Below are 56,289 nucleotides of genomic sequence, written 5' to 3' on the forward strand. Positions count from 1 at the left end.
ATGCTCTCCCCACAGTCCGCGCAGGCGGACTTCGCGCCGTTGTTGCCGCGACTTCAGTCGCCCCAGCCAACACAGCCCGCCCCGACCAACTCGCACGCCCCACGCCACCCCGCCAACCACGGCGTCCGCGCACACGAAAAGGCCCGCCCGCCGGTACGGCGAGCGGGCCCCATCATCCATCGAAACCGCGCGGATCAGAGGTGCCAGATGCGCGTCGCGTACTCCTTGACCGAGCGGTCGCTGCTGAAGAACCCGCTGCGCGCCACGTTCAGAATCGCCTTGCGCGTCCAGTCCTGCTGGTCGCCCCACGCAAAGTCCACCTGCTCCTGCGCCTCCACGTACGCATCAAAATCCGCCAGCACCATGTACGGATCGGAGAACAGCAGCCCCTCCACCAGCGGCCGGTACAGCCCGGGGTTCTCCGGCGAAAGCACGCCGCTGAGGATGAAGTCCAGCACCCTGCGGAGCCGCGGGCTGGCCTCGTACTCGGCGCGCGGGTTGTAGCCCGCCGCCTTGCGCGCCTCCACCTCGTCCGCCTTGAGGCCGAAGATGAAGATGTTCTCATCGCCCACGTTCTCGGCGATCTCCACGTTGGCGCCGTCCAGCGTACCGATGGTGAGCGCGCCGTTCAGGGCGAACTTCATGTTCCCCGTGCCCGACGCCTCGTAGCCGGCGGTGGAAATCTGCTCGGAAAGGTCGCTTCCGGGAAAGATCTTTTCCGCCAGCGACACGCGGTAGTCCGGCAGGAACGCCACGCGCAGCAGCCGCGACGCCTTGGGCTCCGCGTTCACCAGCCGCCCCACCGCGTTGGTGAGCTGAATGATGAGCTTGGCCGTCCAGTACGTGGGCGCCGCCTTGCCCCCGAACAGCACGGCGCGCGCGGGCACGTCCAGGTCCGGCGTGTCGCGCAGCATCAGGAAGCTGTCCACGCAGCGCAGGACGTTCATCAGCTGGCGCTTGTACTCGTGCATGCGCTTGATCTGCACGTCCATCATGGACGCGGGATCCACCGGCGTCCCCGTGAGGTCGGTGACGATGCCGGCCAGCCGCGCGCGGTTGCCGGCCTTGATCTGCATCCACCGCTCGCGGAACGCGGCGTCGTCGGCCAGCGGCTCCAGCTCGCGCAGCCGCTCCAGCTGCGTCACCCACTCGTCGCCGATCGCCTCGGTGATGAGTGAGGACAGGCGCGGATTGGCCTTGAGCATCCAGCGGCGCTGCGTGATGCCGTTGGTGACGGAGGTGAAGCGGTCCGGCCACAGCTCGTGGAAATCCTTGAAGATGCTGTCCTTGAGGATTTCCGTGTGCAGCGCCGCCACGCCGTTGGTCGTGTGGCTGCCCACGATGGCCAGGTTGGCCATCCGCAGCCGGTTGCCGGACACGATGGCCATGCGCTCCTCGCGCGCGGCGTCACCCGGAAACTTCTCCAGCACGCGGGCGCGGAAGCGCTTGTCGATCTCGCGGACGATCTCCATCTGCCGCGGCAGCAGCCGGCCGAAGAGATCCGTCCCCCACTGCTCCAGCGCCTCGGGGAGCACCGTGTGGTTGGTGTACGCAAAGGTGCGGCGCGCCAGATCGAACGATTCATCCCACTCCAGCCCGTGGTCGTCCATCAGCAGCCGCATCAGCTCGGGGATGGCGACGGCGGGATGGGTGTCGTTCAGCTGGATCTGCACCTTGTCGGGGAAGTCGTCAAACGTCTTCCGCTCCGTCAGGTACCGGGCGATGATGTCCTGCAGCGTGGCGCTGACGAAGAAGTACTGCTGCTTGAGCCGCAGCTCCTTGCCCGCGCCGGTGTCGTCGGGCGGATACAGGACCTTGGAGATGGTTTCGGTCTGCGTCTTGGCCTCCACCGCGGCGATGTAGTTGCCGCGGATGAAGCCTTCCAGGTCGAACTCCTCCGTCGCCTTGGCCGCCCACAGGCGCAGCGTGTTGACGGTGTTGTTGCAGTAGCCGGGGACGGGGGTGTCGTACGCCATCGCCAGCACGTCGCTGGTGTCCACCCAGTCGAAGTGAACGCGGCCCTCCTCGTCGTGGTGCGCCTGCACGCGGCCCCAGAACTTGACCTTGTACGTGCGGTCCGGGCGGGCGATCTCCCACGGGTTGCCGTCCATCAGCCAGTTGTCCGGCTTTTCCACCTGGCGGCCCTGGTCGTCCAGCGCCTGGCGAAAGATGCCGTGCTCGTAGCGGATGCCGTAGCCCATCCCCGGAAGCTCCAGCGTGGCCATGCTGTCCAGGTAGCAGGCCGCCAGCCGCCCCAGACCGCCGTTGCCCAGCCCGGCGTCGGGCTCGCGGTCCATCAGCTCTTCCAGATTGTAGCCCAGCTCCTCCAGCGCCTCGGCCGTGGCCCCGTCCAGCCCCAGATTGATGAGCGCGTTGCCCAGCGCCCGCCCGATCAGGAATTCGAGCGAGAGATAGTAGACGCGCTTGACGTCGCGGTGCTCGTAGCGCGCGTTGGTGGCGGCCCAGCGGTCGGCCAGGCGGTCGCGCAGCGTCCACGCGGTGGCCATGTACACGTCGCGCTCGGTGGCCGACGCGTTGTCGCGGGCCAGCGTGTAGCGCACGTGCGACTCGATGTCGCGCTTGAGCGCTTCCACGCGGGTGCTGCGGCGGCCGCTTTCCAGAGTCTGCATAGGAGGTCCAGCCGATCGTGTGCGATGTTGGGGCGGGGGCGACGGCGCGGTGCGCGGCGTGCCCCGCTGGGCGGAGGCGTAAAGGTCGGGCCTGCGGAGCGGACACCACATTCGGAACAAATTCTTCCGAATGCAAGGTGTCCGCGGATTCATCCGCGATCTTCCTTGCTCCGGCGGCCCGCGCGGGGACCGCCGCCCCGCCAGATGTTTACTCTTTCGGACGCAGCCCTGTTCCCTGGTACGGCTTGCCGCCGTGGTGAATGGGGCCCAGCACGCGCTTGCCGTAGCCGTTTTCCGGGTCCCGGCCCCGGCGCAGCGCGCGGTCCACCGAGTTTTCGCCGCGGTTGTAGGCGATGACGCCCAGGCGCACGGCGTCGTCGCCCTGCTTCTGGTAGCGCAGAATGTTCTCGCGCAGAAGGCGGAAGCCCAGGCGCAGGTTGGTGTGCGGGTCCATCAGCTCGCGCGTGGTGTCGATTTCCGGGTCCAGCGCGCGGGCGGTGCCGGGCATCATCTGCACCAGGCCGGCGGCGCCGCCCTGCCCCACGGCGCGCGGGTCGAAGACGCTTTCCACGCGGATCAGGCGGAAGCCGAGCTCCGGGTCCAGCCCCGCCTCGGCCGCGGCGTCGTACACCATGTGCGCCATGGTGCGGGTCAGGTGGTAGCGCTCGCTCATGGCCAGCACGGTCAGGTCGCGGTGCGAGCGCGGGCGCTCCACCAGCCGCTCCAGGTTGGGCGTGGACACGAGCGAAGGCGTGCGCGGCACGGGCACGCGCAGTTCGCGCAGCGAGTCCGGCACGCCGCGGCGCGGGGCAAAGCGCTCCGGCACGCTGCCGGAGGTAAGCCCCAGCGCCACGCCTCCGAGCAGAATGAGCGGCAGCGCCAGCAGCACCCATCGGGGGATGCCGGCGAGGCCGTACTGCGTGCGCGCGGGTTGCTGGGCGGGGCCGGTCACGGTCCGTTCCTCCGTTGTCCGATCCGTTCCAATTCAGGGGCGAACTGCGGAGTCCGGCGCAAATCCGGGACCGGAGGGGTGGGGAGGGGACGTAAGTGACGGGGAAATCAGTGCGTTAGTGCGGGGTGCGTTAGTGCGTTAGTGCGTTAGTGCGGGCGGGGGCAGGGATCGGTGTGGGCGCCGGTGGCTCGCGAGGGGCACAGGGGCGACTGAAGTCGCGGCAACAACGGCGCGAAGTCCGCCTGCGCGGACTGTGGGGCAAGTGTGGATCGAGGAGCCGGCGTCAGCGCGGCCGCCTGCCCAGGAGCGAATGAATTCGCCGCTGGATCAGCACGAAGTCCGCCTTCGCGGACTGCGGGGGCGGACTTCGACGGGGGACCGGCGAGGCCTTCTGGTCGACCGGCATTCTCGGCGTGAGTACACCAAGGCGTCGTCGTGAGGACGAACCGCCCCGGCTGTCCGCGTCGCCGATGCGCCGCTCCGCGGACGAGCCTCGCGCGGGGAGGCGCGAGGCGCGTCCGCGGAACTCAGATGACGTACTTGAGGCCGCTGCCGGTGTTGAAGAGGACCACGCTGTCATCCGGGCCAATGGCGCCCGACTCGCGCAGGCGGGCAGCGGCGACGGCCGTGGCCGCACCCTCGGGCGCGCAGAAGATGCCGGTGTCGCGCCCCACGATGGGCGTCCACTCGCGCATCTCCTCGTCCGAAACGGCCAGCGCGGAACCGCCGGAACGACGCACCGCATCCAGAATCAGAAAGTCACCCACGGCGCGCGGCACCCGCAGCCCCGACGCGTACGTGTGCGCATCCCGCCACGGCTCGGCGTACTCCGTCCCCTCCTCGAACGCACGGACGATGGGGGCGCACCCTGCGGCCTGCACCGAAATCATCCGCGGCCGCGCGGACCCGATCCATCCCATCGCCTCCATCTCGTCGAACGCCTTCCACATCCCAACCAGCCCCGTTCCGCCACCAGTGGGATAGATGATGACGTCCGGGAGCGTCCATCCCAGCTGTTCGGCGACCTCGTACCCCATCGTCTTCTTGCCTTCGACGCGGTACGGCTCCTTGAGCGTCGATAGATCGAACCAGCCGTGCTCGCGCACTCCTTCGCCGACACGGGCCGCGCAGTCGGTGATGAGCCCGTCGAACAGTTCCACGTCCGCCCCCAGCGCCAGCATTTCCTGGATGATGGGATGCGGCGTGTCGCGCGGAACCACGACGTGCGCGGCCATCCCGGCGGCGGCGGCGTAGGCGGCGGTGGCGCTCCCCGCGTTGCCGGCCGAGGGGATTGCGACCTCACGGATGCCCAGTTCCGCCGCGCGGCTGATGGCCATGCACAGCCCGCGCGCCTTGAACGAGGCGGTGGGATTCTGCCCCTCGTCTTTGACCCAGCAGCGTCCGATTCCCAGGCGGGTGGCCAGGCGCGGCGTTTCGATCATGGGCGTCCAGCCCTCGCCCAGGCGGACGGCGTGCGCGGGGTTGCGCACGGGGAGGAGTTCGGCGTAGCGCCACAGATCCGCCGAGCGCCCGGCCAGGTCCTCGCGCCGCAGCCGCGCGCCGATGGCGGCCAGGTCGTAGCGCGGGTAGAGCGGCTTTTCGCAGCAGGGAGACAGGCGCTGCAGCGTCTCGCTCTCGTAGCGCGTGCCGCAGCGGGTGCACTCCAGGTGCGTCGCCCCGCCGAACGCGGCGGGCGCGGAGGCCGGGGAAGAGATGTCGGTCATCGAATCAGATTTCGGGAGAAAGCAGCGATTCAGGTTCGGCGGACACGGGCGACTGAAGTCGCGGCAACAACTGCGCGAAGTCCACCTTCGTGGACTGTGGCGGCAGCCCCCGCGCGTGATGCGGAGGCCGGCGTGCGGCGATCACAGTTCCACGGCGCGGTGAACGGTGCCGTCGCGGTGGTGCTGTTCCTGGTTCAGGACGTACTCACGCACGAGTGGCACGTTGCGCTTGGAAACGGAGAACGCGCCGTATCCGCCCTGCCACTTGAAGCGGTCCCCGGGCCGGATCTCGTGGTTGATGAGGTGCGACGACGCGCCTTTCACGCGTCTCGCCAGTTCCGCGGGTGCGATGGTGGACGGCACCCGCACAAGCAGATGCACGTGATCATCCACACCACCGATGGCGATGACATCGCATCCCAGCGCGGCGCATTCCCGCTGAAGACACCCGAACACGCGCTGCCGGATGTCAGCGGTCAGGAACGGATGACGATCCCACGTTGCCCATACCAGGTGAAGAAACAGCTGCGTCCAGGGAGTCCGCATCGTCTCGACAGGGTTGAGGAGGAACGGCATCCGGCGCCCCGCGCGCCGGCCGGCCCCGCAGTCCGCGAAGGCGGACTTTGCGCCGTTGTTGCCGCGACTTCAGTCGCCCCAGCTCTCGCCCGGGCTGAACCCGCGGGCTCAAGACGATCCTCTACCGCCGCGCGGGCCTCGCCGCGATCACGGTTTCCGCCGGGCCGCCGCACGCGGTGCACACCGCCACCGATCCCTCCTCCCAGTGATGGCACGCCTGGCACAGGCTCACCATCCGCCCCTCCTCCTCGGAGCCGGCGGGAAGCAGAAACGCCTCGCCATCCTCACCCACCACGCGCAGCGACGGGCCGGTGTAGAAGTGCGCCAGCAGGTCGCGCAGATCCACGTCGCCGGCCTTGGGGATCACGTCCTCGCGCGTGACGGCCGTCCGGTCGCGAAAGCGCGCGCGCTCCGCCGTCCACGTGCGCTCCACGCCCGACTCCGGCGTGAGCGTCAGCGTAAGCCCGCGCGTCTCCAGCGCATAGCGCACATCCAGCCGCGAGCGCAGCCGTTCCGCGGCGCGGGCCAGGTCCAGCCCGGGCGCGATCTGGCGGCGGTTGGCGGAGTGGATGGATGGATCGCAGAAAATCTGCGCGCGCGCGTGCGACCACAGCGGCGTCTTCAGATCGCCGACGTCCGTCTCGACCACGGCGGTGTAGTCGTACGGCTTGTCGACGGGACCCACCTCGATGCGCGTCTCGCGCACGCCCGCCGCGCCGTCCAGCGCGGCCAGCAGCGCCGAGGAGAGCGCATCACGCTTGGCGCGGTCCGTGAGCGGGCACCAGAGATCCGGATCAAACAGCTCGGGAGCGTCCATGATTCGCACAGCCTTGGGGTCGGGTCGGATTCGGCCCACAAGGTAGCCCGCCACGCGGATGGACGAAACCGCGCGGCGCCGGTCAGCGCTGGATGTCGGTGATCACGAGGGGGGGGTGATGATGAGGAAGGTGATGACGGAATGATGCAGGTAGGGCAGATCATGACGGGGCGGCAGGCTGGGAAGCCCCTCCCCCGCCCCTCCCCGTGCAAACTGCCGCACGGAGAGGGGAGAACTGCATCAAGCGGACGGTTGATGACGAGCGCCGATCTGGGGTGTGCTCCCTCTCCCACATCCGTTCGTGGGAGAGGGTCGTCGCGCGCAGCGCGCGGGGTGAGGGCTCACCGCGGCGGGGGTGCCGCGGCCGGGGGGATCGGAACCGGGCTGAAGTAGCGGCATCCATCCGCCGAATCCCGCGCAACCGAATGCGCGCCCAGCGCTCCCTCCGCCGGGCAGTACGACTCCACGGCGTCATACGTGTAGAGAATCGTCTTCGCGGGATCAGCCGCACCCGTCCGCAGGCCCGCCACCACGTGCGGATCCTCACCCTCGAACGAGCGAGCGGGGATGAGGGTCGCGATCTCGCCATCGTCGGATGCATAGAAGCGCACCGCTCGCCGTCCGCCTCCCAGGGCATCACGCACCCGCGCCGCCTGGTCTCGCGCGGCGCGGGGGACGGACGACGAATCGACGCCCGCAAACGCCGTCGCGCGGAGCCCGAGCGTGGCCGCGGCGTCCGCCCGCAGCACCAGGCGTCCAGTTGGTTCGCCGCGGCACGCCCCGAGCAGCAGCACCGCGGCAAGACCCGCGGCGCGGAATCGAAAGGCGGTATTCATCGACGGGTGTGGTGGACTGAGGTGGGCAAAGCACGATGCAGCGGGGACGATGGATGGATCATATCCATCTGATCGTGATCAGGAAGAGCGTCAGGCGGGCCTCATCTCCGGAAAGCGCGCGACGATGCGGTCCGCGGCGTCCAGCCCGGCCGTCACCGCGCCCTCTGATCCCATCCACCCGATCGCGATCAGGAAAAGCGTCAGGCGCCCCTGATCTCGGGAAAGCGCGAGACGATGCGGTCCGCGGCGTCCAGCCCGGCCGTCACCGCACCCTCGTATCCCATCCACCTGATCGCGATCGGGAAAAGCGTCAGGCGCCCCTGATCTCCGGGAAGCGCGCGACGATGCGGTCCGCTGCGTCCAGCCCGGCCGTCACCGCGCCCTCCACCGTGGGCGCGTACAGGTAGTCGCCCGCGAGCACCGCGCGCGCCGCCGAACCCCACGCCGCGGCGCGCAGCGCGGGAAGCCGGCCGAGCGATCCCGGGCCGAAGACCGTCCATCCATCCCGCCACGTGTACAGCTCCGCCCGCTGCACCCGCCGCTCGATCCCGGGCAGCGCGCGCGCCACGTCCGGAAGCAGCATGCGCGCGGCCGTCCCGGCGTCCGCGCCGTCCAGCCGCTCCGCCGCATGGGGCAGCGCGAACACCGTCAGCAGACCCTTGCCGGGTGGAACCAGTCCGGCCACCTTGTTCTCCTGCACGCAGGCCGCCGCCGCCTCGCGCGACTCCCCGCCCGCGTACGACAGCCCGAACCACCGCACCCCCGCCGGACGGTCCAGCAGCAGCGCCAGCGTGGCCGCGGGCCTCACCCGCACCATGCCCAACGCTTGCACGGCGGTGGGTGTCAAGAATTTAGCAATTTCCAGAGCCGCGGGCGCGGGCACCGCGACCACCACCGCGCCGAACACCTCTTCGCCCGCCGCCGTCCGGACGATCGCGCGCGTTTCGTCCGCCTGCACGTCCAGCACCGGCTCGCCAAAACGCAGCACCGCGCCCAGGGAAGCCAGCCGCTCCGCCGCCGCCCGGCCCAGCCCGCCGATGCCGCCGCGCAGCGCCTGCACCTCCAGGCTCATCCCTTCGCGGGCCAGCGCGTGGTAGAAGCCGGCGCTGGCCTCGTCCGGCGCGCATCCGTACAGCGTGGCCAGCAGCGGCGCGGCGAGCAGGTCCACGAAGTCGCGGCCCAGCTCGCGCGCGCCCCACGCCGCCACCGATTCGCCGTCCAGTCCGGTGGCCGCGGCGCGCTCCAGGGCGCACAGGTCCAGCGAACCCGCGTGGCGCTGCAGAAACGGAAGGTACTGCGCGCCCATCCGCAGCTTGAGGGCGAGCGGAAGCGCGCCGGACGCCAGCATGCTGGACGTGGAGCCGTACACCACCTCGTGCGCACGCCCCTTTCGCCAGAGCGCGTCGCGCCCGGGCGAGCGCTGCAGCAGCCCGTCGGCCCCGCAGGCGCGCAGGACGCGGGCGAAGTTGGTGTAGGAAGCGCTCACCAGCTGGACGGCCGGATCCACCCGGAACCCGTCCACCTCGTGCGTGCAGGCGCGCCCGCCCGCGCCCGGGGCGGCGTCGTAGACCGTGACCGAGGCGCCGGCGGCGCGCAGGCGCAGGGCGGCGGCCAGCCCCGCGGGACCGGCGCCGACCACCGCGGCGGAGAAAGAAGAGCCGTTCATGGCTCGGCAGGAACCGCAACCCGCGCGCCGGAGCGCCGTTGCGGCGTACGAACGCCCGTTCTACCTTGCTCCTCCCCCAACCACACCTCCATGACGGAGAACCCATGAAGCGCAGAGAGTTCCTCCTGCACAGCGCGGCCGCCGGTGCCGCGCTGAGCGCGGGATCGGCAATCCTGCCCAGGCTCGCGGCGGCGGCGGCCCCCCGCGCGCCGATGGACCCGGCGGTGAGCCGGGAGCTGGCCATGCGCGCCCTGGACGCCGCCCGCAGCGCCGGAGCCAGCTACGCCGACTTCCGCATGTCCGGCGAGCGCTCGCAGGCGCTGGGTACGCGCGAGCGGCAGATCACCTTCTTCAACGACGCCGACAGCTTCGGCTTTGGCGTGCGCGTGCTTGCCAACGGCGCGTGGGGCTTCGCCGCCAGCCGCGAGACGACCCCCGACGAGGTGGTGCGCGTGGCCCGCCAGGCCGTGGCGCAGGCGCAGGCCAACGCCGCCGCCCGCCAGCGCCCGGTGGAGCTCGCCCCCACGGAGGCGTTCCCCGACGCCAAGTGGACGTCGCCCATCCAGACCGACCCCTTCAGCGTCCCCATCGAAGAAAAGGTCGACCTGCTGCTGCGGGCCAACGCCGAGGCCCTCAAGGTCAACGGCGCCCGCTTCGTCAACTCGGTGATGTTCTTCCTGAAGCTGGACAAGACCTTTGCGTCCACCGAGGGTTCGTACATCGAGCAGACGCTGTACCGGTCGTTTCCGCAGATGAGCATTACCGCGGTCAAGGAAGACTTCAGCGACTTCCAGACCCGCGACAGCAGCGACGTGGCGCCCCGCGGCCTGGGGTACGAGCACGTGCGCGACGCCAATCTGCCGGGCAACGCCGGGCGCTGGGCCGAGGAGGCCGTGCGCAAGCTGTCCGCCAAGGCCGTGGAGCCGGGCCGGTACGATCTGGTGCTGCTGCCGACGCACCTGTGGCTCACCATCCACGAGAGCATCGCGCACCCCACCGAGCTGGACCGCATCATGGGGTTCGAGGCCAACTACGCCGGCACTTCGTTCATCTACCCCATCACGGACTTCCTGGGCAAGTTCCGCTACGGGCAGAACTTCATGAACATCCAGGGCGAGCGCACCTCCCCGGGCGGCCTGTCCAGCATCGGCTGGGACGACGAGGGGGTAAAGCCCGACGAGTTCCTGATCATCAAGAACGGGGTGATCAACGACCTGCAGACCACCCGCGAGCAGGCCCCCTGGCTCAAGGACTGGTACGCGCAGAGCGGCAAGCCGGTGCGCAGCCACGGCAACAGCTACGCGCAGAGCTGGGACGCGGTGCAGTTCCAGCGCATGCCCAACGTGAACCTGATGCCGCACCCGGACCGCGACGTTTCGCTGGAAGAGCTGATTTCCGGGGTGGAGAACGGCATCATGATCGACGGCGACGGCTCGTTCAGCATCGACCAGCAGCGCTACAACGCCCAGTTCGGCGGCCAGGTGTACAAGGAAATCCGCAACGGGCGCATCGTGGGCGACCTCAAGGACGTCGCCTACCAGATGCGCACGCCGGAGTTCTGGAACAGCATGGACCTCATCGGCGGAGAGAGCACGTACTTCGTGGGCGGTTCCTTCTTTGACGGCAAGGGACAGCCGTCCCAGGTCAACGCGGTTTCGCACGGCTCGCCCGCGGCGCGATTCCGCGGAGTCAACGTCATCAACACCGGTCGGAGGGCATGAGCATGGCCGAACCCCGTTACCTGTCGCGCGCCGATTCCGAGGCGCTCGCGCAGAAGATTCTTTCGTACAGCACCGCCGACGAGGCGCGCGTCAACCTGAACAGCCAGACCACCGGCAACACGCGCTTCGCCATGAACCAGGTGAGCACGTCGGGCGATGCGTACGACTCGTCCATCACCGTGAGTAGCGCGTTCGGCAAGAAGGTGGCGTCGGCCACCACCAACCGCCTGGACGACGAAGGGCTGCGCGCGGTGGTGCAGACCTCCGAGCGGCTGGCCCGCCTGGTGCCGGAAGACCCGGAGTACCTGGGCGAGCTGGGCGCGCAGACGTACGTGCCGGTGGAGCCGTACTTTGACAGCACGGCCAACATGACGCCGGCGCAGCGCGCGCAGGCGGTGCGGCAGGTGGCCGAGCCGGCCGCGCGCCAGGGCATGCTGTCCACGGGCTTCCTGACGCACTACACGGGCTCGCAGGCGGTGGCCACCAAGCGCGGCCTGTTCGCCTACGCCCGCGGCACGGGCAGCAGCTTCACCACCACCGTGCGCACGCCGGACGGAACCGGCAGCGGCTGGGCCGGGGGCGGTGAGAACGACTGGTCCAAGATGAACATCGCCGAGCTGGGCGAGCGCGCCATCCGCAAGGCGGAGCTGTCGCGCAATCCCAAGGCGGTGGAGCCGGGCGAGTGGACGGTGATCCTGGAGCCGACGGCCGTGGCCAACCTGGTGAACCTGATGGTGTTCGGCATGCAGGCGCGCGGCGCCGACGAGGGCCGTTCGTTCTTCAGCAAGCAGGGCGGCGGCAACAAGATCGGTGAAAAGTTCCTGGATGAGCGGGTGAGCATCATCAGCGACCCGGCCGATCCGCGCACCGCCACCACGCCGTTCACGGGCGAGGGGCTGCCCAACAACCGCACCACGTGGGTGCAGAACGGCGTGCTCAAGAACCTGGTGTACGGCCGGTTCTGGGCGCAGAAGAACAACGTGCAGCCCACGGGCTTCCCGGGCGCGTACGCCATGTCCGGCGGCAACTCCAGCATCGAGGAGATGATCCGCAGCACGGAGCGCGGGCTGCTGGTGACGCGCCTGTGGTACATCCGCCCGGTGGACCCGCGCACGATCCTGTACACGGGCCTTACGCGCGACGGAACGTTCCTGATCGAGAACGGCCGCATCACCAGCTCGGTCAAGAACCTGCGCTGGAACGAGTCGCCCATTTTCCTGCTCAACAACATCGACATGATGAGCGAGCCGGTGCGGGTGACGTCGTCGGAGGACGGCGACGGCGGTTCGGTGCTGGTGCCCGCCATCAAGGCGCGCGACTTCACCTTTACCTCGCTCTCCGACGCGGTCTGATTTCGCACGGTGGGTCGCAGGTGAGGGTGGATGGATGACGGAAAGCGGGCGGGTCGCCGGGAGGCGGCCCGCCCGTTTTTTTCGGGCGATGACATTCGGCGCGGAGGGCGTAGTCCGGGGCGGCCCCCACCCGGGCTCGTACTACTCGCCCACCCTCCCCCAAAAAGACTGGGGGAGGGTTGTTGGCGGGCGGAGGGTTCGGCGCGGGGAGCGCAGACCGGCGCGTGAGCGGGTTGTGTTGAGCGAATGAATCCGCCGCTCCAACAGCGCAAAGCCCCGACACCGGCCGCTGGCGCGTCCGGTTCGGGGCTTCAACTGCGTTTAGGGCTGACGACAGGGCCGCCAATGCAGTCCGCGGAGGCGGACTTCGTGTTGTTCGAGGCGCGGTTTCAACCGCCGGGCGAGAGCAGCCGACGCGCACCGAACCATCCCTCCGCGCCGATCGGCTCCCCCTCTCCCGCGGAGCGGGTGGAGGGGGATGGGGGGAGGGGGCCCTCTCCGCACGCTCGGCACGCTCGGCACTAGGCGCAGCGCACGGCACTGGTGTGTGCTCCCTCTCCCACATCCGTTCGTGGGAGAGGGTCGTCGTGCGCAGCACGCGGGGTGAGGGCCCCAGCCCGCGGCCGCTCCCATGCCTGGTCTCCGCACCAGGATCCCCCCTCGACAATCCATCCTTCCGAAACGAAAGGAGGGCGAATGAGCGCCACTCAGCTCATTCGCCCTCCTCGCCTCAGGGGTGCCCCGCGGCCGGTTTTCAGGCCGCGCGCACGCCCGGCTTCCAGCGTCCGTACGGCAGCGACGGCGACGGGTTCACCTCGCCGCCCCACACGAATGCCACGCTGCGCGGAATGCGAAGAACCGGCAGCTCCGCCGCGGCGGCGCCGGGTATGTTTTCGGCCGGCGCGGAGCCGGACCGGGACTCGTTCTGTGCCATGGTACGTACCTCGGGATGGGTCACGCGCACAACCGTGCGCCGCGGGACCCGGGGGTGCAGGCGGCATGCCTGTGAAATGAGGAACCTAAGCTAGCGGATTGCAGTCACTTACGGAAGCGGGCGCCCCGTGGGGCGCCCGCTTGTGTGTCGTTGTGACTCCGGCCGTGCGTGTTCAACCGACACAGGCCAGGGCACCCGGACCTTCGCCGTACTCCGCCGCCGTGGCGGCCATGGGCGCCGTGCTCAGGGCAAAGCGCTCGGGGAGCGGAAAGGTGATCACCGACGGCGCGGGCTCCTCCGCCTGGTGGTGCGCGCACCACGCCCGGTACCCCGGCAGCTTCAGCATGCGGAAGATGCGGCGGTCCATGGCGTTGCAGAGCAGGATCTCCGTGAGCTGGTACTGCCCGTCCTTGTCCACGCGCAGCCCGGTCACCACCTCGTCGGCCAGCTGCAGCAGCTGCGAACGGGGAATGGTGTCCTTGAATTCTTCAATCTGCTCCTCCACCCAGTCCACATAGGCGCGGCGCAGCGAACGAGACGATGTGGATTTCATCGGATTTCTCTGACGCGCAAGAGCGGGATCAACTTGCTGGGCAATGCGTTTGAGCAGACGTGACGCGTAATGACATGCATCGAATGTTCGGCAAGTTAGGAAGCGGTGCGGGCCGGGTCAAGACTCACGTAAGCCGCGCCATTTCAGCACAGCGCGGCAGTCATCGCAGAAACCGGCCTCCTTGCGGTCTGTATCAGCAATGTCGAAGGAAGCGTACATGACGCACGACGGCCGTCCGCAGTGGTCCGCGCCGGCCACGTGGGCAAGCTCGTGCAGCGCTTCCGTCAGCAGGCGCCCGCGCAGAACGTCAGGATCTGCTCCCGATCCCTGGCGCAGCGGCTCCAGCCCGATGGCGGCGCAGCAGCCGCCCACCTCCGCCTCGCCAAAGACGAGACCCACCTCCGGCGCGCAAAGGGCGGCATCGGCTATTGCCAGCCGCCACTGCCGCCTGCGGCTCCTTCCCCTGGCGCCGCCGCTGGCGATGAGCGCATCCAGCAGGGCGGAGGACGCGTACATTCCGCCATCCTGTTGCCAATCCAGCAGCAGTGGCAGCGGGTCGCCGATGCACCATTGCAGGCCGGCGCGCGCCTCCAGATCCGCCCCAAGTGTGTGCAGCAGTTCCACATCCACCGCGCCCGCGGGGATCAGGTGCACGGGAGGCGGATTGCGGGTGCGCGCCACGGATTCAGGGCCGGAGGAATAGTGCAGATTCCGCAAAAATCGCGGAGGCCAGGATCAACGTTCCCCTGATGCAAACCGCAGTCCGCAAAGGCGAAAAGCGGCAAAAAACCGAAAGTTCCGTCCGTGGCGGGAACCGCGCGGCCGGGTACGCATCATGGACGGAAAGCCAGGCGCGCTGGGGCGACTGAAGTCGCGGCAACAACGGCGCGAAGTCCGCCTGCGCGGACTGTGGGGGACGCCCTTGTGTAGTCCGGCAAGCCCGGCGCGTCCGGCACGTCCGCGAGGTCAGGCGGGTCCGCGAGGCGTGGGGCGTCCGCGAGGTCAGGCGGATCCGCGAGGCGTGGCGCCTCCGCGAGGTCAGGCACGTCCACGAGGCGTGGCGCCTCCGCGAGGTGTGGCGGGTCCGCGAGGCCGGGCAGGGTCGGCAAGTTTCGCGCGGCCGCCCGTCCAGGAGCGAATGAATTCGCCGCTGGAAAAGCACGAAGTCCGCCTTCGCGGACTGCGACGGCGGACTTTCTCACGTGTCGAAACGCATCGGCGTGGCGGAAGCTCCCCCGCATCTGCCGCCACAGCCGCGCATCATCCCTCAGCAGAGCGCTTTCGCTGTTCTACTTTCGTACTCTCGTACCCTCGCACTTCCCTTCCCTCGCACCCCGCACCCCGCACTCACGCACTTCCCCTATCCTTCCATCCCGTACCGCTGCAGCTTCCGGTACAGCGTCGACGGGTCGATGCCCAGCACCTCGGCCGCGCGGGTCTTGTTGCCGCTCTCCGAAAACAGCACCCAGTGGATGTACGCCCGCTCCACGATCTCCAGCGTGGGGTTGGGCGGCAGGCTGGCCGACACCAGCGGCTGCGCGGTGCGCTGGGTAATGCGCGGCGGCAGGGTGGAAAGGGCGATCTCCTCCCCCCCCCCGGTCAGCACGGCGGCGCGCTCCAGCGCGTTCTCCAACTCGCGCACGTTGCCCGGCCAGTCGTACGTCTGCATGCTCGCCAGCGCGTCCGCGGCCACGCGCAGCGGCGGGCGGCCGCGGCTGTTGGTGAAGCGGCCGAGGAAGTAGTCGATCAGCAGCGGGATGTCGTCCTGGCGCTCGCGCAGGGGCGGCAGCTGCAGGGTGATGACGTTCAGACGGTAGAACAGGTCGCTGCGAAAGCTGCCGCGGCGGATCTCCTCGTCCAGGTCGCGGTTGGTGGCCGCCATGATCCGCACGTCGATCGGTATGGACTCCGTCGCGCCCACGGGGATGACCTCCCGCTCCTGCAGCGCGCGCAGCAGCTTCACCTGCAGCGCGGGCGACATCTCGCCCACCTCGTCCAGAAAGAAGCTGCCGCCCTTTGCCGCCACGAACATCCCCTGCTTGTCGCGCACGGCGCCGGTGAACGAGCCGCGCACGTGGCCGAACAGCTCGCTTTCCAGCAGGTTCTCGGGCAGGGCGCCGCAGTTGATGGAGACGAACGGGCCGTCGCCGCGCTGCGAAATGGTGTGGATGTGCTTGGCCAGCACCTCCTTGCCCGTCCCCGACTCGCCGGTGATGAGCACGGTGCTGTCGCTGGGCGCCACCGTGTCCGCCGTCTTGAGCACGTCCAGAAAGCTCTTGCTCCGCCCGATGGGGCGCGAGGTATCGCTGCGGTCGCGGCGGCGGATTTCCGTCTTGAGCGCCTGGTTTTCGCGCTTCAGCTGCCGGCTTTCCGCCGCGCGCCGCACGATGGCGATCAGTTCGTCGTTGGCGAAGGGCTTCTGGATGTAGTAGAAGGCGCCCTCGTTCACCGCGCGCATGGCCGTCTGCAGCGAGGCCTGCGCGGTCATCAGGATGACGGGAAGGGAGGGGTCCATCTCCTTGGCCGCCATCAGCAGCTCCAGCCCGCCCTTGCCCGGCATGCGCACGTCGCTCAGCACCACGTCGGGGCGCACGTCCGCGATGCGGTCGATCCCCGCCTGGCCCCCGACAGCCGTTTCCACCTGAAAGCCTTCGCGCTTCAACAGGATGCGCAGGGTGTCGAGAATGGCGGTTTCGTCGTCGACGATCAGGATTTTCGGCTCGCTCACGGCCCGACCTTCTGGATGAGTGATGATGATGCGCCGCGGCGGGGCGCCTTTCGCGTCGTCATGCGTCCGGATCGCGGGGACCCGCAGGGGTCGGGCCGTCGCTTTCCACCGGCTCCGCCTCCGGCTCGGTGGACGCGGAGCGCGACCCCGTCTGCGGAAGGTAGAGGACAAAGGTGGCGCCCCACCCGTCGCCCCGCGGCTGGTCGACGAACACCGCGCCGCCGTGCGCGTCCGCCGCGCGCTGAACCAGCGCCAGCCCCAGCCCGGAACCGCCCGGACGGAGGGAAAAGAAGGGATCGAACACATGGTCGCTTTCCCCCTCCGGCACCCCCGGCCCCGTGTCCGTCACCTGCAGGCGGATGACCGGCTCGCTTCCCCGCCCCGGGGAAAGCAGGTCTGATTCCAGCGCGTCCATCTCCACCAGCACCCGCCGGCCGGCGCCGGCCCACTGCACGCCGTTCAGCACCAGGTTCAGCACGGCGCGGTGCAGCAGGTCGCCATCTCCCGTGACGGCGGACTGGGCGGCATCCGGGGCCACCTGAACGATCACCTGCACGTCCGCGGCCTGCGGATGGGCGCGCACAACGTCCACCGCCTCGCGCACGATGCGGGGGGCGTCCAGCCGCACCGCCGCCCGCATGCGCACGCGGGCAAAGTCGATGAACTCCGTCAGCAGACGGCTGAGCCGGTCCGACTCGCGCACCACCAGCGTGCCCAGCACCTGCCGGTCTTCCGGATCGATGCCGTCCATCGCCAGCTGCTCGGTGGCGCTGCGGATGGAGGCCAGCGGGTTCTTGATCTCGTGCGCCAAGGACGCCGACAGCTCGGCCACCGCCTCCAGCCGCTCGGCGCGGCGGCGCAGTTCATCCATCCGCTTGCGCTCGGTGATGTCCTGAAAGATGGCGGTCACCGAGGGGCGCGCGCCTTCTTCCCGCTGGATCAGCGTGGTGCTGACGCCGAACACCATCCCCGCCGCCGTTTCTTCCGTCTCGAAGCGGCGGATGGGGGTGCGCGAGTTCATCGACCGCAGAATGACCTCGCCCAGCCCGGGCGCCACGGCATCCAGCTTTTCCAGAAACTCGCGCCCCAGCCAGTCGGAGGCGTGCACCTTGAGCAGGTCCGCCGCGGCCGGATTGATGAAGGCCAGCCGCCCGTCGCCGTTCACCGTCAGCAGCCCGGTGGCGATGCCGGCCAGGACGTCGTCCGTGTCCAGCCGCAGCAGGCGCAGCTCCGTTTCCACCTCGCCCAGCACCGCGCCCGTGCGCCGCAGCCGGTCTCCCAGGTACCCGGTGGCCAGGGCGACCACGGTGAAGAGCGCGAGTTGGAGAAGGACGCTTCCATCCACCGCGTGCGTGCTCCACACGATGTCGGCAAAGTACAGCAGGCTGACCAGGATGCCGATCAGTATCCCGCCCACGAACGGCAGCAGGATGGCCGCCGAAACGATGACCAGGACGAAGAGCGGGGCGAAGTCGCTTTCCTTGCCGCCGGTCAGATGCACCACGACGGCCACCATCAGCACGTCGAAGACGATCTGCCAGTACAGGTAGTTGCGCCCCGGAGCGCGGCCGAGCACGTGCGTCCACCAGAACGAGCCGACGGACACCGTTCCCGCGGCGATCAGCAGGAGCGTGGCGGCCAGGGTGGTGTTGGCCGGCGCGGCCTTCCACGAAAGCGCGGCGGCCAGGAAGATGGCGATTCCCAGGCAGACGCGCGCCAGGTACACCCACGACAGGATGCGGCGCGGCTCGGGGAGCCGCTCGGACGAAAAGCGCGGCTTCACCCGCACAGGGGGATGCGGGAACGGCGGGAATGCGGCGTGCCAGCGGTCACGGGAGCCCGGGTCGCGGGGAGCGGGAAACGGATGCGTGGATTGTGGACCCGGGCGGGCGGGAGGTCAAGAGAAGTGCGTGAGTGCTGGGTGCGTGAGTGCGTGAGTGCGAGGGACGGGAGTGCGAAAGTACGGAAGTACGGAAGTACGAAAGTGTGGAAGAGCGGGAGTGCGGAGTTCACCGGCGGCCCCCACCCGGGCCGGCACCACCGGCCCACCCTCCCCCAAAACAGACTGGGGGAGGGTGGGTCGGGCGCAGGGCTCCGCGAGCATGGGACAGTTCCGGGCGTGAGCGGATTCCGTTGAGCAGATCATCCGCCGGCCGCTCACCGTCCCATGCACGCGGACGGGCCAAGAGCGCTCCTGCTTGTCGTCGTCCGTTGCGTCTGCCGGGGAACGCGGCGGGGTGGCGCGCCGCTCAGCCGCCGACGGAGATGGGGGCGGCGAGCTGGTTCTGGGGGAGTACCTGCTGGTCGGGCTCGCGGATCGCCGCCGGAAGCCGCTGCCACTGCTCCTCGGTCAGAATCGCGCGGATCGCCTCCAGCTCGGCCGCGAGCGCGGCGCGGATGGCGCGGAGCAAGGACTGCACGTTGCGCTGGGCGGACTGCGGACTGCCGCGCCGCGACTCCAGCGCGTGCAGCGCCAGCGCCAGCGAGTCGGCCAGCGGCGCCAGCGTGCCGCCCAGCGAGTCCGCCCGCGTCACCAGCCGCTCGCGCTGCTCCACGGTCAACGCCAGCGCCCCCGCCGAATCCACCGACATCACCTGCGCGGCAAGGTTGGGGACGCGTTGTCCCAGCCCCTGGCGGATCTCGTCCAGCGAACGCCCCGCCCCCATCGACCGGTTCACCAGCCGCTGCAGCGACTGCACCGCGGGGTCGCTGCCCACTGTGATGCGCCCCTCCAGGGTGAGCGCGAACGGACGCCGCAGCCCCGCCGCGCGCCGCGTGCCAAAGGCGGAGTTCACCTCGTAGTCGAAGGCAGAAGCGGCCGGATCGAAGCCGCGCACCCGCAGCAGCACGGGATCCACCCGCGGCGGGTCGCCCCAGCCGCGTGCGTCGCCGCCGTGCAGCGCGCGGTCCACCACGCTCAGAAAGTTGGATGTGGACAGGATCAGCCGCCCGCGACGGGACACGCCGGAGCGCCAGAACTGCATCTCCGCCCGCAGGTCCAGGCTGGACGTCCACCCCGACCGGCAGCTGTTGTATCCCGCCACCCGCCCCAGCTGCGCGCGCAGGCACTCGCGCACCCGCTCCGGGGCGCGGTCCAGCAGCCGCGCCATCTCCTCGGCGACGGCCGGGTCCGCGGCGCGGGCGGGATCAAACACGAAGGCGGGATCGTTGGCGGTCCCGTCGCCATTCACGTCTCCCGCCACGCGCGGGGTGAAGGGCGCGCCGGACGCCATCTGGCCCAGCAGTCCCAGCCTCAACTGGCGTACGGGCGAGTAGATCAGGCGAAGCTGCACCGCGTGAAGGCGCTCCAGGTCGCCGGGGCCGCGGGTGAGCACGCCGGGGTCCACCGCGTACGCGCTCCCGCCCAGCAGCGAGGGCAGCGCGCCCGCCTCGCCCCGCGCGCGGGTGAACACGTACGAGCCCGACAGCCGCGGCATGCGCGCCCGCAGCGACGCGCCGGCGAACAGCGCGAAGTCCGCCCGCGCCTGCACCACCGACGAGCGCCCGTCCGACGCGATCTCCCGCACCGTTCCCCACTCAGGCAGCAGGCGGCCCGCGCCCGGCGCCACTCCGCCGGTGCCGGGATCGATGGCGTCCAGCGGCGCATACACCGGGCGCCCGCCCTCGTCCGCCAGGACGAAGTCCGCCGCGAGGTCCAGGTTGCGGTCGCGCGCCACGGGCTGGCGGGTGCCGCGCGCGTACAGGACGTCAAAGGTCAGGCGCGTCTGCAGCGGAAGGGGGATGCGCCCGCCCACGGAACCGCGCCAGCTGCGCGGCGCCGCCACCCCGCGGTCGAAATAGGTGAGCGTGGGGGTGCGCGCGCCGAACACCGGGTTGCTGCCGCGGCAGGTGGTGGGGATGGCCTCCGGCGCATCCGCGTACGCGGCCCAGTCGGGCGTGGGCGCCTCGGGGCCCACGCACACCAGCGACCGCTCGCCCCCGGCGCCGTCCTCCCCCGCCGCCTGCGCCACGGACTCCAGCGGCAGCACGCCGCGGAACTCCCCCGCCCCGCCGTACAGCTCCCATCCATCGCCAAAGTACGACCACCCCAGCCGCGGGCTCACCCCCGCCTCGGACGGAACGCGCCCGGGCCGCACGCCCGCTGGAAGCGTTTCCGGCGCGGGGACGCCGTCCGCCGCCGCGTACCATCGCGCCTCCGCCCGCGCGCCCACCGTCAGTCCCAGCCGGCCCCGGCGCCACACGTCCCCCGCGTACACGGCGGCGTGGGTGGATTGCGCGCGGCCGCCGGTCTCCCCGAGGGTGCGGAAAAAGCCGGACGGCGTCCGCGCACGGAAGTCGTCCAGCGTCTCGAAGGCAAAGGTGCCGAACGGGTTGGCGGAACCGGCGACCCGCGCGCGCTCGGCGGCGAACAGAAAGCCCGCGCGCGGCTCGTGGCCCCCGCCGGCCTCCACGGTGGCCGCGTCCGCCACTTCCAGCAGCGACGAGCGGGCGCGCGTCTCGCCCAGCACCCCGCCAAAAGCCAGCGTCGCGCTCCCGTCCGCGCCCGCGACGCCGACCGTGCCGCCCGGCCCGCCCGCGCCGGGGTACAGTCCGCGCCGCGCATCGCTCCACGACGCGGTGAACTCGTTTTCCACCCGTCCGGCCCGCGAGGCGAGGCGGGCAAAGATCCCTCCGCCCTCGTCCCGCGCTCGGCCGCCGCTGGAAAGCGCGGCCAGCGGCGACGCACCCAGCCCGCCGATGCGAAGCGTCCGCGCATCCGCCCGCACCATCAGCTCATGCGCGGGCGACAGGTCCGCGTCCAGGCGCAGAATTCCGCTCAGCGACTCGCTTTCCCCCGTCCCCGCGCCACCGCCGCCGAGCCCCGCGTCGCGCAGCAGGCCCAGGAAGCGCGCGGCGGAATCGGCGTTCACGCCCAGGCCGGCCAGCACGCCGGCGCCCGCGTTCTCCAGCCCCACGACCGGCGTGGCGCGCCGTGCGGCGCTGGCCGCAGCAAACCAGTACAGCCGGCCGGGAACGACCGGACCGCCGCCCCCCGCGTCCGCGTAGGCCAGCGACGTCCCCCGCGACAGGCCGTCCGCCGCGCGCCACTGCAGCCCCGGCGGGCTCCACCGGGTGCGGAACGCGGCGCCCGGCAGGTTGCTGCCGCTGAGCGTCGTGGCCGCCACCAGCCCGCCGCTGAACTGACCGCGCGCCGGATCGTAGGTGCTTCCCGTGATGGAGGTGGTGCCGACGGCTTCCTGCGGCAGGGTGGATGCCCCGAACCGCGCGCCGTCCAGCGTGGTGCGCGTCTGCGACGGGTCCTGCGCAAAGAAGGAAACTCCGCCGTCCGTCATCTGCACGCCCGGCTCCTGCCCGGCCAGCGCGGCCAGGTCCCCCGGATCCAGCGCGAAGTGGGTGTCCAGCCACGACTCCCGCGTTTCGTCGTTGCCTCCCGGCGCGCGGGGCGGCACGGCCTGGCGCTCCAGGCGGGGCTGGCGGACGGTGATGCCCTCCAGCGCCACGGCTTCGGCGGTGAGGCGGAGGTCGCGCCACACCACCCCGCCCGCCGCCTCGTCCCGCGAGATCACGGCGCTGAGAGCGAGATAGCCGAGCCGCTCCGCGCGCACGGTGACCGCGCCGTCCCCCGCGGGGATGGCGATGGAGTACCGCCCCTGCACGTCGCTGGTGGCGAACACCGTATCGCGCCCGGCCACCGCCCGCACCGTCGCGGCGACCACGGGGGCGCCCTCCCGCCGGTCCAGAACCCGCCCTGAAATCCGTCCCTGGGCGGCGCACGGCGCGGCGAGCGCGGCCGCGGCAAGCACGGCCAGCATCGTGAGGAGAAGCGCGGCGGGGCGGGCGTGAATCCACATCGGCGGGACGTGGGATGAGGGGGAGAAGACGGGCGGGGCGGGAAGGAGCGGATTCGGCGGACCTAACTTATCCGGACAACAAAAGCATTGACAGCCGGAACCGCCGAATTATACTCCGGTCCGGATGGGTTGTCCATCTGATGTCCTTCCGTTCCAAAACACCCACGGAGGATGCACCATGAACGTCAAGCGTTTCCGCACCGCCGCCCTGGCCCTGGTCACGATCCTGGGCGCCGCCGACCTGAGCACCGCCGGCGCCACCCCCGTGCCGGTTGACGGGTGCGAAGACAACGCCACCGGCTTTGCCGCGGGCTTCTGCTCGGGCAAGGGGCACGACGACTGGGGCAGCGTCACCTATACCTGCAGCGGCGGCAAGGCGACGATCCTTGAAGTGGAGTGCGTGGACGCCGCGTAGCAAGGAGTTCCGCCGGTCCCCAGCGCCGTCCGGCTGGGGACCGGACCATTCCGGGATCCCGCCCACCTCCCGCTTTTTCATGGCCAGATTTTCCTGGGTTTCGTCCGCGGCCAACGCCGTCCTTACGATCTGCGCCATCGTGGTGACCGCGCTGGTCGTCCGCAAGGAGCTGTTTCCGCCCGCGCCGGCGGCCGCCATTCCGTTCACCCGCATTTCCGCGTGGCGCGCCTTTGGCGAGGAAGGCCAGCGGATGGGACCGGAGCGGGCGCCCGTGCGCGTCGTCCTGTTTTCCGACTTCCAGTGCCCGGCCTGCCGGGTGCTGGCAGAACATCTGAAGACAATCCGCTCGGAAAGCCGGGACGTGGAAGTCGTCTACCGGCATGCGCCGCTGGAGCGGCACGCGCACGCCGTTCCCGCGGCCCGCGCCAGCGACTGCGCCGCCGCGCAGGGCCGCTTCGAGGCGTACCACGACGCGCTGTTCGCCGCGCAGGACTCCATCGGCACCACCGGCTGGGACGCGTATGCCCGGCGGGCGGGCGTTCCGGACCTCGCGCGGTTCGGGCGGTGTATCTCCGCCCCCGCCGCCGACACGCGCCTGGCGCGCGACACCGTTGCGGCGCGGGAACTCAAGGTGACCGGCACGCCCACGTACCTGCTGAACGACCGCCGGTTCGTCGGCGCGCCTCCGCTGGACTCGCTACGCGCGCAGATCGCGCTGGCGCGGCGCTCCGCGGCGGCCAGCCGGTAGCGGCGCGGCGCCGCACTCGCATCCACAGTACCAAGGGGAGGATTTCTTGAGGCAGATCACGCTCCTGCTGGGGCTGGCCGGCGCGCTGGCGCTTCCCGTGGCGGCCCATGCGCAGCCCGGCGCTCCGCGCACCCAGACGAACGGGCGTGCGCAACCGGTTCCGCCCCGCTTCGGATTCGCGGTGGGCGCCAGGATGGGGCCCAACAACACGCCGGGCTATCCGTACGTGCACACGGTGGTGCCGGGCTCCAACGCCGAGCGCGCCGGCATCCAGGTGGGCGACACCATTCTGACCATCAACGGCCGCGATGCGCGCGACGGGCAGCTGTTTCCCGTGCGCGAGGCGGGAACGCGCTACCTGATGCGCGTTCGGCGCGGCCGGGAAGAGGTGGAGCTCAACTTCATCTTTCCCGTGATCCCCGCCAGAACCGCCACGCCGGCCGCGGCCGCGCCGCCCGCCCAGCAGGCGAGCCCGCACCACGACTGAGCCCGCGTCCGGAGCGCGCGCACGCAAAGATCCTCCCCGTCGACGCGGGGAGGATTTTTCGATTGCGGGATGAACAGCGGAAGCCGGGATCCACCGGAAGCCCCGATCACGCCACAGGCGATGATCGGAGCTTCTTCTGCGACCCGTGTGGCTGGGCCCGGTGCGCCGTTCCGGGTCAGGAGATGACGAGTGTGCGGCTGGTGACCGCTTCCCACCGGCCGTCGCGCTGGCGCAGGGTGACGAGGAACACGCCGTCCTGCACCGGCTGCCTGGCCAGATTCCCCAGCCACATCGCCTTGACGATCACCTGCGCGGAATCGCCGGCCGCCACGGGATCGCTCGTCGCGACCACGGCGACCGCCTCGCGCAGCGTGCAGGTGCGAAGGCTTTCTGACGCGCAGACGCGCGCACTGTCCAGGCTGCCGGCCTCTGCCCGCATCAGCGTTCGAAGTTCGGCGGCGGAAGCGGCGCTCCGCTCGAACGTCAGATCGTAGACGGTCGACACGATACCCCCAGCATCGGGCGGCAGACGGCGGCTCTGCACGACTCGCGGGTCGTAGCGCACGATGCCGGCGGGAACGCCGTCACTCGCCCGCAACACCGCGACCGTGTGGTTCACCGCGGCCGCGATCGCCACCGCATTGCCCGATGGTTGACGATGCGGCGGAGAAAGCGTGGCGCAGAAGCCCAAGCCCAGCAGGCAGGGCAGTGCAAAGAACCTTTTCGTCATATCGCCCTCGCTGGCTTACTGTTCACTGCGGGAATCCGCAACTCGCCATCTTGTCTCGGAAATCCTGAGCGTGCGCGTCGCTGTGGGGTTGACCATTGTAGTGGCCCATCAGCTTGTGGACGATCTCGTGCACGAGAGTATCGGCGAGTTCCGCCTCATCCAGACCGGTTGAAAGCCAGTGCTTTGAGCGGGAGACATAGATAATTCCCGTCTCGGAATCGTAAGATCCCCACCGGCCATCGTCGATGGTATATACTCGAATCATGGACGGCAACATGGACTGGAGCGTTGCCCTCACGTCGGCGCAGAGCACCGTCTGGAGTTGGCGCGCCATGTCTTTTTCTTCCGGGTCCGTCGGCGGTCGTGGATTGCAGGTCGGGCAGGCGGGGCCCCCGTCGCTGGAGGTCGTTACGCCTCCGCCCCCGCCCGAACTCCCGCCGCTCCAACTCCATCCGCCTCCGCCACCGCACCCGCCGAAGTCGAAGCATACGTCATGGTTTTCCTCGACCCCGTCGTCACAGGCAGGATAAGTGGCGCCCCCCACGCATGCGGTAACGACAACCGGGGCCAAGGTGCAGCCTTTGTCCGTGGGCACGCATCCCATGGTCGTGATGCTGCCCGGATCCTCGCCGCCGCGAGTAACCCGAAATGCACGGTCCATGCGACGCGACGCAGCCTCCGTGGCCGGGATCACACACCGAGCCACCAGCACCAGATCAGTACCTGAGTATCCGCGGTACAAGTACGAACGGCGCGCCCCCTCAGGATGCTGCTCGGCAGCAGCGAACCGGGTCGTCGCGTGCCGGGACTGGAATGATCCACGCTCATCTACAGCAGCGACCGTGCACGTATAAGGCGCGGAACCGGCCTTCGAGTGCTGCCACCCGTTCGGCCGATTGCCGAGTTCACCGAGAGTCCGAGATGTGTTTGTCGCGGTACCGTTTGGAAAGGAGAGGCTTGCAGTGGGTATGTCTCCGCACGCCCCTGAGACGGCAAGGAGTACAACGGCGACAACCGATCGGGATCGCATCTGCACGGAGTACCTCACCGGTTTGGGACGTGCACCAAGGCGGGGGTGTCGGTGGCTTGCATCACACACCAGCACGGGAACGCGCACGTTTAGGTTCAAAAGGCACGCTACCAGACATACTATTTCCAGAACCTGCACCCGTCAACTGGAACGAATAAGGTGCGAAATGAGAGAGCCCCGTACGGCAGCTGCCGTACGGGGCTCTCTCGACTTTAGTGCAATCTCAGTCCGACAGATCCCAGTCGTCCTCGGCCGCCTTCATCCGCATGTCGGCGGGGGAGGTGCGGTGGATTTCGGGGAGCGGCACGTGCTTGGCCACCGCGTCCATCGTCCCCTCCACCCGCAGCTGGCGGAAGAGGAAGGTGAACTGGTCGTACAGCACGGCGCGGATGCGCTCGCGGTCGGCCTCGGGCAGGTCCCACAGCTCGCGCTTGAAGGCCCCGATCGCCTTCTTGCGGGCCTTGTAGATGAACTGCTCCTCCGTATCCGACGGCTTGCGCTCTTCCGGAAAGCTCTTGCGCGTGTGCTCGTACATGCGATCCCGGAGCTCGTCGGGGATGGCGTCGTACAGCAGATTCTGGAAGTTGGTGGCCAGGTGGATTTCCGCCGTCTCCACCGTGGGGAAGTTGCCGAACGCCGTCTGCGGCAGCGTGGACGCCCCGTGCTGCACCGCGCCCGACATCCCGTACTCGCGCCGCGCGATTTCCGACAGGTTGCGCAGCGTCTCAAAGTCGATCGCCACGTCCTGGATGGACCCGTCCGGCAGCACGGTGCCGCCGTGCGTGGTGCCCGACTGCACGCTGATCTTGCTCAGCCCCGCCACCGGGCGCCCCTCGGTTTCCGCCACGCGCGCAAGCTCGCGGTTGTAGCCGTCCATGTACGCGCGCAGCTCCTCGGGGGTGGAATTCTCCGTACCCACCTCGCCGATTTCGCCGCCGATGCTCACCGTGATCCCCGCCGGCTCGTGCTTGCGCACGTACGCCGTCAGCTCCGCGGAAAGGCGGTAGTTGAGCTCCTGCTGCGCGTCCAGGCCGTCCTTGTCCAGGTCGACCAGTGTGCTGGTGTCGATGTCGATGTTGTAGAAGCCGGCGTGCATCCCCTCGCGGATGATGTCCTTTACGGCCTGCAGTTCCGGCTCGGGATCAGCCTTGTACTTCTTGGCGTTCACCTGGAAGTGGTCGCCCTGGATGAACAGCGGGCCGCTCCACCCTTCCTTGACGGCCGCGGCGATCATCACGCTCACGTATTCCGCCGGACGCTGGTCGGTGTAGCCGATTTCCGAACGCGCGATCTCGCAGATGAGCGCGCCCACGCGCAGTTCCTTCGCCGCGCGGAACAGGGCGCGGCCGGTGTCGAACGAGGCGGCGCGCACGTTGATGGCGGGAACCGTAAAGCCGGCCACGTCGCCGCGGCCGCGGGCCGTGTACAGGTCGTGGATGGACGCCGGGGCGATCCCCACCGCGTGCCCGGCCCGCAGAATCAGCCAGCGGGCGGTGTCGCGGGTGTCCTCGTCCACGCCGAAGACGGCGGCGCGCACCAGCTGGTCGATGCCGGTGGCGCGCAGGGCGTCGGCACTGACCAGTTCGACCGCGCCGGTGTCGCTCACGCGGAGCGTTTCGCGGACGTCGTCCAGCAGCGTGCGGACGGAAGGACGGGAAAACATCTCCAGCCCCTCCGCGGCGGTCGCGGCGGTGTTCACCATGATCTCCTCGGGATTGGATGCGCGTGTGATTCGGGGGCCGGTGTGCGGCCGCGGCGGGAATGTGTCCGCGCGACGCCCCGGCGGCAAGATTCACGCTCAGACAAGCATGATTTTCTCCGCAGATCCATCCAGAAACGGACAACAACAGCCTCACGCAGAGCAGCGGAGGAGCAGAGAAAAGCGGTTCTCCGCTGCTCTGCTGCTCTGCGTGATGATCTTCTTCCGGGGATGGTCCGCCGCTTGCCCCTGCCGCGCATCATGAATCAGAACGACACGGCACGGTGGATCAGGCTGGGCGCGGCGGCGGGCGCGATCGGCGCGTACCCCTTTCTTGAAGCGCTCTGGCTGCAGGTGACGCGGCCGCGCATTCACATCCGCGGGCTGCACCCGGACCTGGAGGGGCTGCGCATCGCCCTGCTGACGGACCTGCACGCGGGCGGAGGAACGCCGCTGTGGCTGGTGCGGCGCGCCTGCCGGCTGGCCATGCGCGAGGAGCCGCACCTGATCGCGCTGACGGGCGACTTCGCCGACGACGCGGTGGAAAGCTTTGATCCGGTGCTGGACGCGCTCGCCGGGCTGCGCGCGCCCCTGGGGGTGTGGGCCGTCCCCGGCAACCACGACCACACCGTCGGGATCGATCGATGGCGGGAAGAGGTGGGGCGGCGTCCCTGGCTGGGCGACCTCACCAACCGGTCGGTGACGCGCCGCGTGGGTCGCGCGCGGCTGTGCATCGCCGGGGTGGACGACTACTCGTACGGCACGCCCAGCCTGGACGCGCTTCCCTCCCCGGCCGAGCGCGACTTCACCCTGCTGCTGGCGCACGATCCCGATCAGGCGGAAAAGGCGCGGCGCGTGGCGGATGCCGTGAGCCTGGTGGTGAGCGGGCACACGCACGGCGGACAGGTGCGGCTCCCCTTTTCCGGCGCCGTGCTGAACCCGGCGGAGTTCGACGACCTGTACGAGCAGGGCGTGCGCCGGCGCCCGTGGACGCAGGTGTACACCTCGCGCGGAGTGGGCACGGGGCACCTTCCCGTGCGCCTGTTCTGCCGCCCGGAAGTGGCGGTTCTGCAGCTGACGGGGGCCCCCCGGCCAGCCCGGCGCGGGGCGGGTGCCGTAAACAGATGAACGGCCCGCCTCTTGCACGAAAGGTCGGCGTAATCAGTCCGGGGCGACGACCGACGGAGCGGCGCGCCGGGAAGGAGCGGATTCCGTCGTAGCGGAGGCACCATGGCGCGACAGACTGGGGTGGTCGAGTTCTTCAAGGACGACAAGGGCTTTGGCTTCATTCGTCCAGATGATGGCGGGAAGGACGTGTTCGTGCACCACTCGTCCATCCAGATGGAAGGCTTCAAGTCATTGAAGCGCGGCGACCGGGTGGAGTACGAGATCCAGGAAGACCCCAAGGGTCCCCGCGCCAACGACGTCCGCAAGACCGCGGATGCGTCTGAGGAGTGACCGGATCTCCGGCCCGACTGCACGAAGCGCCGCTCCCATCCGGAGCGGCGCTTCTGTTTTGGGGATCGTTCGATGACGGGCGGCTGAAGCCGCGGCATGGACGGCGCGAAGTACGCCTGCGCGGATTGCGGGCGCGGCCTCGAGTCATCACTCGGACATCGCCGCGCCCGCCTGTCCAGGAGCGAATGAATTCGCCGCTGGAAACGCACGAAGTCCGCCTGCGCGGACTGTGGCGGCAGCCTCATCGTGCTCCGGCAGATTCATGGCGGATGGCAGTCCATCAACCCGGGTCGGCGGGTTCCGCCATCGACCGAAAACCGATCAGGGGACGAGGATGATCTTGCCGAACTGGCCTCCCGCCTCCAGCCGTCCGTGTGCCTCGCGTGCCTGATCCAGCGGCATCACCGTGTCGATGACGGGACGGATGCGGCCGGCGAACACGATGCGCAGCATGTCTTCGAACTCCGAGCGCGACGCCATCGTCGTCCCGATCACCTCGATCTGCTTCCAGAACACCGAGCGCAGGTCCAGCTCCACCTTGGGCCCCGCCGTGGCGCCATAGGTAACGAGCCGCCCGCCGCGGGTGAGGGCGCGCAGCGAGCCGGACCACGTGGCCGCGCCGACGTTTTCCACCACGACATCGACGCCGCGCCTGCCCGTGTCCGCGTGGACGGCGCGGCTCCAGTCCGTGGTGGCGCGGTCATAGACGACGTCCGCGCCCAGTTCGCGCACCCGCTGCACGTTGGCCGCGCCCTGGGTGACGGCAAAGACGCGGGCGCCCATCACCCGGGCGATCTGCACGGCGGCCAGCGCGGTGCCCCCCGACGCGCCGATCACCAGCACGTCCTCGCCCGGCCGCAGGCGCGCGCGGCTGACCAGCGCGCGCCACGCCGTCATGTAGGAGACGGGGAGGGCGGCCGCCTCCTCGAACGAGAAGTCGTCGGGGATGCGGTAGGCGCGGTCCGCGTGCACGGCGACGAACTCGGTGAATCCGCCGTCCGTGTGTTCGCCGACGATGCGGTAGCGCTCGCACATGCTTTCCTGCCCGCGCGCGCACTCGCGGCAGTGCCCGCACCACAGCCCGGGGTTGACCACGACGCGCTCGCCCACGCGGTCCGCGGCGACGCCCTCGCCCACCTCCACCACCACGCCGGCGAAGTCGGAGCCGCCGATGTGGGGCATGGTGGTTTCGATGGGAATCCCGCGGCGCACCCACAGGTCCAGGTGGTTGAGCGCGGCGGCGCGCACTTCCACGAGCAGCTGGCCGGGTCCCGGCGCCGGCCGCGCCACCTGCTCGATGCGGACGACCTCGGGGCCGCCGTTTTCGTGAAAGATGGCCGCGCGCATCGGCGTTTCCGGATGGGGGTGGATCGCGATCGAGGAGCGGCGGAAGGTAGGATGCGGCGCGCGGGCGAGCAACGGATGTGGAGGCGGGCACCATGGCGGCCCCCACCCGGGTTCGCATTACTCACCCACCCTCCCCCAAAAAAGACTGGGGGAGGGTTGGGCGCGGCGGAGAGTGCAGCCTGCGAAGCGAAGGTCGGCGGGTGAGCAGATTCTGTTGAGCGGATGAATCCGCCGCTCGAACAGCGCAAAGCCCCGACATCGGCCGCTGGCGCGTCCGGTTCGGGGCTTCAACAACATACGGATTCCCGCGCAAAACTGGTGTGTGCTCCCTCTCCCACATCTGTTCGTGGGAGAGGGTCGTCGTGCGCAGCACGCGGGGTGAGGGCCACACTCCGCCGCCCACCCCAGGCTTCGCCGTCCACGACGACACTACCCCGCCATCCGCACTCACGCACCCAGCACCCCGCACTCACGCACTTCCCCTCCCTCCGTGGTCCAACCCGTGCACCGCCCCCTCCCGCCCCCGTCCCACCCTCGCGCGCCGCGGGGGCTCACCTTACTTTCCGCCCCCATGAAGTACGCTGGCGCCGAAGACCGTCTCAACCCCGTCCCCCCGCCGGACGCCGACGAGGGCACCCTCGGCGGCTACATGGCCATCTACGGCCGCGCCGCCGCCTTTGAGGGAATGGACGGCGAGCCGTACACCGTGGGGCTGGAAACCGACACGTCCGGCGACGGGGACACGACCGTCGCGGGGTACCTGGTCTTCATCCGCTGGGCGCAGACCGGGTCCGCCGTCATGGGCCACATGGAAACGGACGACCTGGTGCACGGCGGTACGGAAGACGAAGCCCGCGCGCTGCTGCAGGCCATGCCCCTGGCCCGCGTGCGCGCCATCCTGGACGACACCATACAACGCAAGCGAGCCGACGCGGACGAGCACCTCCCGCCCGTTCCCGACACGGACCGCGAAGCCGACTGAATCCATGCTCAAATCCGGCCTGCTCCGCCTGAGCGAAAGCCCCACCGCCAAGCGCATCATCACCCGCGCCCCGCTGTCGCGCAGCTTTGCGCAGCGCTTCGTGGCCGGCGACACGCTGCGCGAGGCCCTGGACGCCGCCCGCGCCCTGAACGAGGCGGGGCTCAGCGTCTCCCTCGACTTCCTGGGCGAATCGGTGGCGACCCGCGACGAGGCGGAAGAGGCCGCGCGGATGGCCATCGAAATCCTGGAAGCCATCACCCGCGAAGGGCTGAACGCCAACCTGTCCATCAAGCCCACGCAGCTGGGGCTGGACATCGACGAGGCGTTCTGCCGCGCCAACATCGAGCGCGTCCTTAGCCGCGCCGCCGAGCTGGGATCGGCGCCGGGCGAGATCTTTGTCCGCCTGGACATGGAAAGCAGCGCCTACACCGAGCGCACCGTCGCCCTCGTCGAAGGGCTGTGGGCGGACGGGTTCACCAACGTGGGCACCGTGCTGCAGTCCATGCTGCGCCGCACGCCGGAAGACGTAGCGCGCCTCACCGCACTGGGCTCGCGCATCCGCCTGGTGAAGGGTGCGTACCAGGAGCCGGACACGGTCGCCTTTCCCGACAAGGCCGATACCGACCGCGTGTACGTGGAGTCGATGAAGACGCTGCTGGAGGCCGGCACCTATCCCGCCCTGGCCACGCACGACGAGCAGATCATCGACGCGGCGCGGCGCTTTACCTGGGAGCGCGGCATCAGCAAGGACAGCTTCGAGTTCCAGATGCTGTACGGCGTGCGGCGCGACCTGCAGACGCGCCTTCAGGAAGAGGGATACAACGTCCGCGTCTACGTTCCCTTTGGCGACAGCTGGTACCCGTACCTGATGCGCCGCCTGGCCGAGCGACCCGCCAACGTGGTGTTCATGGCCGGAAGCGTGATGCGTGAGGCCAGGTCCGACGGGGCCGCGCTGGGCAAGCCGGCGCTCGCCATCGGCGCGGGCTTCCTGGCCGGGCTGGCCGCGGCGGTCGCCTGGCGCAGGCGCCGCTGACCGTGGCGCGGATCCGCTACCGTGTGCGCTTTCCCGAGCCGCACACGCACATGGTGGGGGTGGAGCTGGAGGCCGAGGGCGTCACCGGCCCGTCGCGGCTGGTGATGCCGTCGTGGACGCCCGGCTCGTACCTGATGCGCGAGTTTGCCCGCAACGTGATGCACATGGAGGCCGCCGACGGTTCGTGGCGGCCTCTGGCCGTTCGCAAGGCGGACCGCGGCTCGTGGGAGGTGGACGCGCCCGCGGACGGCGTCCTGCGTGCGCGCTGGGTCGTCAACGCCGACGAGCTGACGGTGCGCACCAGCCACGTGGACGCCACGCATGCCGCCATCAACGGCGCCAGCGTCTTTGCGTACCTGGAAGGACGGACGGACGAGCCGGTGGAGATCGCCGTCGAGCCGCCCGCGGGATGGCGGATTACGACGGCGATGGAGCCCGCGGGGGAGAACGTGTTCACCGCCGCGGACTACGACGAATTGGTGGATTCGCCGCTGGAGATCGGCACGCACCGGGTGCTGGAGTGGGAGGTGGACGGCGTTCCCCACCGCTACGCCGTGTGGGGGCGCGGCAACGACGATCCCGCGCGGCTGGTGGCGGATACCACGCGCATCGTGCAGGCGGAGCGCGACCTGTGGGGCGGGTTGCCGTACCCGCACTTCACCTTCATCCTGCACCTGGCCAGCGGGCAGGGCGGGCTGGAGCACCGCAACAGCACGGCGCTGCTGGTGGACCGCTTCTCCTTTCGGGGGATGGGGTACGAGAGCGTGCTGGGGCTGGTGGCCCACGAGCTGTTTCACGCGTGGAACGGCAAGCGGCTGCGGCCGGAGGTGCTGGGCCCGTTCGACTACACGCGCGAGGCGTACACGCGCGAACTGTGGGTGGTGGAAGGATTTACCACCTACTACACGGACCTGGTGCTGCGCCGCGCGGGACTCATCACCCCGCAGCGCTACCTGGACAAGCTGGCGGAGATGATCACCCGCTTTCAGCAGCAGCCCGGGCGCGGGGTGCAGCCGCTGGAAGAGTCGTCGTTCGATACGTGGATCAAGTTCTACCGCCCGGACGCCAACTCGCCCAACGCGACCATCTCCTACTACCAGAAGGGCGCGCTGGTGGCCCTGCTGCTGGACATGGCCATCCGCGAACACACCGGCAACGCGCGTTCGCTGGATGACGTGATGCGGCTGCTGTGGGAGCGGTGGGGCGCGCGGGACGTAGGCTTTCCGGAGGGCACCGTGCAGGCCGTTCTTTCCGAGGTGGCGGGAACGGACCTGTCGCCGGTGCTGGTGCCGATGCTGCGCGGCACGGGGGAACTGGACTTCGGCGGGCTGCTGCGCACGACGGGGGTGATGCTGTCGCGCGCGGAGCCGTACGCCGGCCCGGGGATGGCCGGCCTCCCCGCCCCGCCGCCTCCGCGCGAGCCGGAAACGGGGATGCAGCTGCGGGTGGAGGGCGGCCGCCTGGTGGTCGCCCACGTGCTGGCGGGGAGCGCCGGCTGGCGCGCGGGGGTGAACGCGGGGGACGAGCTGGTGGCGGTGAACGGCTTCCGCATCACCTCGCCGGACACGCTGCAGCAGCGCGTTCTGGAGGCGGCGCCGGGAAGCACGCTGGATCTCACCGTGTTCCGGCGCGACGAACTGGTGACGGTGAGGCTGCCGGCGGTGACGGTGCCGCCGTCGCGCCTAGTGCTGCGGGCGGTGAAGGATGCCACGCCCGCGCAGCAGGCCGTGCTGGCCGACTGGCTGCGGACGACGGTGCCGGCCGCCCCCGCCGCGCAGCCCGGCGCGACTTCTTTGTAGATTGTGCCCGCGCGGGGTTGACGGGTGAACCCAGGGCGGTTAGGTTTGCGGTCTCGTGAACGGGCAGCCGCGCACGAGGCCGGGAGTTCGGGACGTGGCGCAGCCCGGTAGCGCACCTGAATGGGGTTCAGGGGGTCGCCGGTTCAAATCCGGCCGTCCCGACTGTAGTAAGCGAAGGCCCTGCATCGTTCTTCGATGCAGGGCCTTCGGCTTTTACCTCCCGCGATGGGTCGGGTTTGTGGACGGCAGCGGGACCGCCGTCCACAAAGTTTCAGGCATGGGCTCCTCGTTTACCTCCTCTGCAGTTTGGTCCGGCGCCCGAACGCCGCAGTGCGCATCCGCCGTCGGTCTCTCCACGGATTCCATCCGGGATCTCCTCGCGTTCACGTTCCTAATACGTATTGCGTCGCGTCTCTGAACTGCGGCGCCGCTTCTACTCGTTCAGCACGCGCGCGCTCGTCGGACGCGTGATCCTCGTTTACGGCGCAGCCTTGCGCCAGATGCTGTACCAGCCGCTACCCTCAAGGCGGGGGCGGCGGATCCCTGATCCTTTCAGCGCATTTAGAGCCCGCCTGCGGCACACCCGGTCAGGACTGCGTCTCGTAGAGTCCGCCCTTGATCGGTCCCGATCTCGGCAGCAACCATAAAGATGAACTGAAACATGACGCGCAACAACTCTAATTGACGGAATCAAGTCGCACTGGATAATCAGCATTGACATAGGCATCCCAGTGCGTGATTCCTGTAGCACCGCGCGCTCGGCCAAAGCGCTCACCGCAACAGGAGACGCATGGGTGATGACTGTATCAGAGGCAACTAAAGGGTTCCTGTTCCACTGCCGTTTCGAGAAAAACTTGAGTCCGAGCACGCTAAAGGCATACGAAGGCGACTTGAAACAGTTTGCGGGGTTCTTGACGGACCGTAGCCTAGTAGAGGATATGGGGGCGGTTGACAAGCCGTTGCTGCGGGATTTCATCCAGCATCTTTTCGCATCGATGCTGCCGAAGAGCGTAAAACGGAAAGTTGCGACCGTGAAGTCGCTGTTCCGCTATTTGGAGCGCGAGGAGATTGTCAAGATCAACCCGTTCCACAACATGGATATCCGGATCCGTGAGCCCCGCCGCCTTCCACGAACGATCCCACTCCCGACCCTGAAGCGTCTTTTCAAGTCATTGTACCACGTCAAGATTAATGACGTCTCCGAAGGTTCAGAGCGCGGTCGTCTGCTAGTTCGGGACATCGCTGTGCTGGAACTCCTCTTCGCGACCGCCGGGCGCATCACTGAGATTTGTAGCCTCAAGCTGGATGACGTAGATCTTCGGACAGGGCGAGTTCGGATCGCGGGAAAAGGTGGACGGGAGAGGCTAATTCATGTCTCCGATCCCGAGGTACTCTCCGCGTTGAATGCGTATCGTTCCACAATGCAGAGGTCCGAGCCGCATGGTTTCTTTTTTCTCAACCGCAATGGGAAGTGCTTGTCTGCTCATGCGGTCCGAATGCTTCTGCGCAAGCATGCCAAGGCCGCTGGAATCGCTCTCCACCTCACACCTCACATGATCCGACATTCGGTCGCAACCTGCCTTCTGGAGGACGGGGTTGACATCCGGTACATCCAGCACCTGCTGGGCCACACCTCTATTTCTACAACACAGGTATACACGCATGTCTCCGGCAAGCAGCACCGACGAGTGCTCAAGTCCCATCACCCGCGGCGGCGATTCCGAACCACAGGGTAGTTCGATTAACGGGACTGTGGCTTTTCGAGTCGCGGGATCTTAGATTCAGTCTAAAGCCAGAGCGCGGTGGCTGCACCGCGCCCCACTCCGCTACGTTGGATAACAAGGAATTACCCTACATGCGCAACTATCACAAAATTGACATGGCATCAACCAAGTGGTTGACGACCCATTTCCTTGCCAAGTCCGCTTTCCGGATTCGCAGCCTCGCCTCACTGCCAATCCAGAACGGTGCCAAAGTTCTCGACCTATGCTGCGGCCCCGGTCTTTACATCCCGTACCTGCTCGACTTGGTTGGGCCGGCAGGCCATGTAACCGGTGTAGATCGAGATCCTGTCTCTCTGGATGCTGCCCATCAGCGGCTTTCCGTATTACCAAACAAGAACTGGAGGCTAGAGCAATCATCGTTCGAGGACTTTGTTCCTCGTATCAGTGATTATGACGTCGTGATCATATTCAACAGCATCGGTTACTTCTCAAATCCATACGCCGTGGTCGAAGACATCGCTCAACGACTCACATCCGGCGCGATGATCGTGATAAAAGATTTCGATCTTGAGAGCTTTTTCTTCCAGCCACGAGATTGTACGATGTGGGCAGACCTAATCAATTCGGCAAAAAAAATGAACGACGATGAGAATCCAGTGTGTTATGATAATTTCTTTGGAAGAAAAGTCCACAGCCTCCATCGAGCGTACCCGTTCAAGACTCATGTGAATGAAACGTGGACACAATACATGCACTTCCCGTTTAACGAACTTGAACAGGAGTATATCTGGAGAAATATAGAGTGCCTGCTGAACCAGGCAGGCAGCAGTTGTCCCTCCAGTGCGGAAATATACTTCAAGAAGTTATTCTATCCGTCAGAACCGAAGTTTTTCAGCAACCCAGACTCAATGTTTGTCGAGGTGGAGTATGTCACGCAGTTGACGGTATGAGCAAGTCTCCGCGAGGCTTGTCTAGTACGGAGTGTAGCTTCTTCAGAAAGGGCTCCAGTTCACGGTGCACAATAGCGTTTGCGACGATGCCTGCCCTAGAATTAATCTGCTCTTTGAAAACTTGGAAAACTGGGCCGAACACGGCGACGCCGCCCAAAATGCTTAGCACGGCGTCCAACACGCCGCCGAGTGCAGAGATGTCGGTGTCTTTCGCTGCCGATTTGAAGATCTCGGTAATCAACTCATCCATGACTTGATTATTCGTGAGTAACTCGTGTGCTTGAGGGTGGAGTGCGACCCAGCAGACGCTGGATGCGGCTGCTATGTATTCATGATAACGCTCTTTGAAGCGGCCCCAATCGCCGTTGCGAATCTGTGTCAATTGCTTCACCTCTACAGCAAGGATCTTGCTAAGCATTTTCGGCCCGAAGCGCCGCAGCAGGAAACGTTGGAATAGATCCGGAGAGTACAGGGTAGTTACTGTCGTCTGCTGGTTGAAAGCAAGTGACAGCGTAGTCAACGGAAGGCGAATCCGACTTGTGTGGATAGGAATCATCGGGGCATAGTGCTGTGCACAATACTGGTGCCAGCTTACGTAATAACTGTGAAAAAACGAGTCAGCTTTCTCTGGGTTGTGCAGTTTGTCTATGAAAGGGAAGAGTTCCATCGTCCCAACATAACCCACGGAATCTTGGGTTCGATCGATCAGGTCAGTCAGAGAACTGATTTCATCGACCTCAAAGGGCCCTTCAGAGCGCAGGACCAGAGGACGCAGATAGCCGATGTGCTCATGCTCACCCATGCTGGGTTCGCGCACCACCCAACCCGCTATTCGTGATAGCGACAACAGATGGTCAACATACCACTTCTCTTTCAGATCGGGCCGGTAAATAGAAGAATACTCGGCCTGGTTACGCATCATGTCAGTGTTGAACGAGGATCCCCAACCGGCTAATACAATGATACCCTGTTCAACCAAGTCTCTGAACCAAGGAGATGCGACAACGGAACAGACCACATCTTTTGAAAGATAGCGGGTGAACGCCAAGACGTTGTCGGTGCAGATAATGATTTTATCGAAATACAGGGAGAGGAGAAATAAATTTTTCTTGTGGTAGAGTACCTCTTCATCGTGGAAAGTAGGCTCATACTGCTGTGGCGTTAGATAACGTGGATTCATATGGCTGAGATCGTTGTAAATAGCGCATCTAGCATGAATACTTAACTCCTCTAGCGAGATCAGCATAATTCCTTGTTATCCAACCCACTCTCCTGACTTGCAGATTGCTACGCGCGCAGTACGTTCGAGAATGGAAGGGCATCTCGGCTACCGCAGGGCATCCTTATCCCATATGTCCATCCGGTCATAGCATGAGCCAGGAATACACTTCCTGACTCCGAGCGGGATCTGCCACCGCACGCCAACTTATGCAGGCGCTGTTAACCGCTCCCGGCTGGTGAATCGCTTCTTAAAGAATGGAGGGTGGGACCTCTGTGTCAAAGCAGGACGACGAGATCACCTATGTCTTCACCCTCTGCCTGGATGCGTGCCAATCCCATGCGATACGCGAATAGCACGTCTTTTCCGGCTCCGATTGCCCTGTAGAAGCCAGTAGAAAACGCCACCGCTGCCTTGTCGGGAATCTTGGCACGAGTGCCGATCACGTGCGGAATGTATTCACGGATGGCACGTGCCTGGGGTTCGGACCAGCACGCGTTCAAGACCACACAGCTTACCGTTTCTTGAAACAGCGCAAACAGGGTAGCGAGTGCTTTGCCGGCGACCAGATGCGGATTACCAGCGGCGTCCCGCAACACTACGCCTTCAGCCAAGCCATGCCCGGAGAAATGAACGATCGTAGGCGGTGTATCCAGCATCGCCTGCATCATGTCGTCGATGGTTGCTGCCATAACTGGTGTAAGCTTCAATCGATCACGTTCCTTGGCCAGCCGAAGGTTGGATTGTATCTGGCTTAATTCCCGCTCTAAATCCAACGGCGCATCGACAGAGTTGGCGGCCAAGAAGAGAATGTGGACCTTACCTCGCTCCGGGCCACTGACCTCCGTTTTTGCCTCCGTGACGGCTTCGGCCAATTCCTCGTTCCGTAAATCAAGAAGAGAGCTGAAGGCATTGCGCGCGCTCGCAGTTGCATGATCACCTTCTGTCCGTGGCCCCGTAATGAAATCGTTGGCCACTCTGCTCAGCAGTGATTGCAGGAATTCCAGTCCGGGATAAACATTCCGGGCAGCCACTATCACAGGGGGAACTATAGAGACCGGATTGTCGTGTGTATGGATCCGTCTGTTGTACGCATCAATGCACCACGCAACCGATACTCCACCGGTTTCCGCCGCGTGCGATATACGTGTCTGCCGCGCAATGAAGCGGGCCATGTACTCAGGGCAGCCATCAGTGAAGACGAAGCCCAGCAGCCCGTTGGGAAGGCGTCCACGAAACTTAAAGCCAAAGTCGTGCGGTAGCCGCAGGACAAGTTCAAAGAAATCGTCGCTCAGGCGAAGTATATCACCCTCCGACAATCCGTCTGCGTCGCATAGCGCTATCAGTTCCAGGACGGCCGACGACATGCGGCAACCCAGGAATTGGAAGCTGGCGAACGCGGGATTGCGCGATAGGTCGTGCGCCTTCTTCTCTTGAACGAGGTACTCGCCCAAGCGGCGGCTTGCACTCGGCGCTCGGTGCATGGGCTCACACTATTTAGGGGAACGAGGATCGGTCGCTAAATCGCTCTGCAGAATGTAGCCGCTAGGATACCTGCGGATAACCTGCGAGAAGGCACCTTAGCAACACCCGCCGGATTTAGCTGTCCGTCAATGCAACCGCGATGTTTATCGCTTTCGGATATCGCCACTGTGTTCATCTGCCGAGAGTGCTGCCGCATTTGGTGAGATTATTATCGAAGAACTGCGAATGTCCTGATTGGTGCACTCGTCGGCAGCGGTCCCACAGAGATAGTCCGTTGTCACTTATCCTCACAAGACAGAGAACCGGGACGATCTGGATTCGCATCCACCCCGCCCGGGACACACCCCTAGCTCCATCTCACATCTATGATCGAAAATGCGGCGTTCCTCCAGTCGTTAACAAGTCGGTTCTCTGACGAGCTTGTTAGAGAAGCAACCCCGCCAATTCTGAGCCGGTACCGTACCGGTCAACTCACAGGTGCAGAACGGGAGGTCGAATCAGAGTGAGCTATTTGTGGACCCAATGCAAGGGCACCCCTCGCTAGACGCTGAACGAAGAACTACGTTAGGGAGGGAAATCTCCTAGAAAGGAGCCGTGCAGTTCGAGCAGGACGTCACCACGCGCGGTAGTCGGCCGCGACAAGTCACAACCGGAAGAACAACAAATCTACGGAGGCTGCGCCGGCGCGAGCAACAAACACCACCGCGCTAGGCCAAGCTGATGGTGAAACGATGTAGGTCTATAGAGATGATGTCGTCGCGGGTCCCCGACGACCGCGCGCATGATGATAAGTAGGCCGTGGATAACTGGAAGATGGGTAGGCAGCGGCTCCGGCTCCCACGTGCTGTCCTTGGCCAACCCGCTCAGCGATTTGCCAAGTGTACCGCAGAAACCGAGAGTTCAGGAAATCACGATAATAACCCGCGCGTTGGACTCCGAATTAGCGTACAAGAGAGGCTAATTCGCCCTGCTAACTCGGGGCCATAGCTCGAGCCTGCGGACAACTGGCCACTGAGTTGCTGGTATCCCTGGGGCTTCGCGGCCATGTGGGTCGCGCGTGGCGATAGTCATGGCTGTGGGTGCTGTAGAAGGTGATTGCGCTGCCGGCGGCGCAGTGCTCGTGGCGGCCCCGCCCAGGCGGGCCGGGCACGATCGCTACGCCGGCGGGCAGACGGATTTACGCCGTTCTCGCTGCGGGTGGGGTGACGAGATGAAGCTGGACCTGATTCAGACGGTCGCCTTCGCGGGCGTGGTGCTTTTTCTGGGCTACGGGGTGCGCAAGGTCGTCCGGCCGCTGGCGCGGTACAACATTCCCGCTCCCGTCATCGGCGGGCTGATCGTGGCGGTGATCATCGCCACGCTGCGCTCGCGGGGGCAGACGCCGCTGGAGTTCGACACCACGCTGCAGTCGCCCATGATGGTGGCCTTCTTCACCACGATCGGCTTCGCGGCCAGCTTTCGCCTGCTCAAGGTGGGCGGACCGCAGGTGCTGCTCTTCTTTGGCCTGGCCACGGCGTTCGCGGTCGTGCAGAACCTGCTGGGCGCCGGGCTGGCCGCGGCCATGGGGCTGCATCCGCTGTTCGGCGTGCTCACCGGCTCGGTGACGCTCACCGGCGGCCCCGCCACGGGGCTGGCCTTCGCGCCGCTGTTCGAGGCGAAGGGCGTGACGGGCGCCACCACCATCGCGGTCACCTCGGCCATGGTGGGGATCGTGATGGGCGGGGTGGTGGGCGCGCCCATCGCCACGCGACTCATCGAACGGAACGGGCTGCGCACGGCCCGGAGCGGCCGGACGGAGATGGACACGCCCGTGGCCGCGCAGATCGTGGAGGCCCAGCTCGGCGATTCGCCGCCCACGGCGCCGGCCGGCGAGGACGAGGAATCGTTCGTGCTGCTGCAGAGCGTGGTGCTCATCCTGGTGGCCATGTGGGTGGGCGGATGGGTGAGCGCGTGGATGGATTCGCCCAGCTTCAAGCTGCCGTCCTACATCGGCGCCATGCTGGTGGCGGCCGTCATTCGCAACCTGGACGACGTGACCGGCTGGTTCCGGGTGTCGCAGCGGGTGATCGACGACGTGGGGAACGCGGCGCTGGCGCTGTTCATCGTCATGGCGCTGATGACGCTGAAGCTGTGGGAGCTGGCCAACCTGGCGGGGCCCATGCTGGTGATTCTGGCCGCGCAGGTGCTGCTGATCGCGGTGATCTGCATGTGGCCCGTCTTTCCGCTGATGGGGCGCGACTACGAGTCGGCGGTCATGAGCGGCGGGTTCGTGGGATTCATGCTGGGGACCACGGCCAACGCCATGGCCAACATGCGCGCGATCGTGGAGAAGTACGGCCCCGCGCCGCGGGCCTTTCTGGTGGTGCCCATGGTGGGCGCGTTCTTCATCGACTTCACCAACGCGCTGGTCATCACCGGGTTCGTGAACTTCTTCAAGTAGCTCAATCGGAACGCACGCCGAACCGTTCGTGACGGCTTGAATCGGACCGGCGTCCAGACGGATGCAGGAGTTCGCCGGCTCGATCCAGCGATTCCCCAGATCCGCAAAGGCCCTGCATCGTTCCGCGATGCGGGGCCTTCGTTCATTCCGGGGTTCATGCGGGTCACACAGGCTCGCGAAGTGAGTGCGTGTTTGCGCCCCTCCCGCCAAGCAACTGCAGCCGCCGCGCGACGGCGGGGAGCCCCACGATCGTATCCAACGACCGACACAATATCTCCATTCCCAAGCTGCGGAACGTTCATGATCTGATGGATTTCCGGCCCACGCGGAACTCCGTGATTTCCCCCGAGCGGTTCACGTGGGATGCAGTGCCTGACACGGTGACGTAGTTCATGGACGTCCCTCCGCGGTTCTGTGCTGCGGAAATGTCTGCTGGCCGGCGGAGATGCCGGCGTCTCTGGTAGACGGACCCGGCGACCCGCTTTCCCGGCGACCACGGGTGATCCGCCATCACTTCTTGACGTTTTCCTATATCGGAAATAATATCCGCCCATGGCGCGAGCAACGACGAACTCGGATGTGTTCAACGCGATCGCAGAGCCGCAGCGGCGCCGGATTCTCGCGCTTCTTCTGACGGGGGAGCGGGCGGCCACCGAGATCGCCGACACGCTGGCGCTCGCGGCATCTCCCACCTCCAAGCACCTGCGCGTGCTGCGCGAGGTGGGGCTGGTGCGGGTGCGCGAGCAGGGCCGGCAGCGGTACTACGCCCTCGACGCGCACGGGCTGCGCGAGGTGCACGAGTGGACCGGCGGTTTTGCGCGGTTCTGGAGCGAGAGCTTTGACCGGCTGGAGGAGTACGTCCGGGAACTTCAACAGACGAAAGGCGGCGATGCGGACGGGTGACGGGATCGAGAGCGAGCGGGACCGGGAGATCGTGACCACGCGGGTGATCGGCGGCCCCCGGCACCTCGTGTTCCGCGCGTGGACGGAGGCGCGGCACCTGGGGCGCTGGTTCGGGCCGCGGGGGTTCACCCTCACGACGGCCGCGTTCGAGTTCCGGCCGGGCGGCGTGTGGGATTTTATGATGCACGGGCCGGACGGCACCACGTATCCCAACTGGATCCAGTGGCGGGAGATCGTGCCGCTCGAGCGGATCACCTACCGCCAGGGCGGGCGCCAGAACGATCCGGACGCGTTCGAGGGGACCGTGACCTTCGCGGACCGCGGCGGCGGAACGGAAATCATCCTCCGCACGCTGTTCAACAGCAGGGCGCAGCGGGACTTCGTGTCCGAGAACTACCACGCCGTGGAAGGCGCCCGCCAGACGCTGGAGCGGCTGGACGCCTACGTCGGCGAGCTCGGTTCGGCCGCAGCCTGATCCACCGCGTGTGACGCGGCTTGTCCGCCACGCGCAATCCGGATTCTCTGCTTCGCACCGTTCGCATCACCAACCACGCGGCCCCCGGCCCCGCGGAATCTCTCAGACCATGGAGAAGGTCCCCGATGTCGCAGGTCATCAACCCCGACTGTGCCGTCAGCACCGAGCGGCTGCTTTCCGCCACGCCGCGCCAGGTGTTCGCCGCGTTCCAGCAGCCGGAACTCCTTGCACGGTGGTGGGGGCCCAGCGGCTTCACCAACACGTTCGAGGAGTTCAACTTCGCGCCCGGCGGCCGGTGGGTATTTGCGATGCACAGCCCGGACGGCGCCAGCTATCCCAACGAGAGCATCTTCCGGGAGATCGAGCCGGATCGCGTGATCGTGATTGAGCACATCGTAAAGCCGTGGTTCCGGCTCACGGTGACGCTGGCGGAGCGCGGCGAAGGAACGCACCTGTCCTGGGTGCAGGAATTCGAGAGCCCCGAGGCCGCCGTCCCCATGCGCCGCCTCAGCACCACCGCCAACGAGCAGAACCTGGGCCGGCTGGAGGCGGTTCTCGCGTCCGAACGCGCCTGAGTCCCGGACGGGGGAGGAGAGGCTTGCGCGGTTGATCATCCGCTCCTATCATACAACCATATGGTTGTACATGGTTCGCTCAGCGATGCGGAGATCGACCGCGTCTTTCACGCCCTGGCCGACACCACGCGGCGCGACATCGTCACGCGGGTGCTGGCGGGCGAGCAGGCGTCCATCTCCGCGCTCGCGGCCCGCTACCGCATGTCGTTCGCGGCGGTGCAGAAGCACGTCGCCGTCCTGGAAGGCGCGGGGCTGGTGACCAAGCAGGCGCAGGGCCGCGAGCGGATCATCCGCGGAAACCCGGAGCGCATCGCGCGCGCCCGCGAGCTTCTCTCGCAACTCGAGGAGCTGTGGAAGGCGCGCTTCAGCCAGATCGACAACCTTTTCGCCGCCCCCCCACCCCAGGAGTAAGCCCGATGCCCATTACCTCCGTAACCTCCGACGCCGACGCGCTCACCCTCACCGTCGTGGGCGAATATCCCGTGCCGGTGGAGCGGCTGTGGGAAGCGTACGCCGACCCGCGGCAGCTGGAGCGGTTCTGGGGGCCGGAAACGTGGCCCGCCACCTTTGTCCGCCACGACCTGAAGCCGGGCGGATCGGCCGAGTACTACATGACCGGCCCGGACGGGACCAAGGCGCGCGGCTGGTGGCGCTTTCTGGAGGTGGAAGCGGGGCGCCGGATCGAACTGCAGGACGGCTTCTCGGATGACGAGGGCCGCCCGAACGACGCCATGCCCAGCATGCGGATGGTCTTCAACTTCGAGCCGACGGATACCGGCTCGCGCTTCACGAGCGTGACCCACTTCCCCAGCATCGAAGCCATGCGGCAGCTGGCGGAGATGGGGATGGAGGAGGGGCTGCGGTCCGCAATGGGCCAGCTGGACGCCGTGCTGGCCGAACCGTCGTCCGTGGCGCACGCGGGCTGATCGAGCGAGCGACGGCGAAAGGGCCGAACCCCGGCATGGGGTTCGGCCCTTTCGTTTTCAGCCTGCGCCGCGCTGATTCCATCCGCGTGGATGACGGCGGGAGCCCGCCGCCATCCACCGGCGGTTCAGCGGACGGAGACCGCGGCGCCGCTCTGGATGGCCCGGCGCACCAGCGTCTGCATCCCGCTGTCCGCCCGCTCCGCCGCCGCTTCCATCCGGCCGCTGAGCGCCTCCATCTGCCGCCCGAGCGCTTCCATCTCCCCGTCGCGCTCGTGCATGGGCGCCTCGAACTCGCCCATGTCCCGGTTCAGCTGTTCCATCTGCCGGCTGATCTCGCGCATCTGCGCCTCCACTTCCTCGCGGTCCCGCACGATGGCCCGGCGGTCGGAATCCGACGGTCCCGCCGCTTCCCGCATGGCCAGCAGCGCGACGCGCCCGCCCAGAGCGCCCAGCCGTGCGCCCAGTTCCCCCTGACGCGCGCCGATCTCGCCCTGCCGCGCCCCGATCCGGCCCTGGTGCTCGCCGATCTCGCCCTGCTGCTGGCCGACGCGCCCCTGCTCCTCGCCAATGCGCCCCACCGGCTCCCACAGTTCATCCACCTCGCGCAGCACAGCCGCGTCGCGGACCACGTACTCCCCGCCGTCGTACCGGAACCACAGCAGCGGCTCGTTGCCGCGGCGGTGGCTGCGCGCGCGATCCACCTGGCTGGAGTTGCCCACCGTCACGGTGTTTCCGTCCGCGTGAAACAGCACGAACTGCAGCTCGTCCTGGCGCGGCGCCTCAGCCTTGCCGGCCTGCAGGGGGGCTGTGGGGGTACCGGCGGGGACGGCCGCGGGTGCCGGCACCGAGGCCAGGCGCGGGGTCTGCCCCGGCGCGGAGATCCGCGAGGGGATGGGCGCGGGCGCCGCAACGGAGCGCGCCACGGCCCGGATGGGCGCGACGGCGACGATGGCGGCGGCAACCGCGCAGGCGGCCAGCGCGCGGCCGCGGAACGAGGACGAGGAGGTGTGGTCGAGCATGGTGATCCTTCGTTTGAGGTTGTGGAACGACCACGCCGCTCCCGCCGCGGAAAAGGTCGCGGTCCGGCGTGACACACCGAGCGCCAGCAGCATGCGCCCGTAGCTCTGCGGAGACGTACCGAGCGTGGTGAGGACGGCCTCATCGCACGCGGCTTCGCGCCAGAACGCGTACTCGCGGGCGGCCAGGCGGGCCAGGGGGTGAAAGAAGAAGAAGCGTTCGGCGGCGGCCGGCACGCAGCCCAGCCACAGGTCGCCGCGCTTGAGGTGCGCGACCTCGTGGCAGAGCGCCATGCGACGCTGGTCGGGCGAGAGCGCCGCGAAACCCTGTGCCGGCACCAGGATCACCGGCCGGCGCACCCCCACGATCATCGGCGACTCGACTTCCGCCGACACCCGCACGTCCACCACCGCGCGGCTGGCGAGCCGGGCGGAAAGCTCGCGCACGTCCGCGTGCAGTGACTCGGGCGCGGGCAGCGATCGCGAGACCAGCGCCCGGGTGCGCCGCCAGTCCCGCAGCGTGCGCGTCAGCGCAACGCCCATCCCCAGTGCCCACGCACCGACGACGACGGCGGTCCACGGGATCTCCGGCGCGCCCCGGCCGGGCACCGGCGCCGTTTCCGCTTTCTCAGCGGCGCCGGTGGAGGACTGCGAGGGGATGGAATGCGCGTCCATCGCCGCGGCGGGGGCGGACGCGGGCGCGCTGGCGAGCACGGGCACGGGAATGGGCGTGAACCAGAGCAGCGCGACCACGAACTTGGCCGCCACGCACCACCACAGCAGCGCGCGCACGCGGGGCGACATCCGCGGCAGCGCACGGCACGCCAGCCAGACGCAGGCGGCGAGCAGCGCGCCTTCCAGCGACGCGCGGACGAGGAGGGAAAGCATCAGCCGTCCTTTCGCTGTGCGGCGTCCAGGCGCGCCACGATGCGCTCCAGTTCCTGCCGTTCGTCGTCCGACAGGTCGGGCGCCTCAGACAGGTAGGCCAGGAAGGGGGATACGGAGCCGTCCAGACTGCGCTCCACGAACCGGTGCACCGCGTCCTTGAGCAGCTCCGCGGACGAGGCGCAGGCGCGGTAGCGATACACCCCGCGCGCCATCCGCCGGGACAGGTATCCCTTGGTGCGCAGCCGCTCCATCATCGTCAGGACGGTGGAGCGGGCCAGTCCGTGGCTGGCGCCGAACTCGTCCACCGCCTCGGCCACGCTGAGGCTGCCGCGGTCGGCGATGTGCCGCACCAGCGCCAGCTCCCGTTCGCCGATGGATTCACGTGCCATGGTGTCTACAACTGTCGTCAGAGAGAGTGCGGCGCGGGTGCCTACACCTGTCGTCAGGAAGAGTAGCCGTGCCTACACGAGTAGTCAAGGGCGGCGTGCACGGCGCAGCGCAGCGCGAGCTTCGGGGTGCTCCAGCCCGGCTGGGGCGACGCTCGTCCATCCCAGGCTCTGGCGCCGCCGCGGGCAGCCCTCACCCCCCGGCCCCCTCTCCCCAAGCGGGAGAGGGGGAGACCTCAGCGCGACATCAGGCTTCGGTCATTGCCCGCAATCCAGTGCAGGTGAAGCCTCACAGCAGTACCGTGAGGCTTTCCGCAGTTTGTTGCGGCAACTTCAGTTGCTCCAGCAGCGGATCGGGCAAACTCCCCCGATCCAGCATCAGCCCCATCAACCCGACACATGCTGCCCCGGCTCAGGCTCGGGCGCGAACAAAGGGCCGCACCCCGGGTGGGATTCGGCCCTTCCTTCCATCATCAACAACCGCTTGGTGTTACGGCGCCGCGGCGCGGATTGCCTGATCCAGATCGGCCCAGAGGTCCTCGGCATCCTCGATCCCCACGCTCAGGCGCAGCAGCGATGGCGGAAGATGTGTCTGTCCCGGGATCGCCGCGCGTCGTTCCATGGTGGATTCCACCGCGCCCACACTGGTGGCGTGGCGCACGAGCCCCACGCCGCGGCACACCGCGTCCGCGAACTCCGCCCCGCCCCGCAGCTCGAACGAGATGATGCTGCCGAAGCCCCGCAGCACGCGCCGCGCGGTGGCGTGCGTGGGGTGCGAGGGCAGCCCCGGATAGCGGACGCGCTCCACCAGCGGATGCGCCTCGAGCCGTTCCGCGAGCACCATGGCCGTCTCCTGCGCGCGCTGCAGGCGGATGGCGAGCGTGCGCGCGCCGCGGACGGCCAGCCAGGCTTCCAGCGTGCCCGGCGTGGCGCCGTTCAGCTCGCGCGACGTGCGGATGGCGTGGTACAGGGCATCGTCCCGCGTCGTGGCCACGCCGGCCAGCAGGTCCGAGTGCCCGCCGATGAACTTGGTGGCCGACTGCAGCGACACCGTGGCGCCGAACTCCAGCGGCTGCTGGTTGAGCGGCGTGGCGAACGTGTTGTCCACCGCGACGATCGCTCCGGGTTTGCGCGGCGCGGCGCAGATCGCCTCCAGATCCGCCACCGCCAGCAGCGGGTTGGAGGGCGATTCCAGCCAGATCAGGTCGGCGGTGGCGCAGGCGCGGATCCAGCCTGCCGTGTCGTCCAGGGCCAGGCGCTGCACGGTCCATCGGCCGCGCTCGGCGCCCGCGGCGGCCAGCCCGGCGACGCCCTGGTAGCAGTCATCCGGCAGCGCCACCACGGCGCCCGCGGAAAGCTGGTCGAACACCGCGGCGATGGCGGCCATCCCCGACGCGAACGCCAGAGCCCGCCCGGCCTCCAGCCCGCCGACGACCTCTTCGAGCGCCTCCCACGTCGGGGTGGCGTCGTCGCGCGAGTAGCCGCGCTCGGTGCCCAGGATGAAGTTGGACGCGGGGACCAGCGGCACGTTGAGCGGCGCGCCGGGCTCGGAACTGCGGCCGGCCGAAACGAGCCACGATTCCGGCTTGATGGCGGATGGGTGCTTATCCATTGCTTGTTCCTCCAGACAGGACGAGTCGTGGCGCGGGCGTCCGGGTGGATGTGGATCTTCCGCGATCCACCCTCTCCCGATATCCAGCGAACCGGCGGGATGCAAGAAGCCCCACGCCATGACCCGTCGCCGAGTCTGGTGTGGGGCCGTCCCCACGTGCGTATTGGAGAAACGGGGCCGTCCCCGCTCTGCATGTGTGGACTGAAGGTATGTGGAGGCCGGCGTTTGCGTCAACCGGCCCCGCAGCGGATCGAGCGGGAGGATCGCGGCGCGGCGATCCCCGGTGCGCGCGGCTCCGCTTCAGCCCTTCGCCTCCACGTGGCGGCGGAAGTTGTCCAGGATCGCCTGCCACCCCTGCCGCTGGAAATCTTCCGGATACTCGTTGTCCCCATCAAACGTCTCCCGCACCAGCACGCCGTCGGCCTGCTCCACGAACTCGATGGAGACCCCGCGTTCGTCACTCAGCGCGTATTCGAGGATCTTTCCCGGCACCACGCGGGTGTAGGTGCCCGCGAAGTCGAAGCCCATGCTGCCGTCCTTGGCCTCCATCCGCGACGAAAACGCTCCGCCCTCGCGCAGGTCCACCGCACTCTGCGTGGTGTGCCAGTCCTCGCTGGCCGCGTTCCACTGCATGATGTCTTCCGGCGTGTTCCACGCGTCCCACACCTTGGCCGGCTCCGCGCGAACGAGCGTTTCTACGGTGATCTTCATCGGTTCTCCTGTCGGTTGATTGTGCTGCTCTACCCAGGCGTCGAACGGGGAGGGCGAATATCGACATCGGCGGATCAGACGGCAATCGATGCACGGCACGGATCACGCTGCGCCCTTCGCGGTGCGACTCCATCCATCGTTACACATCGAGAGGAAAGCCCGTGATCGCCTGGATCGTCTCCTCCGGCCGCCTTCCATACGTCTCCGCCATCTTCCGCGATGAGGCGGTCGCGGAGCAATACCTGGCCGCACTGCCGCCTGCGATCCGCGAGCGGAGTTCCACGGCATCGCGTTCCGACCTGACGCTGCCGTGCTACCTGGCGGAGGATTCGGCGGGCTTCCGTCTGATGTCGGAAACCGAGGCGCGCGACTACCTCGCCGAGACGGCACGCACAACGCCCGATCCTGAGGGAGTGTACGGCAATCTCTACCGGATCGACGCGGAATTGCTGCCCGAGGTACCGGGCCGGGACGAGATGGGCCGGTTGCCCCACATCCATCTGCGGGCAGACGACCTGGCGCTCGCCGCGGAGGCCGGAGTCGCGGCGCTGTGGGGGGACCGGACGGACTACGGCGCACCCGGCATCTGACGCAATCGACAAAGCGGCTGATGACGGGCGGCTCCACCCGCCGGCGGCACGGATCGCAGCGCTTGCAGCACGTCACACATCAGGACAGACACAGCCATTCCTGGACTAGTACCGTGTACGTACGCTTTGTGGTGGATAAGATCGACCAGTACTCCGGAATTGAACTCGGCATATTTCAGGCGGCCTTTCGCCTGTGGCGAGCCGGCCGGCTCGCCCCGCACGAGGAGGTCTGGTGGGCGGAGATCCGCCGGAGGTTGAACCTGGAACTGGAAGAGCCTGACCGCTTTGCGCGTTCCCGGCGCCCCGGCGCCCGCGAACTCGCTGTAAGCTGGTTCAAGGCGAGCGCCGCGCAGCAGATTGCGCTCGCCCGAGAGGTGTGCGCGCTGTTGGCGCAGCACGAAGTCGCAACCCGCATGCTTACGACGGACCGGCCCGGGTACATCGTGTACGAGGACGACCACCAGGTCGCGGCCGAGCCGTTCCGGCCTGAGCGCCGCTGACACAGCTGCCCATCGGCTTACCGACGACCAGCTGCGTCAGCCGATGCTCAGCAGCTTCGCCCTCACGGCATTGCAATCTCTGGACAATTTCTCGAGGGCGCTACGCCTGCCGCACGGGTGCACCTTCCCGTGGATGGAGGATAGGGCGCGCCCGCTTCGCGCGAGCCGAATCAGGGCTCCGCCGGCCGCGCTTCCCCGCCCGGCCGCACGAGAAGGAGGATGCGCATGTCGATCAGGGCGTGCACGAGCATGGGGAGCCAGAGCGAGCCGGTGGCGAAGAACAGCGCGGAAAAGACCAGCGCCAGCACGGTCGTGCTGATCAGGCCGGCGATCCCCTGATAGCCGTGGTCGATGCCGAAGACGACCGCCGCCGCGATCACCGCGCCGCCCACGCCCCACCCGACCGGCAGCGCCAGCATGTAGCGGATCAGAAAGCCGCGAAAGATGATCTCCTCGCCGATGCCGACGACGATGGAGAGCGCCGCCCACCAGCGCCGCGCCTGCGGGGTGTACGGAAGAAAGAATTCGATGGATTTGAGCGCGCCCCTCTGCTTTTCGCGCGCCTCCGGGTTCACGAGGCTGATGATGACGGGAATCATCGCGCCCAGCAGGAGCCCGCCGACGATGGGGAGCACCGTCCCCGGCTTTACCTCCGCGCCGAAGATGCGGTCGTGCGCGGGTGGCGTGAAGAGCTGGGCGAGCGACACCGTCGCCAGAAGGATCGCGCAGGCAATCACCTGCCACCCGATCGTCAGGCGGTACGCGCGGATGCGGTCGCGCGGGTCGGTGGATGCCTTGAGCCGCTTCGTCTCCGCCCGGTCCCACAGGGGAAAGACGACGATCAGAAAGAGGACGAGAAGGTGGTGAAGGATCGCGGCCACGTTCGTATCCCGGCAAACGAAAAGGCGCGCACTCCGGAAGCGGGCGCGCGCCTGCAATCTACGCCGAGTGCGGAGCGGGGGTCTACCTCACGTCCGGCATCATCGCCATCATTCCGGCCGTCACGATCAGGCCCCAGCAATCGTTGCTGGGACCCGGATCGATCCTCATGCGCGCGCGGCTGAGATCTCGACGTTGGGCGCACCCTCAGAAATCAAACGAATGATTCCTCCCGAGCGGTTCACCACGGGCAGGTTGATCATCCGCCGGGCACAGCCGTCTGATGCCGGCGCCATGTTCGAGCGGTGGGCGCAGGACCCCGACGTGACCAGATACCTCAGCTGGACGCCTCACCGGCGCGTTGAGGATACGGAAGCGTACCTCGCCTTCTGCACGAGGCAGTGGGAAGCGCGGCGCGAGTTCGTGTGGATGCTCCAGGCCGCGGAAAGCGACACGCTGATCGGCTCCATTTCCGCGCGGCCCGGCGACCACGGGATCAATCTGGGCTACCTGCTGACGAGGGATGCGTGGGGCGGCGGGCTCATGACGGAAGCCGCCACCGCTGTCACCGAGTGGTGGCTTGCGCAGGAGGGCGTCTTCCGCGTGTGGGCCACCTGCCACCCCGGCAACGCAGCCAGCGCCCGGGTGCTGGAGAAATCCGGCTTCCAGTTCGAAGGCCGGCTGCGGCGCTGGGAAGAGTATCCCAACGCAGGAGCGGAGCCGATGGATTCCCTCAGCTTCAGCCGCACGGTCCGGGAGCCATCCGCGCCGGACAATCGGCCGTAGGAGATGCGGGGCCATCCAGCCCTCGCGGATGACAAGCTTGCGCGCGGGCTCCGGGCCTCTGTGCGGCCAAGCCGCGGGCCGACGAGGATCGCGTTTTCCTTCACCATCACCCAAGTACCCTGATGCGCTTTGTCCATTGCGCCGTGGCCACCCTGCTTGTCGCCGCGGCGGGCTGCGAGGACCTGATCGACCCAGACCACTACCCCGTGACGGGTGAGTGGAGCGGACAGTACACGAATGCCGGTACACAGACGTTTCTGGACCTGCGGATGGTGGAGCGCAGTGGAGGCAGTCTGTCGGGAAGAATCACCCTCAGCCCGCTGGGTGCCGGCTCCGTCCAGGACAGCATTGTTGGTACGAATCGGAACCTCTGTGTCACCCTCCGCAGTGCGCGCGACTCGCATGTGTACTTCCGGGGGAGCCTGGTGAATCCTACCTGGATCGACGGTGACTTCGAGCCCGATGGAGCCAACGTGCGGATGGCGTTTGCATCGAGCCCCGGGCCGGCCTATCCTCCGACCGGCTCCGTCCCGGACCACTGCGACTAGATGCGGTCGCGCGGGTCGGTGGATGTGTTGCGGCGCGGACGAAGCGGACGAGAAGGGAGCGGAGGCTCGCGGCCGCGTTCGAATCCCGGCAGAACGCGCATCCACACGGACGGAATGGAATGAAGCCCCGGCCGCGTGGTGCGGCCGGGGCTTCATTCGCATCGTACATCTGCGGGGCGGGCGCTACCGAAGCGCTTTTCCCGCCATCCGCAGAAGGTCGTTCAGGGCGTTGCCGTCGCCGTCCAGGTCGAGCATGGAGCCCATCCCGGACCTCGCGTTTCCGCCCGCGGCGCCACCGAGAATCCCGCCCAGAACACCGCCCAATCCACCCTGCCCCGCCCCACCGGCCCCGTGCTGCTTCGCCAGGTAGGCCGTCACGAGCATGGCCAGCAGCGGCAGCATGCGCTTGAGCAGTTCCGGCGACAGGCCGGACTTGGCCGCGGCGTCCTGCGCCACCGTGCGGCTCACGTCCTTGGAGCCGAAGATCTGGCCCAGGATGTTGTTGCCCGAGTCCGCCGCGGCGGGCTGCGAGCCCGTCACGGCGTCCGGAGGGGCACCACCGCCCAGCTGGTTCAGCAGGCCGCCCAGCCCCGCCGCACCGGCCGGATTTGCCTGCGCCTGGTTCTTGAACCCGCCCATGATGGCGGGAAGCAGCGCCGCGGCCCCGCTCGCCGCCTGGGCTTCGGTGATGCCCAGCTGCTGGGCCACCGCCTGAATCCCGCCCGCCTGGGCCAGGATGTCCGTGCTGTCGGGGTTGGTCATCCGTCCAGCAGGCTCTGGGGAACCTTGCCGCCATTCGCGGCGATGCGGGCAAGCACCGTCTTGTGCAGCCACACGTTCATCTTGGCCGAGTCGTCCATGAGCTGGGGCGGGCAGCCAAGCTCCACCGCCAGCTCCTTGCGGGCCGCGAGGCTGTTGTCGATCTCCAGCAGCGAGAGCAGGTCCACGATGGAATGGCGCCAGTTCACCTCGTGCCCCGTCTTGGCCGCGAGCTGCTCCATGTGCGCCTCGACGTCCACGACCGACACGGGAACCGGGGCCGCCGGTGCCGCCGCGGGAGCGGGAGTGCCGGCGGGCCGTGCGGGAGCGGTGGTGGCGGGCGTACCCGCGGGCCGCGTGGGGGCCTTGTCCTTGTCGTCGCCGCCCAGCCCGAGCTTGGAAAGAATGCCTCCGAAGATACCCATGGTGCTTGCCCTTCGCGTTGGTGAAGCCACCCCGTCCAGCTCGTTGCCGGGTCGGGTGATCCGCGTGAAGGCAACCATAACCCGTGGCGCGAACGGCTAAAGCACGATACGTACCGATCTCGACATTTCGTGCCCTCGCCGCACAGTCGACGCCTCTGTGAACACACAGGGCGCAGGGGAGACCGTCCCCGCGCCCTGTGTGGATCTGCCGCCGCCGTCTGCCGGCTGGTTCAACGGGCCGCCTCCGCACTCCTCCACTTCGCGGCGGCCTCGGAGGCGGCGCGCAGGTCATCGCCGAACTCCAGCACCGCTTCCGCCACCAGCTGATCCATCGACAGTTCGTCTTCGGGGACGTGGCGGGCGAGCTTGATGGAAGCCATGGCGATGGCCTCGAACGCGCCGAAGCGATCCGTCAGCATTTCCAGGAGCCGCCCCGGCGAGGCGAGGGTGCCGTTCGGAGATTCGGTTCTCATGGTTGTCCTCCGATCCTCTTGACCCCGGCCGTCCAGCAGGGCAACTTTGGCGAGCGGTCGGCCTTCGGGTCGGTTCGCGTGTGAGGCTGGGTCGTGCTTTCTTCGCGGGAGAGCGGCCCAGCCCTTTTCGTTTGCCCTGTGTTATCAATTTAGCTAACACGGCGGCTTGTGTCAACAGATTTGCTAACCTGTTTTAGGCAGGAGGTCGGGTGGCGCGAGAAGAGATTGTAGCCTTGGTTCAGCGCGTTCTTCGGGACGGCCCATTCTCGATGCGCCAACTCGCCGAGGATGCCGGGCTGAGCTATGGTGTGCTCCGTTCTTGGGCGATGGGGCGCAGGACACCTACGGCCGAAAACCTCTCGCGCATGGCTGAAGGGTTCGACCACCGGGCCGAGCGTCTCCAGCGAATCGCGGGTGAGTTGCGCGACGCTGCGAAGCACCGGGCTTAACAACACTCCAGCGGGATAGATTAATGCCAGCCGAGGCACGCCGGATCGCCGCAATTGTGTCTGACCTCCGGACGGCGATCACCCAGGCCGAGAATCTGTATGACCGCGTTATCTTGTCGGGCTTGCTGGACTACGGCGACGAGGACTTGGACCGCCAAAATGTCGAGTGGTGGATCGAAATCGTGTTCTTGAAGATTCTGGCTGCGGCAGGGTTTTTAGGACTCACTTCTATCGAGTCGCTGGTGAAGACCGATCTTGACACCGCCAAGGACGGTGGAGCGAACGGTTTCACCAAGATCGAAACCGGCCCTGATGAACCATTCTCGAAATGGCTTTCACGCCTGCGACAGTATACCGCCGCGATCGAGGTCCTCGGTGAAGTCCAGTCCGTGCACTCAATCACCAAGGATGTTGCTGAAATCCTACGAGCATGCCAGTACTCGATTCTGGATGCGAAGGTTTATCCTGAGCCGCCTCGTAGCGAAGATGAGGTTCACAGGCGAATCGAGGCTGTGCTGAGGTGTGTGTTCCCGGATCTCAAGCACAAGCCGATGCTGACGAAGCCCATTAAGAACTATCAGCCGGATACGGGGTTGCCCAGTATCCGAACTCTGATAGAGTACAAGTACCTAACTAAAGCCGCTGAAGCGCCGATCATCGCGGATCAGATCCTCGCCGATACTCGCGGATATCACTCCAGAGATTGGGACACCTTCATATACGTCGTTTACGAGACGAGACGAATCAAGCCGGAGTCTGAGTGGAATCAGCTCTTGACTGAATCTGGTCTGGCGAACAACACGACGGCAATTGTCATCTCGGGCGAGCCTGCTCCCGACGAGGCGAGCCCTCTTGAACGTAAGTCGCGAGGTTCCGGTCGCCGCGGTGTGGCCCCCGCGCCCCCATCTGATTGGGGGCACGTGGGAGATGAATAGCATCGCAGTTCGAGCTTGGTATGTGAGCACTGCTCGGCTTCTCGAGCTAGTCGATTCCAAGCAGTTGGTGCCTGAGATGCGCCAAGCGTTGCTATCTCCGGACTCGAACAGCAGTCGCGTCTTACTCGCGAATGCCCTCGGTCCACGGTTGATCGAGTACTTGCAGAGCGCGAACGTTCTACCGCTGCATAGCCTCGCTATAGCGGGACAGCTGCGCCCAGGGATTCCATTTACCTATCAAGGGCACTTTTACGGTAAGGGTTTTGGTGCGAGTAACAGGACACCTCATGTCTCGCTATCGGAGAATCTGGTGGACGTTTTATCGGGAAAAAAGCTCGTTGTCAATTTTTCGAAGAGCGGCATCATCACTGACACTGCCTACACAAGGTTAAGCGGTTCGACTAACCTTTTCGCGTTCTGCTCAGTTACAGAGATCAGTGTTAGCGAGGTAAGAGCAGTGCCTTATCTGGTGGGTGACTTGGTGGAGCGTGTTAGCGGGCTGGATTTACCCTTCACGGACCAACTGCGCCTCCGCGTGCAGGATATTGATCAGTTCGAAGGTATAGACTTTCGACAGCCAGTATCGAAAGCCGAATTCCAGCGTT

At 67.5% G+C, this 56,289-nt stretch carries 52 protein-coding genes and 1 tRNA gene (1 of these 53 only partly in view); 26 read left to right on the plus strand and 27 right to left on the minus strand.

The annotated features are described in order from the left end of the window. Window positions 1–194 precede the first annotated feature (194 nt). The 7 genes from HNQ61_RS02990 to HNQ61_RS03020 form a co-directional block, all read right to left on the minus strand. Window positions 195–2,630, minus strand: coding sequence for a glycogen/starch/alpha-glucan phosphorylase (locus HNQ61_RS02990; RefSeq protein ID WP_170031612.1), 2,436 nt, complete (start codon window positions 2,628–2,630; stop codon window positions 195–197). Between the two features lie 208 nt (window positions 2,631–2,838). Beyond that, window positions 2,839–3,582 carry a transglycosylase SLT domain-containing protein gene (locus tag HNQ61_RS29450; protein WP_170031615.1) on the minus strand — a complete coding sequence of 248 codons (744 nt, stop codon included), beginning with the start codon at window positions 3,580–3,582 and terminating at the stop codon, window positions 2,839–2,841. Between the two features lie 527 nt (window positions 3,583–4,109). Next, entirely contained in the window at window positions 4,110–5,306 is a 1,197-nt protein-coding gene (locus HNQ61_RS03000) for a threonine synthase (RefSeq protein ID WP_170031618.1), read from the minus strand. Window positions 5,307–5,447: 141 nt separating this feature from the next. Next, the gene (tnpA, locus tag HNQ61_RS03005) at window positions 5,448–5,852 is read right to left on the minus strand and encodes an IS200/IS605 family transposase (RefSeq protein ID WP_170035849.1); all 405 of its coding nucleotides are present in this window, start codon (window positions 5,850–5,852) and stop codon (window positions 5,448–5,450) included. Window positions 5,853–6,003: 151 nt separating this feature from the next. Further along, window positions 6,004–6,699: a hypothetical protein gene (locus HNQ61_RS03010; protein ID WP_170031621.1), complete on the minus strand. Its 696-nt coding sequence runs from the start codon at window positions 6,697–6,699 to the stop codon at window positions 6,004–6,006. 341 nt (window positions 6,700–7,040) lie between these two features. Next, window positions 7,041–7,535 carry a hypothetical protein gene (locus tag HNQ61_RS03015; protein WP_170031624.1) on the minus strand — a complete coding sequence of 165 codons (495 nt, stop codon included), beginning with the start codon at window positions 7,533–7,535 and terminating at the stop codon, window positions 7,041–7,043. A 310-nt stretch (window positions 7,536–7,845) separates the two neighbouring features. Continuing rightward, window positions 7,846–9,201 (minus strand): FAD-dependent oxidoreductase, encoded by a 1,356-nt coding sequence (locus HNQ61_RS03020; RefSeq protein ID WP_170031629.1) that lies wholly within the window; start codon window positions 9,199–9,201, stop codon window positions 7,846–7,848. A 104-nt stretch (window positions 9,202–9,305) separates the two neighbouring features. Between HNQ61_RS03020 and HNQ61_RS03025 the strand changes: the two genes are divergently transcribed. Further along, window positions 9,306–10,922, plus strand: a complete 1,617-nt coding sequence (locus HNQ61_RS03025) for a TldD/PmbA family protein (RefSeq protein WP_170031632.1) — start codon at window positions 9,306–9,308, stop codon at window positions 10,920–10,922. A gap of 2 nt (window positions 10,923–10,924) precedes the next feature. Beyond that, window positions 10,925–12,274, plus strand: coding sequence for a TldD/PmbA family protein (locus tag HNQ61_RS03030; RefSeq protein WP_205761155.1), 1,350 nt, complete (start codon window positions 10,925–10,927; stop codon window positions 12,272–12,274). Between the two features lie 754 nt (window positions 12,275–13,028). Here HNQ61_RS03030 and HNQ61_RS03035 read toward each other — a convergent pair. From HNQ61_RS03035 to HNQ61_RS03060, 6 genes are all read right to left on the minus strand, one after another. Beyond that, window positions 13,029–13,208, minus strand: a complete 180-nt coding sequence (locus HNQ61_RS03035; protein WP_170031638.1) for a hypothetical protein — start codon at window positions 13,206–13,208, stop codon at window positions 13,029–13,031. 172 nt (window positions 13,209–13,380) lie between these two features. Continuing rightward, a complete protein-coding gene (locus tag HNQ61_RS03040) occupies window positions 13,381–13,761 on the minus strand; it encodes a hypothetical protein (RefSeq protein ID WP_170031642.1) in 381 nt (126 codons plus the stop codon). Window positions 13,762–13,878: 117 nt separating this feature from the next. Further along, entirely contained in the window at window positions 13,879–14,442 is a 564-nt protein-coding gene (locus HNQ61_RS03045; RefSeq protein WP_221239639.1) for a hypothetical protein, read from the minus strand. A gap of 679 nt (window positions 14,443–15,121) precedes the next feature. Beyond that, window positions 15,122–16,489: a sigma 54-interacting transcriptional regulator gene (locus tag HNQ61_RS03050; RefSeq protein WP_170031646.1), complete on the minus strand. Its 1,368-nt coding sequence runs from the start codon at window positions 16,487–16,489 to the stop codon at window positions 15,122–15,124. A gap of 58 nt (window positions 16,490–16,547) precedes the next feature. Continuing rightward, the gene (locus tag HNQ61_RS03055) at window positions 16,548–18,272 is read right to left on the minus strand and encodes an ATP-binding protein (protein WP_170031649.1); all 1,725 of its coding nucleotides are present in this window, start codon (window positions 18,270–18,272) and stop codon (window positions 16,548–16,550) included. Between the two features lie 466 nt (window positions 18,273–18,738). After that, entirely contained in the window at window positions 18,739–22,302 is a 3,564-nt protein-coding gene (locus HNQ61_RS03060; protein ID WP_170031652.1) for a hypothetical protein, read from the minus strand. 178 nt (window positions 22,303–22,480) lie between these two features. On the opposite strand from HNQ61_RS03060, the gene HNQ61_RS03065 reads away from it, so the two are divergent. The 3 genes from HNQ61_RS03065 to HNQ61_RS03075 all read left to right on the plus strand — a co-directional run bounded on the left by HNQ61_RS03065 (window position 22,481) and on the right by HNQ61_RS03075 (window position 23,952). Further along, the gene (locus HNQ61_RS03065; RefSeq protein WP_170031655.1) at window positions 22,481–22,717 is read left to right on the plus strand and encodes a hypothetical protein; all 237 of its coding nucleotides are present in this window, start codon (window positions 22,481–22,483) and stop codon (window positions 22,715–22,717) included. 79 nt (window positions 22,718–22,796) lie between these two features. Further along, entirely contained in the window at window positions 22,797–23,465 is a 669-nt protein-coding gene (locus HNQ61_RS03070) for a DsbA family protein (protein WP_170031658.1), read from the plus strand. 46 nt (window positions 23,466–23,511) lie between these two features. Next, window positions 23,512–23,952 carry a PDZ domain-containing protein gene (locus HNQ61_RS03075; protein ID WP_170031661.1) on the plus strand — a complete coding sequence of 147 codons (441 nt, stop codon included), beginning with the start codon at window positions 23,512–23,514 and terminating at the stop codon, window positions 23,950–23,952. A 175-nt stretch (window positions 23,953–24,127) separates the two neighbouring features. Here the strand turns inward: HNQ61_RS03075 and HNQ61_RS03080 are convergent, their stop codons facing one another. The 3 genes from HNQ61_RS03080 to HNQ61_RS03090 all read right to left on the minus strand — a co-directional run bounded on the left by HNQ61_RS03080 (window position 24,128) and on the right by HNQ61_RS03090 (window position 27,414). After that, the gene (locus HNQ61_RS03080) at window positions 24,128–24,589 is read right to left on the minus strand and encodes a hypothetical protein (RefSeq protein ID WP_170031664.1); all 462 of its coding nucleotides are present in this window, start codon (window positions 24,587–24,589) and stop codon (window positions 24,128–24,130) included. Between the two features lie 115 nt (window positions 24,590–24,704). Beyond that, window positions 24,705–25,016 (minus strand): hypothetical protein, encoded by a 312-nt coding sequence (locus HNQ61_RS03085; protein WP_170031667.1) that lies wholly within the window; start codon window positions 25,014–25,016, stop codon window positions 24,705–24,707. Between the two features lie 919 nt (window positions 25,017–25,935). Beyond that, a complete protein-coding gene (locus HNQ61_RS03090; RefSeq protein ID WP_205761157.1) occupies window positions 25,936–27,414 on the minus strand; it encodes a class II fructose-bisphosphate aldolase in 1,479 nt (492 codons plus the stop codon). Window positions 27,415–27,672: 258 nt separating this feature from the next. On the opposite strand from HNQ61_RS03090, the gene HNQ61_RS03095 reads away from it, so the two are divergent. Both HNQ61_RS03095 and HNQ61_RS03100 read left to right on the plus strand, forming a co-directional pair. Continuing rightward, complete coding sequence (locus tag HNQ61_RS03095; protein ID WP_170031670.1) at window positions 27,673–28,539, plus strand: metallophosphoesterase; 867 nt, start codon at window positions 27,673–27,675, stop codon at window positions 28,537–28,539. Window positions 28,540–28,641: 102 nt separating this feature from the next. Next, window positions 28,642–28,869, plus strand: coding sequence for a cold-shock protein (locus HNQ61_RS03100; RefSeq protein WP_170031673.1), 228 nt, complete (start codon window positions 28,642–28,644; stop codon window positions 28,867–28,869). 321 nt (window positions 28,870–29,190) lie between these two features. Here HNQ61_RS03100 and HNQ61_RS03105 read toward each other — a convergent pair whose 3' ends face one another. After that, entirely contained in the window at window positions 29,191–30,216 is a 1,026-nt protein-coding gene (locus tag HNQ61_RS03105) for a zinc-binding dehydrogenase (RefSeq protein WP_170031676.1), read from the minus strand. 571 nt (window positions 30,217–30,787) lie between these two features. On the opposite strand from HNQ61_RS03105, the gene HNQ61_RS03110 reads away from it, so the two are divergent. From HNQ61_RS03110 to HNQ61_RS03135, 6 genes are all read left to right on the plus strand, one after another. After that, complete coding sequence (locus tag HNQ61_RS03110; protein WP_170031679.1) at window positions 30,788–31,198, plus strand: hypothetical protein; 411 nt, start codon at window positions 30,788–30,790, stop codon at window positions 31,196–31,198. Window positions 31,199–31,202: 4 nt separating this feature from the next. Continuing rightward, window positions 31,203–32,231 carry a proline dehydrogenase family protein gene (locus HNQ61_RS03115; RefSeq protein WP_170031683.1) on the plus strand — a complete coding sequence of 343 codons (1,029 nt, stop codon included), beginning with the start codon at window positions 31,203–31,205 and terminating at the stop codon, window positions 32,229–32,231. 2 nt (window positions 32,232–32,233) lie between these two features. Continuing rightward, the gene (locus tag HNQ61_RS03120) at window positions 32,234–34,030 is read left to right on the plus strand and encodes a M61 family metallopeptidase (protein WP_170031686.1); all 1,797 of its coding nucleotides are present in this window, start codon (window positions 32,234–32,236) and stop codon (window positions 34,028–34,030) included. 88 nt (window positions 34,031–34,118) lie between these two features. After that, window positions 34,119–34,192 (plus strand) — tRNA-Pro (locus HNQ61_RS03125). Between the two features lie 635 nt (window positions 34,193–34,827). After that, entirely contained in the window at window positions 34,828–35,766 is a 939-nt protein-coding gene (locus HNQ61_RS03130) for a tyrosine-type recombinase/integrase (protein WP_240978558.1), read from the plus strand. A 119-nt stretch (window positions 35,767–35,885) separates the two neighbouring features. Next, window positions 35,886–36,704 (plus strand): class I SAM-dependent methyltransferase, encoded by an 819-nt coding sequence (locus HNQ61_RS03135; RefSeq protein ID WP_170031692.1) that lies wholly within the window; start codon window positions 35,886–35,888, stop codon window positions 36,702–36,704. Here HNQ61_RS03135 and HNQ61_RS03140 read toward each other — a convergent pair. Both HNQ61_RS03140 and HNQ61_RS03145 read right to left on the minus strand, forming a co-directional pair. Then, the gene (locus HNQ61_RS03140; protein ID WP_170031695.1) at window positions 36,685–37,950 is read right to left on the minus strand and encodes a hypothetical protein; all 1,266 of its coding nucleotides are present in this window, start codon (window positions 37,948–37,950) and stop codon (window positions 36,685–36,687) included. The genes HNQ61_RS03135 and HNQ61_RS03140 overlap by 20 nt on opposite strands. Before the next feature lie 251 nt (window positions 37,951–38,201). Continuing rightward, window positions 38,202–39,377 (minus strand): CHAT domain-containing protein, encoded by a 1,176-nt coding sequence (locus HNQ61_RS03145; RefSeq protein ID WP_170031698.1) that lies wholly within the window; start codon window positions 39,375–39,377, stop codon window positions 38,202–38,204. A gap of 1,241 nt (window positions 39,378–40,618) precedes the next feature. Between HNQ61_RS03145 and gltS the strand changes: the two genes are divergently transcribed. From gltS to HNQ61_RS03175, 6 genes are all read left to right on the plus strand, one after another. After that, window positions 40,619–41,848, plus strand: coding sequence for a sodium/glutamate symporter (gene gltS / locus HNQ61_RS03150; RefSeq protein WP_170031701.1), 1,230 nt, complete (start codon window positions 40,619–40,621; stop codon window positions 41,846–41,848). A gap of 552 nt (window positions 41,849–42,400) precedes the next feature. Next, a complete protein-coding gene (locus tag HNQ61_RS03155; protein WP_170031704.1) occupies window positions 42,401–42,751 on the plus strand; it encodes an ArsR/SmtB family transcription factor in 351 nt (116 codons plus the stop codon). After that, on the plus strand, window positions 42,738–43,226 hold the full coding sequence (locus tag HNQ61_RS03160; protein WP_170031707.1) for an SRPBCC family protein: 489 nt from the start codon (window positions 42,738–42,740) through the stop codon (window positions 43,224–43,226). The genes HNQ61_RS03155 and HNQ61_RS03160 overlap by 14 nt, the downstream gene beginning before the upstream one ends. A 125-nt stretch (window positions 43,227–43,351) precedes the next feature. Beyond that, a complete protein-coding gene (locus tag HNQ61_RS03165) occupies window positions 43,352–43,801 on the plus strand; it encodes an SRPBCC domain-containing protein (protein ID WP_170031710.1) in 450 nt (149 codons plus the stop codon). Between the two features lie 60 nt (window positions 43,802–43,861). Continuing rightward, window positions 43,862–44,212, plus strand: coding sequence for an ArsR/SmtB family transcription factor (locus HNQ61_RS03170; protein ID WP_170031713.1), 351 nt, complete (start codon window positions 43,862–43,864; stop codon window positions 44,210–44,212). Window positions 44,213–44,217: 5 nt separating this feature from the next. Beyond that, window positions 44,218–44,727, plus strand: a complete 510-nt coding sequence (locus tag HNQ61_RS03175; protein ID WP_170031716.1) for an SRPBCC family protein — start codon at window positions 44,218–44,220, stop codon at window positions 44,725–44,727. 125 nt (window positions 44,728–44,852) lie between these two features. Here the strand turns inward: HNQ61_RS03175 and HNQ61_RS03180 are convergent, their stop codons facing one another. From HNQ61_RS03180 to HNQ61_RS03195, 4 genes are all read right to left on the minus strand, one after another. Then, complete coding sequence (locus HNQ61_RS03180) at window positions 44,853–46,631, minus strand: M56 family metallopeptidase (protein ID WP_183685438.1); 1,779 nt, start codon at window positions 46,629–46,631, stop codon at window positions 44,853–44,855. After that, window positions 46,631–47,020, minus strand: coding sequence for a BlaI/MecI/CopY family transcriptional regulator (locus HNQ61_RS03185; RefSeq protein ID WP_170031725.1), 390 nt, complete (start codon window positions 47,018–47,020; stop codon window positions 46,631–46,633). Before HNQ61_RS03185 ends, HNQ61_RS03180 begins: the two co-directional genes overlap by 1 nt. 487 nt (window positions 47,021–47,507) lie before the next feature. Beyond that, complete coding sequence (locus HNQ61_RS03190; RefSeq protein WP_170031728.1) at window positions 47,508–48,629, minus strand: trans-sulfuration enzyme family protein; 1,122 nt, start codon at window positions 48,627–48,629, stop codon at window positions 47,508–47,510. A 300-nt stretch (window positions 48,630–48,929) separates the two neighbouring features. After that, a complete protein-coding gene (locus HNQ61_RS03195; RefSeq protein WP_170031731.1) occupies window positions 48,930–49,340 on the minus strand; it encodes an SRPBCC family protein in 411 nt (136 codons plus the stop codon). A gap of 161 nt (window positions 49,341–49,501) precedes the next feature. Between HNQ61_RS03195 and HNQ61_RS03200 the strand changes: the two genes are divergently transcribed. Together HNQ61_RS03200 and HNQ61_RS03205 are read left to right on the plus strand one after the other, a co-directional pair. After that, window positions 49,502–49,930: a hypothetical protein gene (locus HNQ61_RS03200; RefSeq protein WP_170031734.1), complete on the plus strand. Its 429-nt coding sequence runs from the start codon at window positions 49,502–49,504 to the stop codon at window positions 49,928–49,930. A gap of 113 nt (window positions 49,931–50,043) precedes the next feature. Continuing rightward, window positions 50,044–50,430, plus strand: a complete 387-nt coding sequence (locus HNQ61_RS03205; protein ID WP_170031737.1) for a hypothetical protein — start codon at window positions 50,044–50,046, stop codon at window positions 50,428–50,430. A gap of 170 nt (window positions 50,431–50,600) precedes the next feature. On the opposite strand, the gene HNQ61_RS29455 is transcribed toward HNQ61_RS03205, so the two are convergent. Beyond that, on the minus strand, window positions 50,601–51,311 hold the full coding sequence (locus HNQ61_RS29455; protein WP_170031740.1) for a CPBP family glutamic-type intramembrane protease: 711 nt from the start codon (window positions 51,309–51,311) through the stop codon (window positions 50,601–50,603). 220 nt (window positions 51,312–51,531) lie between these two features. On the opposite strand from HNQ61_RS29455, the gene HNQ61_RS03215 reads away from it, so the two are divergent. Next, window positions 51,532–52,095, plus strand: coding sequence for a GNAT family N-acetyltransferase (locus HNQ61_RS03215; RefSeq protein ID WP_170031743.1), 564 nt, complete (start codon window positions 51,532–51,534; stop codon window positions 52,093–52,095). Between the two features lie 122 nt (window positions 52,096–52,217). Further along, window positions 52,218–52,643: a hypothetical protein gene (locus HNQ61_RS03220; protein WP_170031746.1), complete on the plus strand. Its 426-nt coding sequence runs from the start codon at window positions 52,218–52,220 to the stop codon at window positions 52,641–52,643. A gap of 183 nt (window positions 52,644–52,826) precedes the next feature. Here the strand turns inward: HNQ61_RS03220 and HNQ61_RS03225 are convergent, their stop codons facing one another. The 3 genes from HNQ61_RS03225 to HNQ61_RS03235 form a co-directional block, all read right to left on the minus strand. Further along, window positions 52,827–53,405, minus strand: a complete 579-nt coding sequence (locus HNQ61_RS03225; protein ID WP_170031750.1) for a DUF937 domain-containing protein — start codon at window positions 53,403–53,405, stop codon at window positions 52,827–52,829. After that, window positions 53,402–53,827, minus strand: coding sequence for a DUF3597 domain-containing protein (locus tag HNQ61_RS03230; protein WP_170031753.1), 426 nt, complete (start codon window positions 53,825–53,827; stop codon window positions 53,402–53,404). Before HNQ61_RS03230 ends, HNQ61_RS03225 begins: the two co-directional genes overlap by 4 nt. A 230-nt stretch (window positions 53,828–54,057) precedes the next feature. After that, complete coding sequence (locus tag HNQ61_RS03235; protein WP_170031756.1) at window positions 54,058–54,300, minus strand: hypothetical protein; 243 nt, start codon at window positions 54,298–54,300, stop codon at window positions 54,058–54,060. Between the two features lie 269 nt (window positions 54,301–54,569). Here HNQ61_RS03235 and HNQ61_RS29790 point away from each other — a divergent pair, with 269 nt between their 5' ends. The 3 genes in view from HNQ61_RS29790 to HNQ61_RS03250 are tightly spaced (at most 23 nt apart) and all read left to right on the plus strand, a layout consistent with a single transcriptional unit that may run on beyond the window. Then, window positions 54,570–54,749, plus strand: a complete 180-nt coding sequence (locus HNQ61_RS29790; RefSeq protein ID WP_420816088.1) for a helix-turn-helix domain-containing protein — start codon at window positions 54,570–54,572, stop codon at window positions 54,747–54,749. Between the two features lie 23 nt (window positions 54,750–54,772). After that, on the plus strand, window positions 54,773–55,684 hold the full coding sequence (locus HNQ61_RS03245) for a PD-(D/E)XK nuclease domain-containing protein (protein WP_170031763.1): 912 nt from the start codon (window positions 54,773–54,775) through the stop codon (window positions 55,682–55,684). Further along, window positions 55,677–56,289: the 5' portion of a hypothetical protein gene (locus HNQ61_RS03250; RefSeq protein WP_205761159.1), read on the plus strand. The gene runs 395 nt beyond the window's last position; the window shows 613 of its 1,008 coding nt (coding positions 1–613); the start codon lies at window positions 55,677–55,679; its stop codon lies beyond the right edge, outside the window. Before HNQ61_RS03245 ends, HNQ61_RS03250 begins: the two co-directional genes overlap by 8 nt.

This window comes from Longimicrobium terrae (genome assembly GCF_014202995.1).
GTDB classification, from domain to species: domain Bacteria; phylum Gemmatimonadota; class Gemmatimonadetes; order Longimicrobiales; family Longimicrobiaceae; genus Longimicrobium; species Longimicrobium terrae.

Bases quoted from the DNA above. Each gene is read 5' to 3' on its own strand.
- HNQ61_RS03135 (WP_170031692.1), top strand. From the start codon at position 35,886: ATGCGCAACTATCACAAAATTGACATGGCATCAACCAAGTGGTTGACG.
- HNQ61_RS03020 (WP_170031629.1), bottom strand. From the start codon at position 9,201: ATGAACGGCTCTTCTTTCTCCGCCGCGGTGGTCGGCGCCGGTCCCGCG.
- HNQ61_RS03185 (WP_170031725.1), bottom strand. From the start codon at position 47,020: ATGGCACGTGAATCCATCGGCGAACGGGAGCTGGCGCTGGTGCGGCAC.
- HNQ61_RS03070 (WP_170031658.1), top strand. From the start codon at position 22,797: ATGGCCAGATTTTCCTGGGTTTCGTCCGCGGCCAACGCCGTCCTTACG.
- HNQ61_RS03230 (WP_170031753.1), bottom strand. From the start codon at position 53,827: ATGGGTATCTTCGGAGGCATTCTTTCCAAGCTCGGGCTGGGCGGCGAC.
- HNQ61_RS03095 (WP_170031670.1), top strand. From the start codon at position 27,673: ATGAATCAGAACGACACGGCACGGTGGATCAGGCTGGGCGCGGCGGCG.
- HNQ61_RS03130 (WP_240978558.1), top strand. From the start codon at position 34,828: ATGACTGTATCAGAGGCAACTAAAGGGTTCCTGTTCCACTGCCGTTTC.
- gltS (WP_170031701.1), top strand. From the start codon at position 40,619: ATGAAGCTGGACCTGATTCAGACGGTCGCCTTCGCGGGCGTGGTGCTT.
- HNQ61_RS03015 (WP_170031624.1), bottom strand. From the start codon at position 7,535: ATGAATACCGCCTTTCGATTCCGCGCCGCGGGTCTTGCCGCGGTGCTG.
- HNQ61_RS03195 (WP_170031731.1), bottom strand. From the start codon at position 49,340: ATGAAGATCACCGTAGAAACGCTCGTTCGCGCGGAGCCGGCCAAGGTG.
- HNQ61_RS03090 (WP_205761157.1), bottom strand. From the start codon at position 27,414: ATGGTGAACACCGCCGCGACCGCCGCGGAGGGGCTGGAGATGTTTTCC.
- tnpA (WP_170035849.1), bottom strand. From the start codon at position 5,852: ATGCGGACTCCCTGGACGCAGCTGTTTCTTCACCTGGTATGGGCAACG.
- HNQ61_RS03160 (WP_170031707.1), top strand. From the start codon at position 42,738: ATGCGGACGGGTGACGGGATCGAGAGCGAGCGGGACCGGGAGATCGTG.
- HNQ61_RS03040 (WP_170031642.1), bottom strand. From the start codon at position 13,761: ATGAAATCCACATCGTCTCGTTCGCTGCGCCGCGCCTATGTGGACTGG.
- HNQ61_RS03085 (WP_170031667.1), bottom strand. From the start codon at position 25,016: ATGGCGCGCCAACTCCAGACGGTGCTCTGCGCCGACGTGAGGGCAACG.
- HNQ61_RS03245 (WP_170031763.1), top strand. From the start codon at position 54,773: ATGCCAGCCGAGGCACGCCGGATCGCCGCAATTGTGTCTGACCTCCGG.
- HNQ61_RS03215 (WP_170031743.1), top strand. From the start codon at position 51,532: ATGATTCCTCCCGAGCGGTTCACCACGGGCAGGTTGATCATCCGCCGG.
- HNQ61_RS03140 (WP_170031695.1), bottom strand. From the start codon at position 37,950: ATGCTGATCTCGCTAGAGGAGTTAAGTATTCATGCTAGATGCGCTATT.
- HNQ61_RS03110 (WP_170031679.1), top strand. From the start codon at position 30,788: ATGAAGTACGCTGGCGCCGAAGACCGTCTCAACCCCGTCCCCCCGCCG.
- HNQ61_RS03180 (WP_183685438.1), bottom strand. From the start codon at position 46,631: ATGCTTTCCCTCCTCGTCCGCGCGTCGCTGGAAGGCGCGCTGCTCGCC.
- HNQ61_RS03175 (WP_170031716.1), top strand. From the start codon at position 44,218: ATGCCCATTACCTCCGTAACCTCCGACGCCGACGCGCTCACCCTCACC.
- HNQ61_RS03190 (WP_170031728.1), bottom strand. From the start codon at position 48,629: ATGGATAAGCACCCATCCGCCATCAAGCCGGAATCGTGGCTCGTTTCG.
- HNQ61_RS03225 (WP_170031750.1), bottom strand. From the start codon at position 53,405: ATGACCAACCCCGACAGCACGGACATCCTGGCCCAGGCGGGCGGGATT.
- HNQ61_RS03165 (WP_170031710.1), top strand. From the start codon at position 43,352: ATGTCGCAGGTCATCAACCCCGACTGTGCCGTCAGCACCGAGCGGCTG.
- HNQ61_RS03000 (WP_170031618.1), bottom strand. From the start codon at position 5,306: ATGACCGACATCTCTTCCCCGGCCTCCGCGCCCGCCGCGTTCGGCGGG.
- HNQ61_RS03170 (WP_170031713.1), top strand. From the start codon at position 43,862: ATGGTTGTACATGGTTCGCTCAGCGATGCGGAGATCGACCGCGTCTTT.
- HNQ61_RS03030 (WP_205761155.1), top strand. From the start codon at position 10,925: ATGGCCGAACCCCGTTACCTGTCGCGCGCCGATTCCGAGGCGCTCGCG.
- HNQ61_RS03060 (WP_170031652.1), bottom strand. From the start codon at position 22,302: ATGTGGATTCACGCCCGCCCCGCCGCGCTTCTCCTCACGATGCTGGCC.
- HNQ61_RS03220 (WP_170031746.1), top strand. From the start codon at position 52,218: ATGCGCTTTGTCCATTGCGCCGTGGCCACCCTGCTTGTCGCCGCGGCG.
- HNQ61_RS03105 (WP_170031676.1), bottom strand. From the start codon at position 30,216: ATGCGCGCGGCCATCTTTCACGAAAACGGCGGCCCCGAGGTCGTCCGC.
- HNQ61_RS03025 (WP_170031632.1), top strand. From the start codon at position 9,306: ATGAAGCGCAGAGAGTTCCTCCTGCACAGCGCGGCCGCCGGTGCCGCG.
- HNQ61_RS03115 (WP_170031683.1), top strand. From the start codon at position 31,203: ATGCTCAAATCCGGCCTGCTCCGCCTGAGCGAAAGCCCCACCGCCAAG.
- HNQ61_RS03010 (WP_170031621.1), bottom strand. From the start codon at position 6,699: ATGGACGCTCCCGAGCTGTTTGATCCGGATCTCTGGTGCCCGCTCACG.
- HNQ61_RS03155 (WP_170031704.1), top strand. From the start codon at position 42,401: ATGGCGCGAGCAACGACGAACTCGGATGTGTTCAACGCGATCGCAGAG.
- HNQ61_RS03100 (WP_170031673.1), top strand. From the start codon at position 28,642: ATGGCGCGACAGACTGGGGTGGTCGAGTTCTTCAAGGACGACAAGGGC.
- HNQ61_RS03035 (WP_170031638.1), bottom strand. From the start codon at position 13,208: ATGGCACAGAACGAGTCCCGGTCCGGCTCCGCGCCGGCCGAAAACATA.
- HNQ61_RS03235 (WP_170031756.1), bottom strand. From the start codon at position 54,300: ATGAGAACCGAATCTCCGAACGGCACCCTCGCCTCGCCGGGGCGGCTC.
- HNQ61_RS03065 (WP_170031655.1), top strand. From the start codon at position 22,481: ATGAACGTCAAGCGTTTCCGCACCGCCGCCCTGGCCCTGGTCACGATC.
- HNQ61_RS29790 (WP_420816088.1), top strand. From the start codon at position 54,570: ATGCGCCAACTCGCCGAGGATGCCGGGCTGAGCTATGGTGTGCTCCGT.
- HNQ61_RS02990 (WP_170031612.1), bottom strand. From the start codon at position 2,630: ATGCAGACTCTGGAAAGCGGCCGCCGCAGCACCCGCGTGGAAGCGCTC.